The organism is Dyella koreensis, from assembly GCF_044904565.1.
Taxonomy (GTDB): domain Bacteria; phylum Pseudomonadota; class Gammaproteobacteria; order Xanthomonadales; family Rhodanobacteraceae; genus Dyella_D; species Dyella_D koreensis.
Map to the genome: position 1 here is coordinate 115344 of NZ_JADIKD010000011.1, position 57671 is coordinate 173014.

The following is a 57671-nucleotide window of genomic DNA, read 5'->3' on the forward strand; positions in this document are numbered from 1 at the left end:
TACAGGAGGCGGTCAGCTCCCGGCAGCGCATCACACCCCGGTTCCGGCTAAGCTGACCGCATCATCAACCTTCGCCAGCCATGACTCACAGCACCGACCGCGCCGACGCCCGCCTCGCCTGGGCACGCTCCGTTCTCGCCGCCCCCGACCTCACCCTGGAACCGGCTTCGGCCGATGCCAGCTTTCGCAGCTACTGGCGCACGCAACACAACGGCACCAGCTGGATCGTGATGGACTCGCCGCCAGCGCTGGAGGATCCAAAGCCGTGGCTGGCCATCGGCGAACGTCTGGCAGCTGCCGGCCTGCATGTGCCCGCTGTGCGCGCTGCGGATCTGGCGCAGGGTTTTCTGCTGATCGAGGACCTGGGTACGCGGTTGTACCTATCCGAGCTGCATATCGACAACGTCGACGTGCTTTATGGTGATGCGATGGATGCGCTGCTGCGCATGCAGTTGCATATGGATCACAGCGAGTTGCCGCCGTTCGACCGCGGCGTGCTCAGCCGTGGCCTGGAGGTGATGCCGGAATGGTTCCTCGGACGTCACCTGGGCCATGCACCTGATCGCGATGAACAAGCCGTGCTGGCCGCGGCTTTCGAGCTGATCATCCAGAACGCGCTGGAGCAGCCGCGCTGTTTCGTGCACCGCGATTTCCACAGTCGCAATCTGCTGGTCGTGGCGGACAACAACCCGGGCGTGATCGATTTCCAGGGCGCGCTGTCCGGGCCGATCAGCTATGACCTCGCCTCGCTGTTGCGCGACGGCTATATCGCCTGGCCACGCGAGAAAGTAGAGGCCTGGGCCGAGTCTTATCGGCTGCGCCTGCTCGACGCCGGCCTGATCGGCGCTAACGTGGATCGAGCGCGTTTCCTGCGCTGGTTTGACCTGACTGGCCTGCACCGCCACACCCGGGTACTGGGGCAGTTCTACCGGCTGTGGTATCGCGACGGCAAACCCGGCTATCTGGCCGACGTACCGCGCATTTACGAATACGTCGTGTCGGTGGCGCGCAGTTATCCCGAGCTGACTGATTTCATCGCCCTGCTTGAACGCCATGCGCGAGGCCGCGATCTGACCCGGGTGACCGCGGCATGAGGCACGCCCTGATCTTCGCCGCAGGGCTGGGCGAACGCATGCGCCCACTGACCAACCACACACCCAAGCCGCTGCTGGAAGCGGGCGGCAAGCCCCTGATCGCGTGGCATCTGGAAAAGCTGGCTGCCATCGGCGTGCATTACGTGGTGATCAACACATCCCATCTCGCTGAACAATTTCCCGAAGTGCTGGGGGATGGTTCGCGCTGGGGCTTGCGCATCCGTTATGCCTATGAGGGACCGACACCGCTGGAAACCGGTGGCGGCATGCTCAATGCCCTGCCGCTGCTGGGGCCGGAACCCTTCATCGCCGTGAGCGGCGACGTCTGGACTGACGCCGATTTCAGCGCGCTACCAGCCGAGCCGACGGGCGTCGCTCACCTGATGATGGTCGATAACCCCGCACATCACCCGACTGGCGACTTCCATCTCGACAGCGAAGGCGTACTTCACGAACAAGGCGAGCCGCGACTGACGTTCAGCGGCCTCGGTGTGTTCCGGCGGGAGCTGCTCGAGGATTGGCGCAAAGTCGTCATCGACGCCACCGACATGGGACCCAGGCCACGCTTCAAGCTACGTCCGCTTTTGACCGCCGGCATGCAGCGCAATGCCATCAGCGGCCATCTTCACCAAGGCGCGTGGACCGATGTAGGTACGCCGCAGCGCCTGGACGAACTTAACGCACACCTGCGCGGCAGCTGAGCGAAAGACAGACCGGCGCAAAATCCTGCCGGCTTGGACCGCGCCCATGGCGAGCGGTATCCTAAACTCCTCGGTTCTGTAGAGCGCGCCTGACGGTCGTTCCCCACACTTTCGCCTGCAGGCCGCACCAGTCCCCTTGCAAGGTGTAGAAGATGTCCGAACTGTGGTCCCATTTGGTCAGCTGGTTCTCCAGCCACGGCGTGCTCCCCGTTCTGCAGTTCCTGCATCTCGAAGGGCTGGCCGGCAACCCGAAAGACATCGCCGAATCGCTGCTGATCGCCGCCCTGCAGCTATGCATCATCGGGCTCATCTTCCGTCCGCTGGAAAGCCTGGTACCGGCGGAAAAATGGTCTGACCGCAAGCTCACCCGCGTCGACTTCCAGTACACGCTGATGATGCTGGTGGGCATCTTCCCGGTTTTCAGCTTCCTAGTGCTCACGCCGATCGCCAACTACTTCGGCGGCCCCGACACCGGCCCCAGCGACGCCAGTGTGTCGCCGCTGGCGATCACGCACTGGTTGCCCGCGCTCAAGCAACACCCATGGCTGCTGTTCTTTTGCTACTACGTGATCTACGACTTCGTGTACTACTGGATGCACCGCCTGCAGCACGCCCTGCCCTGGTGGTGGGCGCTGCACAGCATGCACCACAGCACACGCCAGATGAGCTGCTGGACCAACGACCGTGGCAGCCTGATCGACGGCTTCCTGCAATCGATGGTGCTGGCCACAGTCGGCATCGTGATGGGCGTAGAACCCGACCAGTTCGCCTGGCTGGTGCTGCTGGGCGAGCTGGTGCAGAACTTCTCGCACGCGAATGTGCGCATCGGCTTCGGCCCCGTGTTCAGCCGCGTGTTCGTCGATCCCAAATTCCATCGCCTGCATCACATGCTGGTCGACCCGGAGCGCCCCGGCCTGCACAACTGCAACTTTGGGCAGGTGCTGTCAGTGTGGGATGTAGTGTTCGGCACCTCGCTTTACGGCATGGCTCCGCGGCCGACCGGCGTGGGCGATCCCACCGTCGACGCGGACAACGATCACGGTCTGATTGGCTTGCACTGGGCGGCTTTCAAGCGCTTCTGGGGTGCAGTGCGCCGGCCTGCGGGGTGGAAGCTCGGCGAGGTGGCGTTCGGGCCGGATTACGAGCCGATTCCGGTGGAGCAGTGGGATGGGCATGGGATGGTCGGACATCATCCCGCCCCCCGCGAGAATGTGCCTCAAGGCGTTGCCAGTCAGGAAGCATCAGCGGTCTGAGCCACGTCAAGCGAAGCCCATCTACCGTTACTCCATCTCTCGCAAAGCCTCGGCACCCGACGTATAGCAACGTTGCTCAGTTCGGGAGCGTGATGCGCTCGACTGGCAATACCCTGGGCATGCTCACCACTAGACCGGTGCAGCCACCAAGGTTAGATCAAGAAAAAAAGCCGCCGGGAAATCCCGGCGGCTTTTGCTTTTCTTCCACGGGGCCGAGGCCCCGTGTCTGATCGGCTTTTAGCTATCAGAAGTCGTACGTCACACCGAAGCGGACATAGCGCGGGGTCTGCGAGCTGATCGGGCGCAGGTAGCTCGAGTTGGTCGAGGTTGCATATACCTGCGTCGTGGTCTGCTTATTGAGCACGTTGAAGACCATCACGTTCAGACCGAGCTTCTTATCCGCCCATTCAGGACGATATTCTGCGCTCAGGCTAAGCAGGTAGGTCCACGGATTGCGCTTGTCGCCCGGACGGAACGGCTTTCCGTTGCAGAAGTGATAGACCGAACCGTAACCGAGGCCCGGGTTGGTCTCATCCGCGCCGTAGAGGCCAAGGCAGCTCTGCGGAGTACCCGACAGGATCTGCAAATTGCCAGACACCATCCACTCCGGAGCGATCTGGTACGAGCCATACGCCTTGATCTGATGCTTACGATCGTTCGCCAGATAACCGTTGGCGTAATCCATGGCTTGGGCGTAATCCCAGTCCACTGTCGCCGAAACGTCGGTCTGGCCGATATCGCTGCGCACCTGACCTTCCGAATTGCCATAGCTGCGCGACCACAAGTAGTCGATCTTGCCGTACCACTTGCCGTCGAACGGATGCTCCAGGTACAGATTCAAGCCGTAGTACTTGCGCTTCATGGTGGTGTTGAAGCCAAAGTCCTTCTTCCAATCCATCGGAACCTGATAGTAACCACCGGCCAGCTTCGGAACGTTGAAGACGGCATTCTTGCCCGGGTTAATCAGAATGCTGCCAGGAACCTGCGTGGCATCGTAGCTGTTCGGATCAATACCCATCGCGTTCATCTTGGCGATGATCGAGACGTTGTCACCGATATCGTCGATAGCATTGCGCAGGTTGCGATAGGTCGCCTTGGCACCGTAGACCCACGAGTCGCCCAGCTTCTTGTCGAAACCGAGGATGTATTCATCCTGGTACTCCGACTTGAGGTTCTGAGCCGTACCCACCTTCGGATCACGCGGCTGACCGTATTCGCCGTTGGCAGAGAACGGAGTGCCCGCACCCAGGCTGGTGTCGATCGGGGTCAGGCCGGTCGGGATGCCGTTGGCATCGATACCGGTATAGGTGTAGTAGACGCGGGTGTACAGCGACGAGCCGGCGGAACGCAGAGCCACGCTAGTCGGCATCGCAAGGTAGTAGCGACCGGCATTACCGTAGACCTTGAAGCTGGAGTCGCCGTTCACGTCCCAGCTGAAGCCCACGCGAGGCGCCCACTGCGGCGTGGTCAAACGCAGGTACGGCGCGCCTGCGGCGTTGTAGTTGGTGAACTGGTCATTGCGCAGGCCCAGCTTGACCAACCAGCGGTCGGTAATCTGCCAGTCGTCCTGGATGTACTGCGCACGCTGCGCTACGCGCACCGAAGCGTTGTCGTGGTACTGGTACTTGGCGACGTAGTAACCCGTCCCACCGCCCGGATAATTGGCAGTGGCATCTACCCACGGCGAATTGTGCCAATCAGCGCCCGGCTGAGCCGTACCCGGACCACCAATGATGTAGGTGCCCGGATCGGCGGCAGGAGCGTTGTACTCCCACGCATAGCCCAAGCCGTTAGACGGGAAGATGGTGCCCGCGTTGGTGTTCTTCACGTCCTGGTTGTCGATACCGGCCGTCAGAGTGTGGCTGCCCAACTTGTAGGTAAGGTCGACGCGCAGATTGGTGTTGGTCGACTTATGGCCCGGCAGATTGATCGTGGAGATCGTCTGGTTGTTGGTGATCGGCGTACCGCCATTCAAATCCGGGTTCTGCTGGTCCGGAGTGAACAGGTGCGGGTAGGTCGGATCGAAACCCGGGGTGTTGCTGTAGTAGGTACCCTTCATCTTGCCGTACATGATCGACAGGGTCAGATCGTCGGTGATGTAACTGGTGAACTTGCCCGAATACAGGTCGGCACCGTTCTTGATGGAGGTGTCGTAGTGACTGAACGCACCTTCCTTCAAGGTGGTGTAGTCAAAGTTGTTCAGGCGACCTTCGTACGAAGACTTGCTGGAAGCACCGGTGATCTCCAACACGTTGCTGTCGGTGATGTTCCAGTCCAGCTTGGTGTACCACTTCGGGCTGTCAATCTTGCCGTGATTCTCAAACGGCGCAGTATATGGGCCGACGCCAGCAGTGGTATTGAGGGAGCTGTTGGTACCTTGATTGCGCTCGCCTTCAACAGCTGCGAAGAAGAACAACTTATCCTTGATAAGCGGACCGCCGACATAGGCCGAAACGGTCGTATTCCAGGACTTGTTGTCCTGACGGTACTGACGCAACCGGCCCTGCGACCCGTCCTTGTTGACCAGGTGGTAGTTCTTCGGGTCAGCCATCAGATCGGTAGGCGTCCACAGAATCTGACCACCGAAGTGCCATTCGTTCGTGCCGCGCTTGCCGACCTGGCTGATCACGCCGCCGTCGGAACGACCATAGGCCGCACCGTAACCGCCGCTAAGGATTTCCTGCTGATCGATCGCACCGTACGGCAAGGTCAGACCACCGAAGCCGCTGAGCGGGTCGGTCGTATTGAAGCCGTTGATGTAGTACGCGTTCTCGGTCACTGACGAACCGCCAAACGACACCAGCGGACCGCCGAGATTGCCGGAGAAGTAGCCACTGCCCTGCACCACGCCCGGTGCCAGCAAGGCGATTGCCTCGGCACTGCGGGCCAGCGGCAGGCGGGCCAACTGCTCGGAGGTGATCACGGTACGGGAGTCGACGCCGGAAACGTCGATGGCCGGCAGCGCGTTCGCCGTCACCGTCACGGCGGACAGCGAAGAAGCGTTGGAGGCCGCGGCAAACGACACCTCGGTACCCGAACCCACCTTGATGGTGACGTCCTTGCGCGTATCGACAGTGGCGCCACCCTTCTGCAGGGTCACGGTGTAGGAACCGACCGACAGGTTATTGGCGCTGTAACGGCCGCTGGCATCGACCTGGACCTGACGGGTCAGACCGGTGGCGCTGGTGACAGTCACGGTATCGCCAGGCTCGGCCTGGCCGAAGATGTTACCGGTGGTCGACTGAGCGAAGGCCGTGCCGGCCATACCCATCATCAACGCAGCCGCCAACGCCGAATGGCGCAGATAACCGCGATTCAACGAACGAAAACTCATTGTGGATCTCCCCGAAAAAGCCCACGTGGGAAGTGGGCGAAATTGAGCAAAACCATCCGATATATCGGGTGGCAGCCAACCAATTACTGAGGCGCGATCCGTAGGCATCCCCCTCGAACCGCCGCGCTCCGTATCCCTCGTCAGATCACGATTTCTTGCGGAATGCATCACGCAAACGCAAGCTGTCGCAGAACTGTCGCATGGAATAACTCGAACATAACTTTGGCTCTCACAATAAGTCAACAATTAGTTAATGAACGGCGCCGTTATGCCATCTATACGGCATTGGAGAGTCGTAATCACTTGAGTGCATGCCATTGGATGACAGATTAATTTCCTACGTCATTTCGTAAGAAATTTCGAATCGGAACTTCACAAACAATCGCCATAAAAAAAGCCCGGGATAATCCCGGGCTTTTTTCACAAGGCAATAAACAAAAGCGCATCAAGGCCGCCGCGCCAGCTCCGGATTCTCCTTCGTCTGCGGCATCAGGTCCTTCTTCGATACGCCCAGCCACAGCAGGATCGGGCTGGCGACAAAGATGGACGAGAGGGTGCCAACCACGATGCCGATCAGCATGGTGATAGCGAAGCCGTGCACTACCGGACCACCGATGAAGTACAGCGCCGCCATGGTGATGCCGGTGAACAGCGAGGTGATGATGGTTCGCGACAGGGTGCTGTTGATCGAGCGGTTCAGCACTTCCTCCGGCTCGGCCTTGCGGGCGAGGCGGAACAGTTCGCGGATACGGTCGAACACCACCACCTTGTCGTTGATGGAGTAACCGATCACCGCCAGCACCGAGGCCAGCACGGTCAGATCGAACTCGCGGCGCATCAGAGCCAGGATGCCGAGCGTGATCAGCACGTCGTGCACCTCCGTCGCCAGTGCGGCGATGGCGAAGCGGCGCTCGAAGCGGACCCACAGGTACAGGCCGATGCCGATGATCACGAAGATCGCGGCGACCATGCCGTCGCTGCGCAGCTCGTCACCTACCTGCGAGCTCACCGAGGAGCGGCTCTTGAGCGTGGCGTCCGGGCGCGTCGCCTGCAGAGCCTTGCTGACGACGTCAGAGACCTTGTCCAGGTTCACCTTGCCGCCCTCGTCCTTCATGGCGTCGGTGGGCTGCATGCGGATCGAGACTTCCTTGGTGCCGCCGAGGCTCTGCACCACGGCGTGGTCCATGCCTGCCTTGGCCAGCGACTCGCGCACGTCGGCGACAGCCACCGGTTGCTGGTAGCTCACCTCGGCGGAGATACCGCCGGTGAAGTCCAGGCCGTAGTCCAGCCCACGGGTGATCAGCAGGGCGATCGAAGCCAGCATCAGCAGGATGGCGATGCCGATGCTGATCTTCCTCATGCCGAGGAAGTTGACGTTGCTGTTGTGGTTGAAGATTTCCATGTGTGTCTGTTCCTCTTCAGACCGACAGCGTCTTGAGCTTGCGGCCGCCATGGATCAACGCGGTGATCGCGTGGGTCACGGTGACCGAGGTGAACATCGAGGTCAGGATGCCGATCAGCAGCGTGACACCGAAGCCCTTGATCGGGCCGGAGCCCATGGTGGTGAGCGCCAGCGCGGCGATCAGGTGGGTGACGTTGGCATCCAGAATGGTGGCCCACGCTTTCTCGTAACCCGCGCGGATCGCGGCCAGCGGCGTGGAACCGTTGCGTAGCTCCTCTCGCACGCGTTCGCAGATCAGCACGTTGGCGTCGATCGCCATACCTAGCGTCAGCACGATACCGGCGATGCCCGGCATGGTCAGGGTGACGCCGATCATCGACATCACGGCAACCAGCAGCACCAGGTTGAAGAACAGAGCCACATCGGCCACCAGACCGAACAGCTTGTAGTAGATGGCCGCGGCCAGCAGTACCAGGCCCAGGCCGATCAGCACGGCCTTCAGGCCCTTGGCGATGTTGTCCTGACCCAGGCTGGGACCGATCACGCGCTCTTCGACAATGTCGATAGGGGCCGCCAGCGAACCGCCCTTGAGCAGCAGCGCCAGTTCCGAAGCTTCCTTCGGGCTGCGCAGGCCGGTGGTCTGGAAGTTCTTGCCGAACACGCCGTTGACGGTGGCGTAGTTGATCACCTCCTCGGTGACCTTCGGCGTACGCACTTCCTTGCCGTCGACGATCTTGGTGTCCACCACGCGCTCGATGTACACCACGCCCATCGGCTTGCCGACATTGGCAGTGGTGTAGTCCAGCATGCTCTTGGCGGCCGCTGCATTGAGTGTCACCGAGACCATGGGCGTACCGGACTGCTGGTCGAAGCCGGAGGAGGCATCCACCAGCTGATCGCCGCGAGCGATGATCTTCTTGCTCAGCAGGTAGGGGCGGCCGTCCTGACCCTTGTACAGACGCGCATCGGGCGGCACGTTGCCGGTGCGCGCAGCGTCAATGGCCTGCTGAGGCGTGCCATAACCGCCGCGGTATTCTAGCGTGGCGGTGGCGCCGATCAGCTTCTTCGCTTCGGCAGTGTCCTGCACGCCGGCCAGCTCGACGATGATGCGGCTATCGCCCTGCTGCTGGATGATCGGCTCGGACACACCCAGCGCATTGATGCGGTTGCGCAGCGTACCCAGGTTCTGGCGGATGGCGTTGAGCGAGAACTCGCGCAGCTTCTCGGGACGCAATGCGGCATTGAGCACGAAGCGGTCGCCGGTGACCGCGCCATCCTGGGTAGCAAGATCAGGATAGTCCGCCGCGATGGCGTTGGCCGCCGCCGTGCGGTCCGCTGCCGAGCGCAGCACCACGGCCACGCCCTGGCCACGAGTGGCGTTGCGACTGACCGAGTCGTATTGGATGTGCTTGTCGCGCAGCGAGGTACGGATGTCGTCCGCGTAACGCGTTTCCTGCTTGTCGATCACATCGTTCTGATCGACCTCCATCAGGAAGTGCACACCGCCCTGCAGGTCGAGGCCCAGCGGCATGGAACGCGCGCCAATGGCGGTCAGCCAGTGCGGCACGGTGGAACGGAGGTTGAACGCCACCGTGTAGTCGTCGCCCAACGCCGCCTTGATCGCGTCGGCCGCGCTCTTCTGCACGTCGCCGTTAGCGAAACTCGCCAGCAGGTGATCACCGGTGAGGGCGAGGTCCTGGTAGGCGATGTTCTGCTGCTTGAGCGCAGCACCTACCTTCTGCTCGAGCGCCTGGTCGATCAGGCCATTGCGGTTGGCCGTGATCTGCACGGCGGGCACCGGCATGAACACGTTCGGCAACGCGTAGACGATGCCCAGCACCAATACGATGGCGACCAGGAAATATTTCCAGCGTGGAAAATCACTCATGCCTTGCATCCGTCAAAGCCGCGGCACAGGGCCGCGGCGGTAGCATCATTCGCGTGGAAAGCGCAGGGCGTCCGCCCCGTGCCTAATCACCGCTCTCATCAGAAGAGAGAGCGGGCCGGATCAGGACGACTTCAGCGTGCCCTTGGGCAGCACCTGAGACACGGCGCCCTTCTGCACCTTGATCTTCACGTTCGGCGCGATCTCGACGGTAAGGAAGGACTCGCCGACCTCGTCCACGCGACCAGCGATGCCGCCGTTGGTCACCACTTCGTCGCCCTTGGACAGGGCCGAAACCATCGTGCGGTGCTCCTTCTGCCGCTTCATCTGCGGGCGGATCATCAGGAAGTAGAACACCACGAACAGCAGGATCAGAGGCAGGAAGGTCATCAGCGGGTTCGGCGCCTGGGCGCCAGCCGCCGCTGGAGCAGCCTGGGCGATCACGAAAGTGGTCGGAAAATTCATCTTCTTGTCTCGTAAGTTGCGGCACCGGCAGGAATTTCCGCCAGATGCCTGAAAAAGATCGTGGATTATGCCACGCCCCCCGGGTGGCACGCACGGCGGCCTATCCGGCGGCAGGGCGCACCAGCGCTAGCTTATGGGGTGCTTCGGGTGCCATTTGCAAGCACCCTGCGCCACATTGAGAACTACGCCTCGCCATCACCCCCCTACCCGGGCCTGGGACCGTGAGGCCGCAATTTCGTTCGCCACCGCTCTTATGTAGGAGCGCACCCTGTGCGCGAAAACCAGACGAAGTACCGTCCCCAGTCGCCCACAGGGTGGGCTCCTACAGAGAACTTAGGCCTCGGGGCGTTTCCGCTTGGCGTAGAACTCGGCCACGAAATCGTCCAACTGCCCGGCGACAATCGCGCCTCGCAAGCCGGCCATCAGGCGCTGGTAATGCCGCAGGTTATGCATGGTGGCGAGCTGGCTGCCGAGGATTTCGTTGCAGCGATCCAGATGGCGCAGGTAGGCACGGCTGAAACCGCGGCTGCAGGCATAGCAGTCACAACCTTCCTCGATCACCCGCGTATCCATCGCGTACTTGGCATTGCGGATGCGCAAGGTGCCTTCGTCGGTGAACAGGAAGCCGTTGCGCGCATTGCGGGTGGGCATCACGCAATCGAACATGTCGATGCCGCGGCGCACCGCTTCGACAATGTCCTCCGGCCGTCCCACGCCCATCAGATAACGCGGCTTGTCCTGCGGCAGCAGTGGCACGGTGAAATCCAGCGTGTGATTACGCTCCGCTTCCGGCTCGCCCACTGCGAGACCGCCGACCGCGTAGCCGTCGAAGCCGATATTCACCAGCCCTTCGGCGGAACGGCGACGCAGGTTCTCGTAAACACTGCCCTGCACGATGCCGAACAGCGAATTGGGGTTGTGCAAATCGTCGAACGCCCGGCGCGATCGCTCGGCCCAGCGCAAGCTCAACTCCATCGACGTGGAAGCCACCTTCTCCGTCGCCGGATAGGGCGTGCACTCGTCGAAGATCATCACCACATCGGAGTCCAGCGTCTTCTGGATTCGCATCGACTCTTCCGGCGACAGAAACACCTTCGAGCCGTCCACCGGCGAAGCGAAGGTCACGCCCTCCTCGGTGATCTTGCGCTTGTGCGCCAGCGAGAACACCTGAAAGCCGCCCGAGTCGGTCAGGATCGGCTTGTCCCAACCGATGAACTTATGCAGTCCACCGAACTGCTCGACGATCTCCAGCCCTGGCCGCAGGAATAGATGAAAGGTGTTGCCGAGGATGATCTCCGCGCCAACGTCCTTGATGTCGCGCGGCGTCATGGCCTTGACCGAGCCATAGGTGCCCACCGGCATGAACGCCGGGGTTTCCACGGTGCCGCGGGCAAAGGTCAGACGGCCACGCCGGGCGGCGCCGTCGGTGGCGGAAATGTCAAATTGCAGGGAAGTCATAAGGGGATTATCGCGTGTTTCGGAGGCGGGCCGCTGGACGGCCGGCTGCGGTCAGTCGCCGCGCGGCAGAATCATCATGGCGTCGCCATAGGAGAAGAAGCGGTAGCGCTGTTCGACGGCGTGTCGATAGGCCTGCAACACAAAGTCCCGCCCAGCCAGCGCCGACACCAGCATCAGCAGGGTCGACTGCGGCAGATGGAAGTTGGTGATCAGGCCGTCGATGCTGCTGAATCGGTAGCCAGGGAAGATGAAAATCTGCGTCTCCCCCGCGAATGGCTGCAGCTCGCCTTCGCGACTGGCGCTTTCCAGCGCGCGCACCACGGTCGTGCCCACCGCAACCACGCGCCCACCGCGGGCGCGTGTGCGACGGATCTGCTCCACCAGACTCGCGCCGACATTCAGCCACTCGCGGTGCATCTGGTGATCCTTGATATCGTCGGTGCGCACCGGCTGGAAAGTGCCGGCACCGACATGCAGGGTCACATAGCCGAACTCCACCCCCAACTCGCGCAGCGTCGCCAGCATCCCCTCATCAAAATGCAGGCCGGCGGTGGGCGCGGCGACGGCACCGGGTTCGCGGGCGAACACGGTCTGGTAACGCTCGAGATCGCTCGCATCGGCGTGGCGTTCGATATACGGCGGCAACGGCATTTCGCCAAGCCGCAGCAGCAGGCGCTCCAGCGGATCGGGCGACTCGAAGCGCAGCCGGAAAAACGCACCGTCGCGCCCAAGCACCACAGCATGACTGCCATCAGCCAGCTCGATACGACCGCCCTCCTTCGGCTTCTTGCTCACACCGAGTTGCACAGTGGCTTCGTGCGCACCGGTCACGCGCTCGATCAGGATTTCTACCGCGCCACCGCTCTCCTTGCGCCCATAGAGACGGGCCGGCAACACGCGAGTGTCGTTGAAGACCATCAGATCGCCCTTGCGCAACAACTGGGGCAACTCGCGGAACATGCGGTCCTGCAAGGACTGCGCGTCCACGTCGAGCAGCAACAGGCGGCTGGCCGTGCGTTCGGCCAGAGGCGCCTGCGCGATCAGCTCGGGCGGCAGGTCAAAATCAAAATCAGACTTCTTCAACGGTCGGCCAGTGGGCGGCGGGAAACGGGCCATTATCCCGCACCCCGGCCGCCCAGGCACCTCAACCGGGCAGTTTGCGGTTCTTGCGCCGGCGTATGCCCCATACCAAACCCCCAGCCACCAGCACCAACCCACCCAGCTCCAGCGGCCAGTAACGGCGGACCATGTGCTTGGCCTGCACAACATAATGGTGTCGCTGCATGGCCCGGGCCTTGTCGAAATCGGGCTCTTCGCAGTCGCGCCCGAAGTTCGCCGCCCAATCCACATAGGGGCCTTGCTTCACATAACGCTGATACAGCGCCCCGGCCTTGCGCTCCCGCTCCGATGGCTCCGTCGGCACCGGCTCGCCATAGCCCTGATAGTGGTCGCTGTAATCGGGCGGCCCCTCCAGCATCCAGCCGGTGGCCTGGCACAACACGGCAGCAAAGGCCTGCGAGCGCCGAGGTAGCAGATCGGCGGCGCTGGTCGCTCGGTCGGCGGCCAGATAGCGGTAATGGAAGCGCAGATCGGGCTTGGCGCCGCTTCCGGCAAAGCGCTGGCGCTCGCCATCGGTGACGAACGACTGCTTCAGATCATCGGCGGAATGACCGCTGCCGCCTTGGAAACTCCCACCGATGTCGGTGTAGTCGGGCCCCTGCTCATAACCGAACAGCTCCATGCCCTGCTCGCGCTCGATCTTCGCCGCGGCGTAACGCGCCTCGGCCTTGCCGACGTCCGTCCAGGCATGCTCGCTGTCGCGCACGGCGCCGACAAATTCACGTGCCTTCGTGCGCATGTCCACTTCGCCGAAGCGGCGATCGCCGCTGACCGGGAAATAGCCCAGCGCTTCGTCATAACGTCCGGCACGCATCAAACGCCGCGCCAGCAACCAGCGCAGGTTGTCGGCCAGCGGCGGACTGCCGTAGTAAGGCTCCGGTGCTGCCGACGTGGCGTGCGCAGGTGCCGGCGCGGGCGACGCCGGGGCATGTGCATCGACGAAGGTTTTCAACTCATCGACGTTGAGGACCCGCTCGGCGACATAAGAAGCGTCATTACCATAGCCGACGCCGCTTCCCTCATCCTCGTCGTAAACATTACCGTTGCCGCCTGTCGCATTCGCCGCGTCGTACAGGTGCCCCATCGCTTCCACGTATTCGCCGCGCGCCAAGGCAAGCACACCCTGTTCGCCGACCAGGAGCTTGGTATTGCCGACATCGATGCTGGCTTTCGGATCATCAGCCTTGGGGAAGGCCTTCGCAGCCTCCGCATAAGCCGCCGCCGCAGCCAGCAGATCACCCTTCTGCAAGGCGAGCTTGGCGCGTACCCAACTTGCCAACGGACCGGAAGCTTTGTCCGCCAGCTTGGCGGCCAGATCGTAACGGCCGAGGCGATAGGCCAAGGCGGCCAGGCGATCGGCACCGGCCACCTGATCGAGCCCACGCTGCTCAATCGCCGACACCAACGCCAGCAGGCGAGGATTGGGCTTCGCCGCCTGCGCCGCACCCGCCGATGATTCCGTCACCTCATCGCCTTCTCGCGCCAAGGCGTAGGAGACCAGCAGCCGCTGCGGAACAGGCGCATCGATCAAGGCAACTGCGAGCTCGTCATCCGCCAGCGCATTGGCTGCGATAGCCGCCAGCGACTGTACTGCGCTGTTGGAGCCGTGGCCCGCCTGCGCGGCATACAGCGTGATGGCGCGCTTCAGATCCGCGGGAGCCAGTGCTTGGCCGCAGGTCTCCTTATCGCTCCATAGCTCGCTCCAACCGCACAAGCGTCCCTCGCTGTACAGATAGAGACGTGCTTCTTCACCGAAACTGGATACCGCCAATCCCTGGGTGTCGGCGGCACCATCCACGGCCCGTGTGCGCGCCAGCTCGAAAGCTTTTGCTGCCGCGTCGCGCTCGCGCTTGAATACCTCCGCCTCGCTTGCGTGCGCATGGGCTCGCGCCGCATGAATCCGGCCGAGCATGTAAGCGGCCCACACTGAACGCAGCTTCGCCTGCTCCGGTGGCAGCGCAAGCACCTGCTCGAAACTGGCGATGGCGTGATCCATGGCCTCATCGGTGGCCGGCTCGCACACATCGCCTTGCGCTTTGTCGGCGGCTTCGTCACTGCCTTCGCAAGACATCTCGGCGGCGGCATAGTCCACGGCGCCCGCGGTGTACGCACGCAGATCCGCAGGCAGATCCTTGCCATCCTCATAAGCCTTGCTGCCGGTGTCGGCCTCACGCAGCTTGACCACTGTGGCCCATTGCTCCGGCGACAACCCCTGCGCCTTGGCCATGGCTGCCTGATCATCCTGACTCGGCGACGCATTCGACTCATCCGCCTGCAACGAATCCGTCGGAGGCAGCAGATGGCTCACCTCGAAAGCGAAACTGTTCTGCGGAGTCGCCCTCAACGTGGCTTCGCGGTGATCGAGCAGCTGGCTCGGGAAATCCGGACCGCAGGCCCAGACCACAGCCCCGGTCATGCCAGCCAGTACACCGGCCACTATCCATTTGCGCTTGATCATGGAACTCCTTCCCCTTAGCGACAGCAATACAGCGAATGATGAGGGGAAAGGCAGCGCAGCGGAATAGCTCAGGGCGCAATCACCGGGAGTGCTTTGCCCGTACCGCAGCGAGCCCAGCCTACCGCGCGCTGGCGATGCGCCCGCAACCACCCGTCCTGTGAGCGCTGAAGAAAGAGTTGGCCGTTGCGAGAGCTCAGCGCATAACCATTGACGCCATCCGCCACCGTGCATCCCACCGGCAACTGGATGCCATGCGGCAATCCGATATCCACGTCCCCGTCGTTGCGCAGGATCACGTCAACCATGCCCGGCACTGCCCCATCCTGAAACAACGCCGCCAGGCGATTCGTCAGTGGCAACCCCGTCATCACCGCACGCCAGGTCGGCAGGCTCCAGGCGCGCTCGTCCTGCGGCGTGGGCAGGCGAAACCACACAATGCCCGACAAACCCTTCGGCCGGTCGCTGCGCAACGCGCTCAGCAAAGTCGCCACCTTCGCGGGCGACGCCGCCAGCTCGCTCGCTTCCATGCCGCCTACCAATACGGGGGACTCGCTCTGCACTGCCACGACACGGCCATCGCTATCCCATGCCACCCGTGTCCCGTAGTTGGGCAAGGCCACGCGAAAGGGTTTGCTGCTGCGGGCGGCGAAGCGGTCAATCCAAACTCGCGCCAAGGCATCGTCGAACAAACCGGCGCGCGGCGACTGCACGGCATGCACCTGCAAGATCACTTCGTCGGCTTGCGCGATCACCTTGTCCAGATCACCCGACGACAGCCACGCAGGCAACGCGGTGATCGAAAGCTGGAGTCCGCCCAATGCTTGCCGTAACCGGCCAAGGAAATGGGCGTATGCGGGCAACCGTGCCGTCCCACAGTCGTGATCGATCTCGATGCCGGCCAACGGATAGCCACGCCAGCTATCCCGCAACGCCTGGATCTGCGCGAGCAATGCATCCTCGTCCCACTGCACCAACTGCCCTTCAATGCGGAAGACCAGGATCACCGGCCGATGGGTAGCGGCGAGTGCCGCCCGATCCGTCGCCACCGGCCGCAGTTGCCCACGCGCATCGGTCTGCGCCGCCAGCACCCGCCAATCGCGCACGAGATCGGCTGACTGACCGAGCGCCGTCACGACGGACGAGTTCCATTGGCGCTGCCACACATAAGCGTCCTGCCCGAGCGGTGCGGAGGCCGAATGGCAAGCAGCCAGACATGCGCTCAAAAGCGCCCAAACCCAGCGAACCCCATTCCTGCGCACCATGCATCCTCGCTCAAAGCTTCCAATGGCTGGGCATTCTAGCCATGCGCTCGATCCATAAAAAAACGCCGCCCCGAAGGACGGCGTCGCTTGGTAAGTGCAGAGTCCGGCATCAACCCTTCACGCACAGCACCTGGCGCAAGGTGTGAACCACTTCCACGAGGTCGGTCTGTGCGGCCATCACCGCGTCGATCGACTTGTAGGCGGCGGGCGATTCATCGATCACACCCGCATCCTTGCGGCACTCGACATGAGCCGTTGCCTCGCGGTGCTGGCTGAGCGTGATGCTCTGCTTTGCCGCGCTACGGCTCATCACGCGACCGGCGCCGTGGCTGCAGCTGTGGAAGCTGTCCGCGTTACCCTTGCCGCGCACGATGTAGCTCTTCGTGCCCATGCTGCCCGGGATGATGCCGAGCTCACCCTCGCGAGCGCTGACGGCGCCCTTACGGGTCACCAGCAGCGATTCACCAAAGTGCGTTTCGCGCTGCACATAGTTGTGGTGGCAGTTGACTGCCATCTTCTCCAACTGGAACTTCGGCAGACGGTGGCGCATCTCGTTAAGCACCCGCGCCATCATCGCTTCACGGTTATGGCGCGCGTAGTCCTGTGCCCAGGACACCGCCTCCACGTAATCGTCGAACAGCGGCTCGCCTTCCAGAAAGAAGGCCAGATCCTTATCCGGCAGATGGAAGCCGAGCACACGATGCGCCAGTTCCTCGCGCGCCCGCTCGATGAAGTAGCTACCGATCAGGTTGCCCGTACCACGCGAACCCGAGTGCAGCATCACCCACACCACATCCGCCTCGTCGAGACAGATTTCGATGAAGTGGTTGCCGCCACCGAGCGTGCCCAGCTGATGCTCGACTTTATCGGTGCGGATCTTGCGGTGCTTGGTCTTGATAGCCTCCAGTCGCTGGAACAACCCCGACTGCGTCATGCGCGTCTCGATACCGTCCGGCATCCGGCGATGCTCACCGCCGCGGCCATTGCCGACCGGCACGCCACGCTCGATGCTCGAACGCAGTTGCGCCAGGTTGTCCGGCAGATCGCTGGCACGCAGCGTGGTCCTGACCGCCGCCATGCCGCAGCCAATGTCCACACCGACCGCGGCGGGAATGATCGCCCCGCGCGTCGGCACCACCGAGCCCACCGTGGCGCCCTTGCCCAAATGCACGTCAGGCATCACCGCGACCCAGGGACCGACAAACGGCAGCGCGGCGATGTTCTGCAACTGCTGACGCGCCTGTTCTTCCAGCGGCACGCCTTGTACCCAGCCCTTGATCGGGGTGCTCTTGCTTCCCACGTGCAGGAATTCGTATTGCGAGTTCGTTTCCATATCCAACATTCCTTGATTGGGCGATGCGGCGATTCCGTTCGCCACACCGCTGTTTTACTCCTTCAGCGTGACCAGTTGCTTCAGCACGCCATCCAGGCCGCCGAACACGGTCAGCTTGTCGATCTTCTCGGTGACCTTCTCCAGCGCCTCCAGCTCCTTCAGGCGCATCAGCACCGGGCTCTCCTCGATCAGGCGTGCCGTGTTGAGCAGGGAACGCGTGGCGTTCGCCTCCTCGCGACGGCGGATCACATTGGCCTGGGCCGCCTTCTCCGCCTGCACCACGCTGTTGAGGATGTCCTTCATCTCACCCGGCAGGATCACGTCCTTCACGCCCACGCCAAGCACCTCCAGACCCAGCTCACCGACACGGCCATACACGTAGGCAAAGATGTCCGCGTCCAGCGACGCCTTGTCGCCGAGCAGCTCGTCCAGCGTCTTGGCGGAAACCGCCTTGCGCAGGCCGTACTGCAGTTCGCGGTACAGGTAATCGCTGTACTTGGTCACCTTGGTGCGCGCGGCGACCGGGTCGGTCACGCGCAGGCTGGCGGCCAGGTTCACGCGCAGACTCACCTTGTCGCGGGTCAACAGCTCCTGACCTGATACCTCCAGCGACTGCACGCGCTGGTCGATCACCTCGGCCACCACGTTCCTCTGGAAGTTCCAGAAGGCGTAGGCACCCGGTGCCAGCGTGCGCACCAGCTTGCCGTCGACGAACAACAGACCCGCCGACTCCACCGGCACCTCCACGGTCACCGCCACTTTGCCGAGCGCGCAAAGCTGACGCAGACGGCTAGCGACATCCGCCTCCAGCTCCAGCGTGTCGGCCAGCGACACCAGGCGCAGCTCAACCTGCACCAAATCCTTCCAGTACAGCTTGCGCGTGCCCGGCGCCAGCACATCCTCCAGCTTGCCGTTCTTCAGCACCAGGCCGACCTGGCCCGTGCCGACGTCGGCCACCAGAAAGTGCATCGCCAGCCAGGCGCCCATCTGCGCCATCAGCACCTCGGCGTCGGCACCGGCATATTCGGCGCGCGACACGTTGTGCACGACGACCGCGATGCGGCCGAGCGGGTCGAAGTAGCGATACACGCCCGCGGACAGGACGCCCTGCAGTTGACGGTTGCGGTACAGCAAACCGCGCTCACCGTCGCCGATCACGATTTGCTTGATCCAGAACATGGGAATACTCCTTTCATCCCTAGATTCGATCCGCTTCAGATAATCCATTTGCGCGAGCGGACCGGAGCCGCGCAAAAAAATGTTGAGATAATCGAGAGCGCACTGCCCTCTCCCCCGCGGGATAATCGAATCGGAAATCGCTTTCCTATCGAAAAGATCGAGTAAGGCGGAAGCGCCCCTTTACGTCTGCGTCGCGAAACCCAAGCGCCTCGCCGAGGGAGATGACCATCCACCGGCATCGCTGCGGCAAGCCGCCTCCAATGCCATCCGATCGCCACCTGCCCCGACTCGGGACAAGGGTCCAGCGCCGCACCCGCTGCTTTGTCCAACTGCCGCCTTCCATGACGAACATATCGGACGCCGCACAGGGCGCTTCCTGGGAGGGAACTTTCGTTCCCGGGTCATGACGTTGACAGGTCATGGTTTGGAGCGGGAATCGAACCCGCGACACTCGGTATCCAGCACCGATGCTCTACCCGACTGAGCTATCCAATGTACGACGTACCGGATTCGAACCGGCGACCTCCGGCGATGAAGCCGGCGCTCTTCCAGGCTGAGCTAACGTCGTCGCGCAACACCCTCGTACGAACCTCGGCATACGCTGCGGCAGCGCCGCGCGCACCGGACGGGCTTTGGAACCCGCACCGCTGAAATCCGTCGTTGGATGCTGCGTATTGCCGGCTGTCGCCAACCGGCAATGCGTGTGGGCGCAAACGCCCGAATGCGTGATGAGTACGTTGATCCGCACCGCCCGCGCCGAAGCATTAGGAGCCTGCTCATGCGCCGGTTGCAGCACGCCCCTGCCTCAGCCACTCCATGTAGCCGGATGCTTCAGGGCGGAAGAGAACTTCCGATCGTCGAACTCAGCATCGTGTTTCGATGCATGGTCATCCCTTGCGAACGCCAGAAACAAAATGCCCCCGGGTGTGGCGACCCGAGGGCATTCGCGTTGCCTCGGGAGATCGGGGTGACCGATCTCCGCAGGCGGGATCAGTCGATCAGAAGAAAACCTTTGCCGTGCATGCACCGTTCGTCGCACAGGCGCGGCAATGCATCGCGACTAATGCGCGACAGCAAGGCTGCATTGTGGAGAACGTGCGACATGATCTTTTCCATAGTGAAATCGCCGGCAATGGCGAAGGCCGCGAACATTACGTGATGGCGATTATCGAAGCAAGCGATTTTTTAACGACTACGAATAATTCCTACAACCAACCTTTTTGTCGCGCAAGTCGATAAGCCTCGATGCGATTGGCCGCACCTAATTTACCGATCGCCTCGGAAAGATAATTACGCACCGTGCCATGCGAGAGATTCAATTGCGTGGCGATATCGCTCGCCGACTGGCCCTCGCCGGCCAGGCGCAGCACCTGACGTTCGCGATCGTTCAAAGGATCCGCTTCCGACCATGCCTCGAGAGCGAGCTGCGGATCGATCGCGCGGCCGCCGCGATGAACCATGCGCAGCGCTTCGGCAAGATTTTCTGCAGGGGCATCCTTGAGCAAATAGCCCGACACACCGGCATCCAGCGCGCGGCGCAGAAAACCAGGGCGCGCAAAAGTCGTCACGATGATCACCTTCATCGGCAATTCGTGGCGCTGAATGCGTTGCGCCAATTCCAGACCGGTGAGGCCAGGCATCTCGATATCGGTCACCAGTACGTCCGGTTTGAGCCGCTGCAATTCGCGCCATGCCGCCTCGCCGTCCGCGGCGGTGCCGAGCACTTCGATGTCCGATTCAAGGTTGAGCAGCGCGGATAGCGCGCCGCGCACCATCGCCTGATCTTCGGCCAGCAATACACGGATCATGCGACGCTCCTTGGTGGTTCCACAGCGGTGGCGGCAGCAGCCTGCGACAAAGGCACCCGAACCTGCAGCCGCGTGCCGTGCCTGGCTGGCGAATCGATCTCCAGCACACCACCCAGCGCGCGCACGCGCTCACGCATGCCGCTGACACCATTGCCATGCGCGGCGAGACCGCCGCAACCGTTGTCGCTGATCTGCATATCAAACCTGTCTGGCTCTACAAGAAAACGCACGCTCGCTGACGTGGCATGAGCGTGGCGGTGGATATTGGTGACGGCTTCGCGCAGGACCAGGGCAAGCTGCGCCTCGATGACCGGCGGCAGACTGACCTCAGCCGGCAGCTCCCCCTCGAAGATCATGCCGGACGCTTCCAGCATCAGCCGCGCGGAAATCAGTTCAGCAGCCAGATCGCTGCGCCGCATGCCGGTGACCGCCGCGCGCACTTCAGCCAGCGCGTGCCGCGCAACCTTTTCCACTTCATCCATTTCGCGCTGCGCACGTGCCGGATCTTCCAGTGCAAGGCGGCGCGCCAGTTCGGACTTGATCGCTACCAACGACAGCGTGTGTCCGAGCAGGTCATGCAAGTCGCGACCGATGCGCTCGCGCTCGGCCAGGGTGGCAAGGCGGCGCACTTCGCCCTGCGACAGGCGCAGCTCCGCATCCTTGCGCAGGTTGCGGATGTACAGGAAATTGCTCGAGCCGCCGAGAATGCCGGCGAACAGCACCACCAGCATGATCCACAGCGGTGCGTGCAGCCACAGCACCACAGGCAGTGACAACAACGCCAGGGCAAAGACGCCGACGATCCATACGCGCATCGACGATGTCACCGACAGCGCCGCTCCGGCGCATATCAAGTAACCGAACGCAACGCTGTTGACCGGCCACAAGGCAAAGCCAAGCAACGCCATGCCGCCGATGTACCAGGGCAACCGGCGCATCGGGCCGATATAGACCTGCGCCTGCAGATACAGGTACACCGGCATGGTGAGCACGGTCGGCAGAAACCACGACCAGGCAAAACCCTGCGCACCCAGCGGCACCGCGATCAGCATCACCACCCACAGCGCCTGGCCGAAGGCGGAGCGCAGCAGGAACATCGGCGAACGCAACTGGCCGATGAGTGAGTCGGGACGCGGGGTAAGCCAGGCGTACATCAGACGGCGTGGGGCGTGTCGATGGCGGCGATCGCGTCCTGCGTTTCGCCGTTGCGTGGTTCCGCACGCGCCGCCTGCGGCATGGCATGCGGCAAGGGCACCGTCACCAGCAAGGTCGTACCCTTGCCACGGGCCGAATCGATACTGAGGTTGCCCCCGATGGCGCGCACGCGCTCGCGCATGCCGCACAGGCCGTTGCCGTCCTGCACGATCCCGCCGCGGCCATCGTCGGTGATGCGCAGCTGCAGCACGTGCCCATCGCGCTGGAACTCGATGCGCGCACGGCTGGCCTGCGCGTGCCGCGCGATATTGGTGGCCGCCTCGCGCAACACCAGTGACAGGCAGCGCTCGATATCCAGCGGCATGCCCCGTGGCGGCGCGGCGTAATCCAGGTGAACAGCCGACGACTCCAGCAGCAGGCGCGCCGAGGCCAGTTCGGCGGCGAGATCGGTAGCGCGGATGCCGGTCACCGCCGAGCGCACTTCCGCAAGAGCGTGACGCGCCACTTTTTCCGCTTCCGCCACTTCACGCCGCGCGGCTTCGGCATCGCGATCGAACAGCTTGCGTGAAAGCTCCAGCTTGAGCGTGATCAGCGACAGCGTGTGCCCCAGCAAGTCGTGCAGATCGCGGCCGATACGTTCGCGCTCTGCCGTGGCAGCTAGGCGGCGTACTTCTTCCTGCGACAGCTTGAGCGCCGCATCCTTTTCGTGCTCGATGCGTTCGACGTGGCTGACGGTGCCGATGATCAGCGTCATGCATGGCACCGCCAACAACACCTGCCAGGGATACCCCACCGCCGAAGCCACCAGCACGAATAGCGCATTGAGTCCCATCAGCCATAGCAACAACAGCGAGACGCGACGCGAATTGGACAGGCTGCAGGAAACGCAGCCGTAGATGAAATAGGTGACCCCACTCGGGTACCACGGCAACAGCGCAATGCTCAGACCCGCCAGGCCAAGCGCATAACGTGGCGCCGTACGGCGCGGCGCCAGCATCACCTTGGCGAACAGCAGTAGGAATAGCGGGTAGGACGCCAGGGTGATCAACAGCCAGCGCAAGGTGAAACCGTCACCAAACGCCGGCGTGATGAATACCCATGCCGACCACAGCAGATGCACCGCCTCTGCCCAAGGCGACTTACCCTGCCGCCGGATCGCGGCAACGCGCGAATCCGGCGCTGGAACGAGCCATGCGTGAAGCCAGCCGAGCATCGCCATCACCATCCCCTAAGAACCCGTTCGCATGCTACTTCAACCGAACCGGCGCAGGCGGCGCGCCGCCAGCATCACGAAGCCCACGGTGTAGACCAGCAGGGTCACCACATGCGGCCAGAACGCGCCCTGCTCCAGCCCCACCGCGGACAGTGCCAGCTGATTGAGGTGATAACTCGGCCATACCGGCGCCAGTTGCTGGACCAGCTTCGGCATCATGCTCAAGGGGAACCAGAGGCCGGAAAGAAACGCCATCGGCAGATAGATCAGGTTGACCACGCTAGGCGCGCCTTGCCCTTTGATGAGGGTGCCCAGCAGCAGACCCATCGCACAGAACGGCAGTACGCCGAACAGGTCAGTAACAAACAGCGAGAGCATTTGCGTCAACGTGAGCGGCACATGCGCCAGCAGGGTTGCCATCAACAGCAGCAACACCGAAACCGTCGCAGCCACCAGCATCGCCATGGACATCTTGCCGAGCAGATAGGCCCCCGGCGGCATTGGCAACGCACGCTTGAGCATCATCAGACCGTTGTCGCGCTCCATCGACAGCGCCAGGCCGAAACCGAACAAGCCCGGCGCCATCACACCAAAGGTGCCGTACGCGGCCAGCAGATAACGCGGTGCATCGGCGCCGTTGGCGCGACCAAGCACGATACCGAACATCAGGTAGAACACCGTGGGCAGCATCACTGTCGGTATCAGGAAGCCCGGGCTGCGCAGATAGCGGAGGCATTCGGCGCGCGCTTCTTCCAGATAGGCGCCGATCACGCGGCGTAACGGCATGCTGGCGTCGGCATGCGTGGTGGGCAGGGTCGAGATCACGGCGTTCATCAGGCGGCCTCGCGTTGTGGATCGGCCGATGCATCGGCCTCACGGGTGAGTTCAGTGAAGGCTTCGGCCAGACCGGCGCGCTGCACTTCCAGTTCGCTGAGTTGCGCGTCGGCATCCAGCAGGCGCCGCACCAGCGCTTCCGCGCTATCGGTGGACAGCCACAGACGCTCGCCTTCGCGACGCGCCTCCGCTACTTCCGGCCAGGCGGAAACCGCAGCGGGGTCGAGCCGAGTGATGCAACGCACACGCTTCAAGGCCACGCGTGCGCGCAACTGATCAACCGTGCCTTCGCTGATGATCTTGCCGCGCGCCATCACGCAGACGCGATCGGCGAGTACCTCGGCTTCTTCCAGGTAGTGCGTGGTCAGCACCACGCTGCATCCTTCGGCGATCAGATGGCGGATCGCCGCCCACAGCTTCTGCCGCGCCTCGATATCCATACCCACGGTGGGCTCGTCGAGAAACAGCAGTTCCGGCCGACCGCAGAGCGCCAGCGCGAATTGCACGCGGCGCTGCTGTCCACCGGAAAGCTTGGCGTAGGGTCGCCGCAGCAGATCGGTAACACCGGCCAGCGCGGCGCTTTCCTGCACGCTGCGCGGTGCCGGGTAGTAGCTCGCGGTCAGGCGGATCAGCTCACCGACGCGCAGCGTGGGCGGCAGCGTGGCCGACTGCAACATCACGCCGATGCGGCGGCGCGCCACGATCTGTTGCGGATCCTGGCCGAACAATTCGACCTGCCCCGCATCCGCACGCACCAAGCCAAGCAGCAAGCTTATGGCAGTGCTTTTGCCCGCACCGTTCGGACCCAGCAGCGCGAGCAATTCGCCGCGATGCAACATCAAATCGAGTCCATCGACGGCCGTGAGCGCACCGTAACGTTTTACGACAGATGCCAGACGTGCAACCGGTATCGCAGTGGTATTCATAGCTCTCCCTCCGTGGATGGAATGCTAGGCAGCACAAGGCCTGGCAGGCAGTCGCCGACGTCAGCCAGCGCAGGTGACAGGCGTCATGCCGGGGGTTACGGCGCTGACAAAGGCACGTTATCCTCGACGAATCGTCGCTACGGTTTTTTATGCGACGCACCTGACTGGATGGACCAGACAGGCATGGAGAACACGGTTCGTTGATGTGTTCTCCCGAGCATTCATTTCGGTGTTGGCAGGCCGCGCCATTTCCCCATGGCACGCCTGCGTACTTTGAGGAGGAGCCATCATGGGTGTGATCGATCAGCTGCGCGAACTGCGCGAATTCGGCGGCGCGCCGCAGACCACCGGCCTGGACGACGCCATCATCGAGCGCTTCGCCGCGAGTCACCCCCAGTTGGCACAGGCCGTCAACGAAGCGGTGGCACAACATCGCGCGCTGCGCGCGGAGTTCGGTGATTTCCTCAAGCTCGACGAAGCCGAACAGTTGAAGCAGGCGCAAGCCGGCTTTGTGAATTTCTATCCCGACGACGGTATCAATCCGTACCTGCCGGCCGCCGCGCGCGGTCCGTGGATCGTCACGCTCAAGGGCGCGGTGATTCACGACAACGGCGGCTACGGCATGCTCGGCTTCGGCCACAACGACGAAGCGATCCGCGAAGCGATGAGCCGTCCGCAAGTGATGGCCAATGTGATGACGCCGAACCTGTCGCAGATGCGCCTCGCCAAGGCGCTGGATCGCGAACTCGGCCGCAACCGCGGCGGCAATCCCTATGCGCGCTATCTGTGCCTCAACTCGGGTTCGGAATCGGTGTCGCTGGCCTGCCGCATCGCCGACGTCAATGCCAAGCTGATGACCGAAGCCGGCGCGCGCTACGCCAACCGCACCATCAAGCGTCTCGCGGTGAAAGGCGCGTTCCATGGCCGCACCGAGAAACCGGCGCTGTATTCGGATTCCACGCGCAAGACCTACCAGCAGCATCTCGCCAGCTATCGCCACGAAGACACGCTGATCACGGTATCGCCGTACGACGTCGCGCAGCTCGAAGCCGCCTTCGCCGACGCCGACAAGCACGGCTGGTTTATCGAAGCCATGTTCCTCGAGCCGGTGATGGGCGAAGGCGACCCCGGCCGCGCGTTGACGCCGGAGTTCTACAAGTCCGCGCGTGCGCTCACCGAGTCGCACGGTTCGCTGCTGCTGGTCGATTCGATCCAGGCCGGCCTGCGCGCGCATGGCGTGCTTTCGATCACCGACTATCCCGGCTTCGAGCAGCTGCCGGCACCGGACATGGAAACCTTCTCCAAGGCGCTCAACGCCGGCCAGTATCCGCTGTCGGTGCTGGCGGTCAGCGAGCGCACCGCCGGTCTGTACCGCAAGGGCATCTACGGCAACACCATGACCGCCAACCCGCGCGCACTCGACGTCGCGCTGGCTACGCTGGACCAGCTCACCGATGCGGTGCGCGGCAACATCCGTGAGCGCGGCAAGGAATTCGTCGACAAGCTCAACCTGCTGAAGAACGAACTGGGCGGCCTGATCACCAAGGTGCAGGGCACCGGCCTGCTGTTCTCCTGCGAGCTGTCGCCCGACTTCAAGTGCTACGGCGCCGGCTCCACCGAGGAATACATGCGTGAACGCGGCGTGGGCGTGATCCATGGCGGCGTCAATTCGCTGCGCTTCACCCCCCACTTCAACGTCACCAGCGCCGAGGTCGACCTGGTGGTCGCCGCGGTGCGCCAGGCACTGCTGCAGGGTCCGCGCAAGGTCAGCGCCGAGGCGGCCTGAGGCCGGCGGCTTCCCTCATGCTGCGGCGGCGCTGAACGCCAGCCCGTCGCAGCATGAATCGAAAGTGCACGAAACCTGCCCTCCCCCTCTAGCCAAAGCCGCGCACCGGCATAGACTTGCGACGCCGGCGCTCGCCGGTCATCCAGGAGGGTCTCCGCCATGTCTTTGCGTTTCAGCTTGATCGCCGCCAGCGCCGTACTGGCCTTTGCCGCAACGTCCGCGTTCGCTTCGCCGCAGGCTGCCAGCACCACGGCCGCCGCTCCGGCCAAGAAGGAACTCAGCTCGTCGCAGCAGCACATGTCCGACTGCAGCAAGCAGGCCAAGGGCAAGAAGGGTGACGAGTTCAAGTCCGCCGTCAGCGCCTGCATGAAGGGCGAACCCGCCGCCGCACCGACGGCCAAGCAGACGCAGCAGGAAAAGATGAAGAGCTGTAACGTCGACGCCAAGGCCAAGGCCTTGAAGGGCGACGCCCGCAAGTCCTTCATGAAGGACTGCCTCAGCAACCATCCGTAATCGCTCTATCAGCTACGAGCTGCCGCGAGGCGTCGTTCCCAGGAACGACGCCTCGCGCGTTTTGGGCAGGAGCAAAAGCGAAAGCACTACGACGCAGAAAAACGTCCTCCCAACGCCTGACACTGGAAAAGGCGCAGCTACAAAGCACGCCGCCTGCTCTCAGGCCATTTCTCTTTGGTTACTTTCTCTTGACTCCGGGCATCCATGCCCTCCGCCCTTCGGGCCAGCTGCGCTGTTCGCACCCGCTCCTGCGGGTGCGTGGGCCAGCAAAGAGAAAGTGACCCGGACCGCGGCAGCGGTTCGGAAGCCCGCGGCAGGCGAGCCCGGTCGCGACAGCGCGACAATCGAAGCGCTTCACTACTGGATGACCAGCTTCGCTGTTGTGAAGCGCCTCCGGCCTTCGCCGAAATGACGATGTAGGAGAGTGCGTCGCGAGATCGGATCCACTTCCCAAGGGATGACGAAAGAGAAGCAGCGTCGCGAGCATCCCCACCCCCTCCTGCGCCACAATCGGAAAATCCAGCCCCGCAGGAACCCCCATGAAGATCGTCGAAGTCCGCCACCCCCTGATCCAGCACAAGCTCGGCCTGATGCGCCGCGCCGGCATCAGCACCAAGGAATTCCGCGAACTCGCTTCCGAAGTCGCCGCGCTGCTCACCTATGAGGCCACCAAGGATCTGGAAACGGTGGAGCAGCACATCGACGGCTGGGCCGGTCCGCTGACGGTGCATCAGATCAAGGGCAAGAAGATCACCATCGTGCCGATCCTGCGCGCGGGCCTGGGCATGCTGCCCGGCGTGCTGGATCTGATTCCCGCCGCCAAGGTCAGCGTGGTCGGCCTGCAGCGCGACGAGGAAACGCTCCAGCCGATCGCCTACTACGAGAAGCTCACCGGCCGCATGGACGAGCGCATCGCGCTGATCGTCGACCCGATGCTGGCGACGGCAGGCACCCTGGTCGCCACCGTGGACATGCTCAAGGCGGCGGGCTGCAAGCGCATCAAGGGGCTGTTCCTGGTCGCCGCACCGGAGGGCCTGAAGCGGATCGAGGCGGCGCACCCGGATGTCGAGATCTACACCGCCGCCATCGACCAGCGCCTCAACGAGCACGGCTACATCCTCCCGGGCCTGGGCGACGCCGGCGACAAGATCTTCGGCACCAAGCAACTACCAGCAGGCTGACTAGCTCCCCTGTAGGAGCCCACCCTGTGGGCGACCGGGAGGCTGACATCCTCGCAACACCTTTCGCGCACAGAGTGCGCTCCTACCCTCCAGGCTGAGAATCCTTTCTCAGAACTGTCGTAAAATCTTGCTAGCCTCGCCCGCTGGAGGATCCGTCCGGATCCCATGAGGGAGTGGGAAAGATGGAAGCAACGTTTGCACGGCGCGCCCTATGGGCGGCGCTGCTAGGTGTCGTTTCGATCACGTCGGCGCAGGCCGCCGACCTCAGCATCAGCCAGTTCCGCGTGCGCGGCCCGGCGGGCGGCAACGATGAGTTCGTCGAACTGTTCAACGGCGGCAGCGCCGCGCTCGACGTCTCCGGCTTCAAGTTCAATGCCTCCAACAACAGCGGCACCACCGGCACCCGCCTGACGTTTCCGGCGGGCACCTCGATCGCCCCGGGTTGCCATCTGCTGCTGACTAACGGCGCGAGCGGCGGCTACTCCGGCAGCGTCGCCGGCGATCTCAAGTACAGCACGGGCGTGACCGATGACGGCGGCCTCGCCATCCTCGACACCAGCGGCCAGTTGGTGGACCAGGTCGGTCTCTCTGCCGGCTCGGCTTACAAGGCCGGCACGCCGCTGACTTCGCTGGGCTCCACCAATGCGGACAAGAGCTACGGCCGCCAGACCAATGGCGCCGGCCTGCCGCAGAACACCGGCGACAACCAGGCGGACTTCGTGGTGGTGACGCCCACCGCACCGCATAACGCCAGCAGCCGCTGCGCGGTGATGAACCTGGCCCTGTCGATCGCCGATACCAGCGTGACCGTGCATGGCGCCGGCAACCTGACCATGCCGTTCGCCGTCACGCTCAACCAGCCCGCGCCCGCGGGCGGCGTCAGCGTGCACGTGGCTACGCAGGACGACAGCGCCACCGTCGCCAACGGCGACTACGACGCCGTCGACACCACGCTGACCATTGCCGAAGGACAGACCCAGGCAAGCTTCAATGTGGTCGTGCATGGCCGCACCACCGGTGCGCCTGACAAGGCTTTCCTGGTCAAGCTGAGCCAGCCCAGCGGCGGTGTTTCGCTGGCCCGTGACAGTGCGATCGGCGCGATCCTGTACGACATTCCGGTCGCCGCGGAGATCTGGGAAATCCAGGGCCGCGAACAGACCTCGCCGCTTGTCGGCAAGTCGGTGAAGACCAGCGGCAATATCGTGACCGCGGTGGGCCCTGCCGGCTTCACCATGCAGACGCCGGACACCCGTGCCGACGCCGACCCGCTCACCTCCAACGGCATCTACGTGTTCACCGCCAGCAAACCGACCGTGGCTATCGGCGATGTGGTGGACGTGGATGCCACGGTCGACAACTACTACCACCTGACCGAGCTGAAGAACGCCAAGGTCAATGTCACTTCGCACGGCACTGCACTGCCGGCGCCGGTGGTGTTCGACCGCAAGACGCCCTCTTCCGATCCCGACAAGCTCTCCTGCGGCGCCACCAACTTCCAGTGCTTCGTGGGCATGCGCGTGGTGATCGAGCACGGCATGATCAACACCGGCAACAAGCGCTTCAGCACGCAGCCGTTCGCCGAAGTGAGCATCACCGCCAACGGCAAACGCTCGCTGCGCCAGCCTGGCGTACGCTACGGCGTGGCGGTGCCGGACGGCGTCGATCTGCCCAACTGGAGCGGCAACCCGGAAGTGTTCAAGATGAACACCGCCGATTTCGGTGCAGTGCCGGTGAATACCCCGTACGTCGCTGGCACCACCTTCCGCGCGGAAGGCGTGATCTCCTATGACTTCGGTGCGTACACCTTCATCCCCACCTCGATCACGGTGAAGCACGCCGCGCCGATGCCGCGCGCGGTCACGCCGACGCCGGAGCGCGCGCTGCGTATCGGCGCGTTCAATACCGAGCGTTTCTGCGATAGCGAGTTCAACACCACCTTCACCTGCAGCGGCAACAGCAAGGAGCCGACGCCGGCCGAAGTGGCGCTGAAGACGCAGCGCCTGTCCGCCTACATCGGCGGCGTGCTGAAGCTGCCGGACGTGCTGTCGGTGGAAGAAGTGAAGAGCCTCACCGTGCTGCAGGGTCTGGCCAAGCAGCTCGGCGACGACTACCCGGCGAAGTACGAGGCCTACCTGGTACCGGGCCACGATCCGAGCGGCATCAACGTGGGTTTCCTGGTGCGCAGTGACCGTGTGCGTGTGTTGTCGGTGCAGCAACTTGCCGCGGACGAAACCTGGAATGACAACGGCAACACTGCCTTCATCCACGATCATCCGCCGCTGCTGCTGACGGCCGAAGTGCGCGGCATGCGCTTCCAGGTGATCTCGGTGCATCCGAAAGCACGCACCAATGTCGACAAGAACGACGCCAGCGCCACGCGCGACCGCCAGAAGCGCTTCGAGCAGTCCACGTCGCTGGCGCGCCAGGTGCAGAGCCTGCAGACCCGCTTCCCATCGCAGCCGCTGCTGGTGGTCGGCGATTTCAACGCCTATCAGTTCAGCGATGGCTGGGTCGACGTGGTCGGCATGATCTCGGGCAAGTACAAGGACAGCGAGAACCTGCTCAAGCTTGGCCGCAATATCGTGCAGCCCGCACTGTGGAATGCGGTGGAGTCGGTGCCGGAGAACGATCGCTATTCGTTCCTGTTCACTGAGAAGTTTGGCGAGATTCAGGGCTACACCAAGGCCGGCACCGGCAACTCCGGCCGCGAAGTGCCGACAGTGCAGGTGCTCGATCATGCGCTGCTGAACCGCGCCGCCGCGCGCCGCTTCATCCAGATGCAGTACGGCCGCGCGGATATCGATGCCCCGGTGCAGACCGAGATGGATGCCGCCAATGCGCCGGACGGGACCAAGGCCATCGGTGCTTCCGACCATGATGGTCTGGTAGTCGACCTGTTCGCGCCGGCAATGTTCGACCCGCATGGCGATCACGATCATGGCCACGGCCATGACGATCGCGACAACGGGCATGGCAAGGAACAGCACGGCCACTGAGGCTTCAGCATCTCGGCCTAGTAACCCCCGCCTGTCGCCAGGCGGGGGTTTTCGTTTCCGGTCCTGGCCGGAGTCATCCACCCGACACATTCGGGTGCGATCTTGCTGCACTGCACGCCTGTACCGGCGCTGCCGGCTATGGATGGCCACCTCGCTGTTTCAGTGTTCACCCCAATTGAGTAAGTGCGATGGGCCGACTTCGTCATGGTCCCCTCCACCCGGGCCGTACCCGCACGAGCCGTCCTGTCCTTATGCCTGTGCCGCCGCGCAAGGATTCACGTCACGACGTGCTGGAGCGCGCGCTGGTGCCTGGGAATCTGTTGCCGGTGTTCCAGCCGCTGATGCGGCTGGACACGCTTGAAGTGGTGGCCCATGAGGGCCTGAGCCGCTGCGCCTTCGCGCCGGACACGGTCAGCATGCTCGACCTGCTCGATATCGCCCGCGCCGAAGGACGTCTGGCCGATCTGGAGTTGCACGCCGCACGCACCATCAGTACCGCATTCACCGCATCGGCGGCCAGCGGCCGCCTGCTGGTGAATCTGAGCGCGCGCGCCATCCTGCAGGACCTGATACGCCCGGACGATGTGCTGGCCGCGCTGGTCGCTGGCGGCCTCGATCCGGCCCGCGTCACCATCGAAGTCACCGAACGCGATGTGGTGGCGAACCCGGTGCTGCTTGCCGACGCGCTCGGTTACCTGCGCGCGCATGGCATGCGCATCGCTCTGGATGATTTCGGCAACGGCCATTCCAACTTCGAGATGTGGAACGAGATCCACCCGGATATCGTCAAGATCGACCGCTACCTCATCAACGGCCTCTCGCGCAGCGCCGAACGCCTGGCGATCGTGCGCGCCCTGTGTCAGGTCGCGGAGACGCTGGGTACCGACCTGGTCGGCGAAGGCGTGGAAGATCCAGCAGACCTGCGCCTGATCCGCGAGCTAGGTATCCCCTACGCACAGGGTTTCCTGATCGGCTATCCGGCGAACGCACCGGTGGCGGAACCGCGCGACGAAGCGCGCCAGGCGCTGCTGACGCCTTCTGTCCCGGTGCATCCGCGCCCGCGTGGCCCGGTGACGCAGCGGCCTACCCAGGTCGGGCATCTGGCGATGGACGCACCCTCAGTCGACCCGCGGCAGAGCAACGATGAAGTGATGGCTCTGTTCGTCGACTATCCCGAACTGCATGCGGTGGCGGTAGTGCAGGACGGACGCCCGATCGGCCTGATCAACCGGCGCCTGGTCAACGAACGCATGGCGCAACCTTTCGCACGCGAACTGCTGGCGCGCAAATCCTGCACGGCGCTGATGAATCACGCGCCGCTGGTATGCGACGAGCAGCGCAGTCTTGAGAGTCTCGCCGATGTGCTGCGCGGTGAAGACCAACGCTATCTGAGCGACGGCTTCATCGTTACCAGCGGTGGCCGCTATCGCGGGCTGGGTACCGGCGAGTCCCTGGTGCGCCGGGTCAGCGAGCTGCGCATCGACGCGGCGCGTCACGCCAACCCGCTTACCTTCCTGCCGGGAAACATTCCCACCACCGAACACCTCGCACGCCTGCTGGGCGGTAGCGAAGCATTTGCGGTCGCGCATGTCGATCTCACCGACTTCAAGCCCTTCAACGACCGCTACGGCTATTTCCGCGGCGACGAAATGATCCGCCTGCTATCCGGCGTGCTGAGCGAGCATGTCGACCCGGCGCTGGACTTTATCGGCCATATCGGCGGCGACGACTTCGTCGTGCTGTTCCAGAGCGAGGACTGGGTGGCGCGCTGCCAGCGCATCATTGAGAGCTTCAACGCGCGCGCGGGAGCGTTGTTCGATCCGATCGACCGTGCACGTGGCGGACTGCGCGGCAAGGATCGCCGCGGCGAGCCGCAGTTCTTTCCGTTCACCACCGTGGTGATCGGCGCCGTCCAGGTGCTGCCGCCGCTGCCGCAACGCGCCGAATCCATCGCTACGTTGGCGGCCCGTGCGAAACGCCATGCCAAGCGCGCCAACGTGGGCTTGCATGTGTTCTCGCGCTCGGTGGCATCGCTGGCGCAGCCGGTCTGACCGCGCCAGCAACCTCAGTCAACCGCGGAAGCGATCCGTCGCTTCCACCAGTTCGGCGGTGATGCCGGGTTCCAGTGCCGAGTGGCCGGCGTCCGGCACGATGCGCAGGTCGGCCTCCGGCCAGGCGCGATGCAGGTCCCATGCGCTGCGCATCGGGCACACCACGTCGTAGCGGCCCTGCACGATCACCGCGGGAATCTTGCGGATGCGCTCCACGTTACGCAGCAACTGATCGTCGTGCTCGAAGAAGCCGCCATGCACGAAGTAGTGGCATTCGATGCGCGCAAAGGCCAGGGCAAACTCGTCCTCACCACTGGAAGCGATGTGATCCGGGTCCGGATACAGATAACTGGTGGCGCCTTCCCACACCGACCATGCACGCGCTGCTTCCACGCGCACCCTGGCATCGCTACTGGTCAGGCGGCGGTAGTAGGCGCTCATCAGATCGCCGCGCTCGACCTCGGGGATCACGCTGAGATAGGTTTCCCACGCATCCGGGTACAGCGCGTCACAGCCCTTCTGATAGAACCATTCGAGCTCCCAGCGCCGCAGCATGAAGATGCCGCGCAGCACCAGCTCGGTGACCTTGTCCGGATGCGTCTGCGCATAGGCCAGCGCCAGCGTCGAACCCCACGAACCGCCAAATACCTGCCAGCGGTCGATACCCAGGTGCTCACGCAAGCGCTCGATGTCGCTGACCAGATGCCAGGTGGTGTTGTCGGTCAGTTCCGCATGCGGCGTGGACCTGCCGCAGCCACGCTGGTCGAACAGCACGATGCGGTACACCTTCGGATCGAAGAAGCGGCGATACTTCGGATTGGTGCCGCCGCCGGGACCGCCATGCAGGAACACCACCGGCTTGCCGTGGGGATTGCCGCTCTGTTCGTAGTACAGCGTATGCAGGTCGGAGACCTTGAGCATGCCGCTGTCGAACGGCTCGATCTCGGGGTAAAGCGTGCGGCGGTCCTGGGCCATGGGGCGGCTCCTCAAGCAGCGATCAGAGCTGAAAAGGCTAGCATGCCGACGGCGCCACTTGCCCCTGTCGCCCTTTAGCGGGAAGCCATCAGAACACCTTGCCGGGATTCAACAGCCCCTTGGGATCGAACACCTGCTTCACCCCGCGCATCAGCGCGATTTCCGCCTCGCTGCGCGTGCTGCCGAGGTAAGCCTTCTTCACCAGACCAATGCCATGCTCCGCCGAGATGCTGCCGCCGTGGCGCTGCAACGTGTCGGCCAACAACTTCGTGACGTGCTCGCATTGCGCGATGAAATCGGCGTCGCTCAATCCCTCTGGCTTCAGCACATTGATGTGCAGGTTGCCGTCGCCGATATGGCCGAACCACACCACCTCGGCCTGCGGGTATTCGCGGCCCAGCAGCGCCTGAATCTCCTGGAGGAATACTGGCAGCGCGCTGATGCGCAGCGAGATGTCGTTCTTGTAAGGGCGATGCGGCGCCAGGCTTTCGGTGATGCCTTCGCGCAGGCGCCACAGTGCGGCAGCCTGTGCTTCGCTCTGGGCGATCACGCCATCGCTGATCCAGCCTTGTTCCGCGCCATGCTCGAATACGGCCAGCGCGGCATCCTCGTCGGCATCGAATTCGGTAACGACGTAGTAGGAATGCTCACCGTCGATGGCCCGCTGCGCACCGTGCGCCAGCACATGCTTGAGTGCAACATCGGTGAAGAACTCGAACGCCTGCAGATTCAACTTGACGCGGAACAGCGCAAACACCTGCATCAGCGCGGCCATATCCGGCAATGCGAGGAGCATCACCTGCGAAGCCGGCGGCGGCTCGGTCAGCTTCAGGGTGGCTTCCACCACCACACCGAGCGTGCCTTCGGAACCGATCATCAATTGGCGCAGGTCGTAACCGCTGGAGTTCTTGATCAAGCCGCGGTTGAGGTCCAGCCGTTCGCCGTTGCCAGCAACCACCGTCAAGCCGGCGATCCACTCGCGCGTATTACCGTAGCGGATCACACGAATGCCACCGGCATTGGTGGCGATATTGCCGCCGATGGAACAGGAGCCGCGCGCGGCGAAGTCGACCGGATAGATCAGCCCGTGCGCACGCGCCGCGTCATGCACCGCCTGCAGGCTGATGCCGGCTTGCACGGTGAGTGTGCGATCGACCGCGTCGAAGCCGAGCACGCGGTTCATCCGCTCCAGACTCAGCACCAGCTCCCCATTGGCTGCCACGGCACCGCCCGACAGACCGGTGCGCCCGCCCGAAGGCACCACGTAGATCCGGTGCTCATTGGCCCAACACACGATGGCCTGCACCTCCTCCACGCTGGCCGGCAACGCCACGGCCAGTGGTGCCGGCATCCAGCGCCGGGTCCAGTCGCGGCCGTAGTGCTCCAGGTCGGAAGGCTCGGTAAGCAGGCGCAGCGCCGGCAGGCGGCCGGCGAGATCGGCCAGGACGGGATGGGCCAGGGATGTAGCGGTCATAGCGGCTCCAGGGACGTCCGCCCAGCCTGCCAGCCGCAGGCGTTGCGGTCCAGTGCTGCGGTGCCGCATAGTGCCGCTTTGCGAACTCTGCCCGGCACTCATGAAAACCTCGTATCCGAAAGAAGACATCAAGGTCCTGCTGTTGGAAGGCGTCAGCCAGAGTGCAGTGGAAAGCTTCCGCCGCGCTGGCTACAGCCAGATCGAATTTCACGAGAAGTCGCTGCCGGAAGCGGAACTCAAGGCGCGCATCGCCGAGGCCCATATCGTGGGTATCCGCTCGCGCAGCCACCTCACCAAGGACATTTTGGAAAACGCGCGCCGCCTGATCGCGGTGGGCTGCTTTTGCATCGGCACCAATCAGGTGGATCTGGAAGCGGCACGCGCGCTTGGCGTTCCTGTGTTCAACGCGCCCTACTCCAACACCCGCAGCGTGGCCGAGCTGGTGATCGCCGAGGCGATCATGCTGTTGCGCGGCATTCCGCAGAAGAACGCGCTATGCCATCGCGGCGGTTGGACCAAGTCGGCTGCGGGCAGCTTTGAGACACGCGACAAGGTGCTGGGCATCGTCGGCTACGGTCATATCGGCACGCAGATCGGCGTGCTGGCCGAGGCGCTGGGCATGCGGGTGATTTTCCATGACGTGGAGACCAAGCTGTCGCTGGGCAATGCCCGCGCCGCCAGCAGCCTGGACGATCTGCTGGAACGCGCCGATGTGGTGACCCTGCATGTGCCGGAAACGCCCGCGACCAAGCTGATGATCGGCGCGACCGAGCTGGCCAAGATGCGCAAAGGTTCGTTGCTGATCAACGCTTCGCGCGGCACGGTGGTGGATATCGATGCACTCGCCGCGGCCCTGCGCAGCGAGCATCTGGCCGGCGCGGCGGTGGACGTGTTTCCGGTGGAGCCCAAGGGCAATGACGATGCCTTCGTGTCGCCGCTGGTCGGCATGGACAACGTCATCCTTACCCCGCATATCGGCGGCAGCACACTGGAGGCGCAGGACAACATCGGTATCGAAGTGGCGAGCAAGCTGGTGCGCTACAGCGACAACGGCTCCACCCTGTCAGCGGTGAACTTCCCCGAAGTGACCTTGCCCGAGCATCCGAACAGCCGCCGACTGCTGCATATCCATCGCAACGTGCCGGGTGTGCTGTCGCGCATCAACGAGCTGTTCTCGGCGGGCAATATCAACATTGACGCTCAGTTCCTGCAGACCGATCCGCAGGTGGGTTACGTGGTGATCGATGTCTCCGCGGATGAAGCGCAGGCGGCCATCCTCAAGGACAAGCTCGCTGCCATTCCGGGCACGTTGCGCAGTCGCGTGCTGTACTGACGGCGCACCGGCTGGCGGGCACACACGCGTCCTTCACTGGCAGGCGGCGTAACGTGATGTTCCCGTCGGCGACGTCGCCGGCATCGACAGCAGTCGCATCATGGGCACAGTGGCGTTACCGGAACGGATGACGGAGATCGAGATCACCGTACCGGGTGGTCCCGACGTGCTCCAGCCGCGTACCGTGCCCACGCCCTCGCCTGGGCAAGGCGAATTGCCTGGTACGCGTCGAGGCGGCCGGCGTGAATCGGCCCGATGTCATTCAGCGATTGGGTAACTACCCCATGCCGCCCGGCGCGCATCCCACACCCGGGCTGGAGATAGCTGGCGAAGTCGTCGCCATCGGCGAAGGCGTTACCGGCTTTGCGCTGGGCGACATGGTGTGCGGCCTCACCAATGGCGGCGGCTACGCCGAGTATTGCGCGCTCCCCGCGGGCCAGACCCTGCCACGGCCGCGCGGACTGACGTCGGTGCAGGCTGCCGCGATACCGGAAACCTTCTTCACCGTGTGGGCCAACCTGTTCCGCATCGGGCAGGCCGCCAAGGGACAGCACGCGCTCATTCATGGCGGCACCAGCGGCATCGGCACCACGGCGCTGATGCTGTGTCGCGAATTTGGCATCCACGCATTCGCCACGGCCGGCAACGAGCGCAAGTGCGCGGCGATCCGTGAGCTGGGCGCGGAAGCCATCAACTACCGCGAAGAACACTTCGCCCTCGCCGTGCTCAACAAAACCGACGGCCACGGCGTCGATGTGATTCTCGACATCATGGGTGGTGCTTATTTCGAACGGAATCTGGCGGCGCTGGCACGCGACGGCAAGCTGGTGGTGATCGGATTTCTGGGCGGCACAGTGGCCGAGCAGGTCGATCTGCAAATGCTGGCGCTCAAGCGCGCGACCGTCACCGGCTCCACCATGCGGGCACGCACACCGGCCGAGAAAGCCGAGATCGCGAGAGACCTTTACCGTCATGTGTGGCCGGTGCTTGAAGCGGGACGCTGCCTACCTATGATCTATCGCGTGTTTCCGCTCGCACAGGCGGCAGAGGCCCATCGCTTGATGGAGACCGGCGAGCATGTGGGTAAGATCGTGCTGGAAGTCAGCTAGCGGAGGCGATGCCTTGAACACCTCATGCACCCATCTGGACGGGATCCGCGACGTCACCCCGAGCGCCGCCGGCTGTGAGGAATGCCTCAAGACCGGCAGCCCCTGGGTTCATCTGCGCATTTGCCGCACCTGCGGCCACGTGGGTTGCTGCGACAGCTCGCCCAACAAACATGCCACCAAGCATTACCACGCGACCAGTCACCCCATCATCGAAGGCTACGATCCACCGGAAGGTTGGGGGTGGTGCTATGTCGATGAGTTGTTCTTCGATCTGACCGATCGCAAGACGCCGCATCCGGGACCGATTCCGCGTTTTGTGCCGTAGCGAAAATCGGGCACAAAAAAACGGCGCCATGGAGGCGCCGTTTTCAATGAGTCACCGCATTGGTCGGGGCGGCCGGATTCGAACCGACGACCCTTTGCCCCCCAGGCAAATGCGCTACCAGGCTGCGCTACGCCCCGACGATACGGCAAGTGGGCAAGTCTAGCAGTTCGCCAGACCTTGATGAAAGTTATTTGGGACGCTTCAGCGACGCAGCAGGCTCAGCACTTCTTCCAGTTCCATGCGCACCTGGCGCACGATCTGGTGGGACATGCTGGCCTCCATGCGAGCCTGCGGACCTTCCAGGCGGGCGCGCGCGCCGGTGATGGTAAAGCCCTCGTCATACAGCAGGCCGCGGATCTGGCGGATCATCAGCACGTCATGGCGCTGGTAGTAGCGGCGGTTGCCACGGCGCTTGACGGGATTGAGGGCGGGAAACTCCTGCTCCCAATAGCGCAGCACGTGCGGCTTCACGCCACACAGGTCGCTGACCTCACCGATGGTGAAGTAACGCTTGGCCGGAATGGCCGGGAGTTCGGTGTTATTCCCTTGGTCCAGCATAGCTCTCGACTCTCACCTTGAGTTTCTGCCCCGGACGGAACGTCACCACGCGGCGAGCCGAGATCGGGATCTCTTCACCGGTTTTCGGGTTGCGTCCCGGGCGCTGGTTCTTCTGACGCAGGTCGAAGTTGCCGAAACCCGACAGCTTCACCTGCTCGCCCTTTTCCAATGCCTCGCGGACGACCTCGAAATAGGCGTCCACGAATTCCTTAGCCTCTCGCTTGTTGAGGCCCACCTCGAGAAAGAGGCGCTCGGCCATCTCCGCCTTGGTCAGCGCCATGTCATCCTCGCAATCTTGCCTTGCATGCTGTCTCCAACGCAGCTACTGCTTCACGTACGCAGCGATCCGCGTCGTCGTCAGTAAGCGTGCGTGAAGCGTCCTGCAAAATCAAGCCCATAGCGAGACTCTTTCGGCCTGTCTCGACCCCTTTGCCGCTGTAGCGGTCGAACAGGCGCAGCTCCTTGAGCTGGTCTCCCAGGGCCCCACGGACCGATTGTTCAATCTGTGACCACTGCACCTCTTCCGGCAGGTCCACGGCGATGTCGCGGCGCACCGAAGGGAAGCGCGGGACCGGCTGAGCCTTGGGCAGGAGGCGGGCCAGCAGCGGCTCCAAGGCCAGTTCCACCACATGCACGTCCGGCCCCAGGTCCAGCGCCTTGGCCAGCTGCGGATGCAGGGCACCGAGGTAGCCCACCGTCTGGCCGTCCCGCGCGATGCGGGCGCCGCGTCCAGGATGCAGCCAGCCCGGCAGGCCATCGGCATGCATCGACCAGCGCTGCGGCTCGCCGCCCCACGCGATTACGGCATCCAGGTCGCCCTTGAGATCGTAGAAGTCGAGCGGGCGCGCGGCCTCACCCCATTGCTCGGCCTGCGCCGAACCGCTGGCGACGATGGCCAGGCTCGGGGTTTCCAGCGGCGGGTCGCCGGCGGCGAAAACACGCGCCACTTCAAACAGGCGGACGCGCTCCTGCTGGCGGGCACGGTTGTGGCGAAGCGCCTCAACCAGACCCGGCAACAACGAGGGACGCATGACCGCCAGATCGGCAGAGAGCGGATTGGCCAGCGGCACCAGGCGCTCGGTGAAACCCCAGCGGGTCAACAACTCGGCCGCCAGGAACGACAGGTTGACGGCTTCGTAGTAACCACGCGCGGCCAGCTGCTCGCGCAGGGCGAGTTCGTTGATGCGTGCTTCCGGCTCGACGGCCAGGGTCAGCGCACCAGCCGGCGTGTGCGTGGGAATGTTGTCGTAGCCAAAGATGCGTGCCACCTCTTCGACAAGATCTTCTTCGCGCTCGATATCAAAGCGGCTGCTGGGCGCGGTGATGCTCCAGCCGTCCGCAATGGACTCGGTGCGCATACCGAGCGCGGTGAAGATGCGCGCGACCTCAGCGTCGGCGACGTCCACGCCAAGCACGCGTTTGAGGCGCGCACGACGCAAGGTCACCGTTGCCGGCTTCGGCAGATCGGCCGGATTTTCCGCGACCAGCACCGGACCAGCCTTGCCGCCGGCGATGGACAGCAGCAGTTCGGTGGCACGCTCCAGCGCACGGCGCGGCAGCTCCGGATCGACGCCGCGCTCGAAGCGATGCGAGGCATCCGTATGCATGCCCAGCTTGCGTGCGCGGCCCATGATTGCAGCCGGCGCGAAATGTGCGGCCTCGAGGAAGATGTTGTGGGTAGCGTCGGTGACGCGCGAATCGAAGCCGCCCATCACGCCCGCTACCGCCAGTGCTTTCTGCTCGTCGGCGATCAGCACAAAGCTGCTGTCGAGCTTGGCTTCCGAAGCATCGAGCAGCTTGAGGGTTTCGCCTTCGCGCGCATGGCGGACCACGATGTCGCCTTCGAGCTTGTCGTTGTCGAAGGCGTGCAGCGGCTGACCCAGTTCCAGCATCACGTAGTTGGTGATGTCGACCACAGCGCTGATAGGGCGCAGACCGGCGCGGCGCAGACGCTCAGCCAGCCACAGCGGCGTACGCGCCTGCGGATCGATGCCTTCGATGATGCGCCCCAGATAACGCGGCGCATCAGAGCCCGCTTCAAGGCGGATGCCACGACGCGCTTCGCCAGTGACGGGCGCGCCGCCCTGCGCTGGCACTTTCACCGCGCTGCCGAACAGAGCGGCCACGTCATGCGCGAGACCGACCAGGCCCAGGCAGTCCGGGCGATTCGGCGTGAGCTTCAGTTCGATACTGGCATCGGGCAGGCCGAGGTAATCGGCCAGCGGCTTGCCGACCGGCGCATCCAGCGGCAACTCCAGCAGGCCGGATGCGTCGGCATCGATGCCCAGCTCCTTGGCCGAGCACAACATACCGAACGACTCCACGCCGCGCAGCTTGGCCGCCTTGATGGCGATGCCACCCGGCAGGTTGGCGCCCACCGTCGCCAGCGGCACCTTGATGCCCACGCGCGCGTTCGGCGCACCGCAGACGATCTGCAGCGGCTCACCCTGCCCCACGCTCACCTTGCATACCTGCAGGCGATCGGCTTCCGGATGTTTTTCGGCGCCGACAATCTCAGCCACCACCACGCCTGCCAGGCCTTCGCCCAGCGGCGTGAGTTCTTCCACTTCCAGCCCGGCCATGGTCAGCGCATGGGCCAGTGCTGCCCGGTCAGCCTTGATCTCGACCAGTTCGCGCAGCCAGTTCTCAGAGAATTTCATGCTTGTCGATTCCTGGGTGCGATCAGGCGAACTGCTTGAGGAAGCGCAGGTCGTTCTCGAAGAACGCGCGCAGGTCGGACACGCCATAACGCAACATGGCAAAGCGCTCCACGCCAAGACCGAAAGCGAAGCCGGTATAGCGCTCAGGATCGATGCCGCAGTTCTTCAGCACATTCGGGTGCACCATGCCGCAGCCGAGCACTTCCAGCCAGCGCGCGGAGCCGTCTTCGGCATCCCAGCGAATATCCACCTCCGCCGAAGGCTCGGTGAAGGGGAAATAGCTCGGGCGGAAGCGCATTTCGAAATCGCGCTCGAAGAACGCGCGGATGAACTCGGCCAGCGTGCCTTTCAGATCGGCGAAGCTCGAGGTTTCGTCGACCAGCAGGCCTTCGATCTGATGGAACATCGGCGAGTGGGTCTGATCCGAATCGCTGCGGTAGACCTTGCCCGGCGCAATGATGCGGATCGGTGGCTGCCGACCCTGCATCGAGCGGATCTGCACCGGTGAGGTATGCGTGCGCAACAGACGCCCGTCACCAAAATAGAAGGTGTCATGCATGGCGCGCGCCGGATGGTGCGGCGGAAAATTCAGCGCCTCGAAGTTGTGCCAGTCGTCCTCGATCTCGGGGCCATCGGCACGCTGATAGCCGAGGCGCGCGAAGATCGCGCTGATGCGCTCAAGCGCCCGAGTGATCGGATGGATGCCACCACGCTCGCCATCGCGGCCAGGCAGCGTGATATCGAGTTTTTCGGATGCAAGGCGGCGATCCAGCTCGGCCTGTTCAAGCACCTGCTTGCGCGTGGTCAGGATCTCGGCGAGACGATCTTTTACGCGGTTGACCTCTGCGCCGCGCGCTTTGCGCTCGTCCGGCGCCAGCGCACCCAACGCCTTCAGCGCCGCGGTAACGATGCCGCTTTTCCCCAGCAGGCTGACGCGCAGCGCATCGAGCGCTTCGAGCGTATCGGCCTTGTCGATTTCAGCCTGTGCCTGTGCGGCCCGGCTTTCCAAGTCGTCCATCGATGCGATTCCGGTTTGGAAGTCCACAGAAACGAAAACGGGGAGGAGGCGTTTGGCCTCCTCCCCGCTTGATTCACATCATATCGTCAGTGCGCGGTGCGCCGGACGATCAAGCGGCCAGACTGGCCTTCGCCTTTTCTGCGATCGCGCCAAAAGCCTTGATGTCGTGCACGGCGATGTCTGCCAGCACCTTGCGGTCGACAGCGATGCCGGCCTTGGTCAGGCCATTGATCAGGCGGCTGTACGACAGGCCGAACTGACGGGCGGCAGCATTGATACGCACGATCCACAGGGCGCGGAACTGGCGCTTCTTCTGCTTGCGGCCGATATAGGCGTACTGACCAGCCTTGATGACGGCCTGGTTGGCAACGCGGAAGACTTTGCGACGGGCGTTGTAGTAACCCTTCGCGCGGCCGATGATTTTCTTGTGACGACGACGGGCGGTAACGCCACGCTTTACACGAGCCATGGTTTATCTCCTCGCCTTACAAGTACGGCAACATGCGTGCCACACCCTTGGTGTCGCATGCCTTGACGTGGTTGGTAGCGCGAAGATTGCGCTTACGCTTGGTCGACTTCTTGGTCAGGATGTGCGACTTGAAGGCGTGACCGGCCTTGAACTTGCCCGACGCGGTCTTGCGAAAACGCTTCGCGGCCGCCCGGTTGGTCTTGATCTTGGGCATGGAAATGCTCCGTATCTCGGTTTCTGACTGATCTGGCGGTGGCCCGAAGCCACGCTTTCCGTCCTGCCATGATCGGTTCACGACCCTTCCTGGCGGGTCGAACCGGCGATTATACGGAGGGACTGGCCGCAATGCCAGTCTTGGAGGGACTTGGCCGGAACGGAGAAACACGCTCCCGGGCTTAATAGGGCGCACAAACCAGCGCCCGCAAGAAAAAACGGCGACCCAGGGCCGCCGTTTATCCGTTACTGCTTTTTCTTGGGTCCGATCATCATGACCATCTGGCGGCCTTCCAGACGCGGGAAGGACTCGACCTGGCCATTCTCGCCCACGTCCTCCTGGATCTTCTTGGCCAGATTCTGGCCCAGATCCTGATGGGACATCTCACGACCACGGAAGCGGATGGTGACCTTGACCTTGTCGCCCTCTTCCAGGAAGCGAAGCATGTTGCGCAGCTTGATCTGGTAGTCGCCCACGTCCGTGACCGGACGGAACTTCACTTCCTTGATCTCGACCTGCTTTTGCTTCTTCTTGGCCGCCTGGGCCTTCTTCTGAGCTTCGAACTTGAACTTGCCGTAATCCATGATACGGCAGACCGGTGGGTCGCCGTTCGGCTGGATCTCGACCAGATCGAGCCCCGCTTCCTCGGCCGCACGCAGCGCCTCGTCACGGGTAAGAATGCCCAACTGCTCCATATCCGGCCCGATCACACGCACACGCGGTACGCGGATCTCATGGTTGCGGCGATTGCCCTTGTTGTCGGTGGTAGCGATACCACTATCCTCCAGAAGATTGAACGAAGACGACCAGGCCGGCGATCAGCGCCGCGCCTCGGTCTCCAGGCGCTCGATGAAGGCGGTCAGCGGCATGCTGCCCAAGTCTTCACCGGAACGGGTACGAACGGAAACAGCCCCTGCTTCCTTCTCGCGGTCACCGACCACGAGCAGGTACGGGACCTTCTGCAACGTATGCTCGCGGATTTTATAGCCGACCTTCTCATTGCGCAAATCGGCCTGCACCCGGAAGCCTTTATCGACAAGGGTTTGCGTGACCTGGCGGACATAGTCGGACTGGGCGTCGGTAATGCTGAACACGGAGGCTTGCACCGGGGCCAGCCAGGCCGGCAGATTACCGGCGTGGTGCTCAATCAGGATGCCGATAAAGCGCTCCATGGACCCCACGATGGCCCGGTGCAGCATCACCGGGTGCTTGCGCTGGCTGTGCTCGTCCACGTACTCGGCGCCCAGGCGCTCGGGCATCATGAAATCCACCTGCATGGTGCCCACCTGCCAGGCACGGCCGATGGAGTCCTTCATGTGGTACTCGATCTTGGGGCCGTAGAAGGCGCCCTCGCCCGGCAGCTCTTCCCACTCGACACCCGCCGAACGCAATGCGGCACGCAGCGCGTCCTCGGCACGATCCCATACCTCATCGCTACCGATGCGCTTATCGGGACGCAGCGCGATCTTCAGCGCGATGTCTTCAAAACCGAAATCGCCGTAGACCTTCATGGCCTGCTGATGGAACGCCGTCACCTCGGGCTCGATCTGCGCTTCGGTACAGAAGATGTGGCCATCGTCCTGCGTGAAGGCACGCACGCGCATGATGCCGTGCAGCGCGCCCGAAGGCTCGTTGCGATGACAGCCACCGAACTCGCCATAGCGCACCGGTAGGTCGCGGTAGCTGTGCAGGTTGGTGTTGTAGATCTGCACGTGGCCCGGGCAGTTCATCGGCTTCAGCGCATAGGTGCGCTTCTCCGACTCGGTGAAGAACATGTTTTCCTGGTAGTTGTCCCAGTGGCCCGACTTCTTCCACAGGCTCACGTCCATGATCTGCGGGCCGCGCACTTCCTGGTAGCCGCTGCTGCGATACACACCGCGGACGTACTGCTCCACGGCCTGCCAGATGGCCCAGCCGTTCGGATGCCAGAACACCATGCCGGGCGCTTCTTCCTGCTGGTGGAACAGGTCCAGCGCCTTGCCGATCTTGCGGTGATCGCGCTTCTCGGCCTCTTCCAGCTGGTGCAGGTAGGCCTTGAGATCCTTATCGTTGAGCCACGCGGTGCCGTACACGCGCGTCAACATCGCGTTCTTGGAGTCGCCGCGCCAATAAGCGCCGGCCACCTTCATCAGTTTGAACGCGCGCAGCTTGCCGGTGTTCGGCACGTGCGGGCCACGGCACAGATCGGTGAACTCGCCCTGCGTGTATAGCGACAGCTCTTCGTTCGAGGGAATGCTCTCGATGATCTCTGCCTTGTATTCCTCGCCGATGCCGCGGAAGAAATTCACTGCGTCATCGCGCGATTTCACGCTGCGCGTCACCGGCAGCTGTTCCTTCACGATCTTCTCCATCTCCGCCTCGATCTTCACCAGATCGTCCGGCGTGAAGGGGCGCTCGTAGGCGAAGTCGTAATAAAAGCCGTTGTCGATCACCGGACCAATGGTGACCTGCGCGCCGGGGTACAGGCGCTGCACGGCCTGCGCCAGCAGATGCGCGGTGGAGTGACGCAGGATTTCCAGCGCCTCCGGGCTCTTTTCGGTGACGATCTCGAGGCTGGCGTTGTGGTCGATGGGGAAGCTCGCATCCACCAGCTTGCCATCCACCTTCCCGGCCAGCGTGGCCTTGGCCAGACCGGCGCCAATGGAGGCGGCCACGTCCTGCACGGTAACGGGATGGTCGAACGGGCGCTTGCTGCCGTCGGGTAGCGTGATTTCAATCATGTCGGTACCTGATGCGCACCCTGGTAAGGGGTGCCTTTTCTGAAGAATCCGGCCATGGATGGCCGGTTTTGCTTTGCCCGTCTGGATGAAAGGCAAAAATAAAGGCGCCGCGCGCCCTTTTGTGGAAGCACAAGGCGTGGCGAGATCAGCGTTGGAAGGTGGTAGTTGCCATGTCGCACACTCGGCCGGCGCTTGGACGCGGGCCACCTTGTCTCTCGGGTTGGATCGCAGAAAGCTAGTTTAGCCCATCGCCCGCTGTCAATTCAGCGGATTTCGAAAGTCTTGGCCCCAACCGATAGAATCGCTGGCTGATCTTCCAGGACACCCCGATGCGCATCCTCGTCACAGGAACGGCCGGCTTCGTCGGCGCCGCCCTCACCGAACGCCTGCTCGCCCGCAGCGACGAAGTCTACGGCATCGACAACCACAACGATTACTACGACCCATCGCTGAAGGAAGCGCGCCTGGCCCGCTTCAACCAGCATCCGGCCTATACCCATCTGCGCGCCGATCTCGCGGACGCCGTGGCGGTCAATCAGGCCTTCGAGACGTTCAAACCGCAGCGCGTGGTGAACCTGGCCGCCCAGGCGGGCGTGCGCTATTCGCTGAAGAACCCGCAGGCTTACGTACAAAGCAACCTGGTCGGCTTCACCAACATCCTGGAAGCCTGCCGCCATCACCAGGCCGAACATCTGGTCTATGCCTCGTCCAGCTCGGTCTACGGTGCCAACCGCAAGTTGCCATTCGCGGTGGACGATCCGGTGGACCATCCTGTCAGCATCTACGCCGCCAGCAAAAAGGCGAACGAACTGATGGCGCATACCTATAGCCATCTGTTCGGCCTGCCGACCACCGGTCTGCGCTTCTTCACGGTGTACGGCCCCTGGGGCCGTCCGGATATGTCGCCCATGCTGTTCGCCGATCGCATCAGCAAGGGCGAGCCCATCGACGTATTCAACTTCGGCAACCACAGCCGCGATTTCACTTATATCGACGACATCGTCGAGGGCGTGATCCGCACGCTGGACCACCCGGCTCAGCCCGATCCCGCCTATGACGCCGAGCGACCGAATCCCGGCAGCTCAAACGCGCCCTATCGCGTCTACAACATCGGCAACGACCAGCCCGTGCAGTTGTTGCGCTTCATCGAACTGATGGAGCAGAACCTGGACCGTACCGTCGAAAAGCGCCTGCTGCCGATGCAGCCTGGCGACGTGCCGGATACCTGGGCCGACGTCTCGGCACTGCGCCGCGACGTCGGTTACGCGCCGAGCACGTCGATCGAAGAAGGCGTGAAACGCTTCGTGTCGTGGTATCGCGAATACCACGGCCTCAGCTGATCGCTTCCGTCAGAACGGTTTGGCGATCACCAGAAAAATCACGCCCAGCAGCACAAACACCGGCAACTCGTTGAGCAACCGCAGCGTCCGCGCCGGTGGCAGGGAACCGCCCTTGACGCTGCGCTTCACCAGTCGGCCGCTCCAGATGTAATAGGCCAGCAACAGCACGACGAGGCTCAGCTTGGCGTGCAGCCACCCGGCCTCGCCAAAATTCGGCAGCGTGCCAGGAAACACGCGCCAGCCCTGCCAAAGGGTTACGCCGAACAACAAGGCCATGCCGAACATGCTGTGTCCGAATTTGTACAGGCGCAGCCCCATCAGCTCCAGCCGGGCCTTGACCGCGGGTTCGCTACCAGCCTCGGCGATATTCACCAGGATCCGCGGCAGATAGAAAATCGACGCGACCCAGGCCATCACAAACAGCAGATGCAGGCTCTTGATCCATAAGTAGGTCATGACGGGACTTCCGGAGGGCGGGGGCCTGCCGGATGGTACGTGGATCGCGTCGTCGCGTCAGCGGCCGATCACTCGGCGCGCATGCCACCGAGCACCGGCTCCACTTCGCCCGGTCCGACGACCCGCGCAAGAAAGGTCCGGCCGCTAGCATCGTTGCGCACGCGCACCACCTTGCCCGCTTCCGCCTTTTGCATAGCCGTGCCAGCCGCGGCGACCCGGAATCCATGCTGGCTCGACACAATGCGCACCGCCTGCGCCCTACGCACCCCCTCGCCCGCCTTGAGGAAGCGGACCTGCACCGCCTGCCCGGCCCGCAACGGTCGCTGGCTGTTACGCCCCACGATCCGGCCGGCTTCAGCGGTGGCATCCGGCCGCAGCGCCATATCCTGTTCGGCGAGTTTCAAATCGCCCTGCTCAATGGTCACGCCCGCCGCAATCGGTTGCCGCGCCGACCAAACCAAAGCACGCACCGAAGCGCGCACGATATAAGTCTGAGCACTCCCGTCCGGACAACTCGCCGAGAAATGGAGCCGTGACGGTTGCGTGGTATCGACAGCCGTGACCTTCAACGCCTGTCCACACGACGGTACCGGTCGCCGCTGCGGCAATACCATCACGTCGATGCGCGGACTTTTCAATTGCTCCTGCCTGGCCCAGTCCGCCAGCCAGGAACGTGCCGCTCCCATCACCACATCGTCCACGTCAGTCGCCGCATCGACCCGCCACGGCATGACCGAGAGCAACCCGGCGATCAACATGGACGGCAGAAAAGAACATCGCATCGGCGTTCCCTATGAATAGTTGTATCGGAAGGGTCGCCATTATCCCGGGCCAACCACACCCCAGGTGCTCAAAGTCTTTTCAGATTTCCCGGCCTCCCAAGGAACGGTCCTTACCATCACGCCCATTCAAACGTACGGAACACCGCACGATGGGTATCCATCTCGAACGCGCACTGGGCGTACATCCCGACGCACTCAAACTGCGCGCGGAGCGCACCAAGATCCTCGCTTCCAATCTCGCCAACGACAGCACGCCGGGCTATCAGGCCCGCGATATCGATTTCCGCGCCAGCCTGCGCGACGCCATGCATGGCCAGTCCTCAGGCTTGTCGTTCGAGTCCGACCGTCTGCAATACCGCGTCCCCAGCCGCGCCGCACAAGACGGCAATACCGTCGAACTCGGTATCGAGCAGGCGGAATTCGCACAGAACGCTATCGACTTCCAGACCAGCCTGACCTTCCTGAACATGAAGCTCAAAGGCCTGTCCGAAGCCATTACCGGAAATACCTGAGCATGAGTTTCAGAGATGTCTCCCGCATTGCGGGCTCCGCCATGAGTGCGCAGACCGTGCGTCTGAACACCGTGGCCAGCAACCTCGCCAATGCCGGTACTGCAGGCACCGAAGAGAGTGCCTACCGGGCACGCAAACCGGTCTTCGCTTCCGTCTTCGACGGCGTTGGCGCGCGCGTGCAAGTACTGGATGTCATCAGCAGCCAGGAGCCGCTGGACGCCCGTCACGAGCCGGGCCATCCGATGGCCGACGACAACGGCATGGTGTTCTACGCCAACGTCAGTCCCGTCGAGGAAATGACCGACATGATGGCCGCTTCGCGAGCCTTCTCCACCAACGTGGAGGTCCTTGCGCGTGTGAACAGCATGCAGCAGGAACTTCTCAAATTAGGCCAACGCTGATGCAGATCAACAACAACACAACCTACGACGCCGGCGTGCCTGGCACTAACGACAACAACGTCGCGCCCCCCGGTGGCGGCTCCATCTCGGACATGTTCACCACCCTTCTGGTGGCGCAGATTCAGAACCAGGATCCGCTGGCACCGATGGAAGCCAGTCAGTTCGTCACCCAGTTCGCGCAATTGAGCCAGGTCGAAGCCATGCAGCAGATGGCCAGCCTGACTTCCGCCTCCGCCGCCATGCAGGAAAGCATGCTGGTGGTCACTCTGGGCTCGCAGGTGGGCTCCAACGTGATGGTTGCTGCCGACTCGGTGGAACTGAGCGACCAACCCGTGAAGGGCGGCTTCGTGCTGGACAGCCCGACTGACGATGCCGCGCTGATCCTGACCGGCCCGGACGGCACCGAGCATCGCATCGAGCTGGGTCCCCACGAAGCAGGCAAGGTGGATTTCGAAATCGATCCCGACGCACTTGGCCTGCCACCCGGCAACTACAGCATGCGTGTGGATGCCGCGAGCGGCGAAACGCCCCGCACCGAACTACAGGGCGAACTCACGGGCGTGCGCCTTGGCACCGATGGCAGCGTCATCCTGACCGTCAGCGGCGTCGGCGACGTCGGCACCGGCGATATCACCCGCTTCCTTGGCCGGCCGAACTCCGCCGACACCTTTTTCTCTTAAGGAATCACCATGAGCCTCAACATCGCGCTGTCCGGCATCAAGGCCATCAACAATCAGCTCAATTCAATCAGCAACAACATCGCCAACAGCGGCACCTTCGGCTTCAAGTCGGGCCGAGCGAACTTTGCCTCTTCGTACATGGCAGGCAGCCCGCAGGGCGTCTATGTCGGCTCAACGACGCAATCGATGGACATCGGCGGCAACGTGCTGTCCACCGGGCGCGGCATGGACGCAGCCATTCAGGGCCGCGGTTTCTTCGTCAGTCGCGACAATGACGGCTCCATGCTGTATTCGCGCGTGGGCATGTTCAACGTCGACCAGAAGGGCTTCGTCATTGATGCGTTCGGCCGCCGCGTGCAGGGCTTTGACCCAAGCGGCAACGGCAACATCGGAGACCTCAATGTTCCGACCGGCCCGATCGGCGCAGAGGCCAGCGACGCGGTCAACTATATCGGCAACATGTCCGCTGACTGGGAGCAACCCATCCCCGCATTCGACATGAACGACTCCAGTTCCTACAACGGCATGCAGGTCACCCGAGTCTTCGATTCGCTGGGCCGCGAACACTCGGTTACGCAATATTTCGTCAAGGGGCGCGGCAACGAAGTCTCTGTTTATTACTCGATGGATGGCCAGACCGTAGGCCTGCCGACCCAGATGCGCTTCGACAACCACGGCCAGATGCAGACGCCGGTCAGCAACGTGACCCTCGACCTGGGCACGCCAGCCGGCGCCTCCCCCATGTCGATCAGCATCGATTACACCGGCACCACGCTGTACGCCGGCGCGATGAACACCACCACCAATCACGCCAATGGTTATGCCGCTGGCCAGGTGACCGGCGTGGCACTGGCCGAAGACGGCTCGATCCAGGTGCAGTACAGCAACGGCATCAAGGTTCCCGCAGGCATCCTGGCCATCGCCAATTTCCCGGACGAACTCGGCCTGGAGCCGGTCGACGGTTCCGCATGGAGAGCCTCCAATACGTCAGGCGATCCGATCTATTCGCTCGCGGACACTGGCCTCGCCGGCAAGTTGCAGACCAGCGCACTGGAACAGTCCAACGTGGACATCACCAGCGAACTGGTCGGGCTGATGTCGGCCCAGCAAAACTATCAGGCCAACTCCAAGGTGTTGACCACCGAGAACGAGATGATGCGCACGCTGATGCAGGCGCTGTAAAACGATGGATGCCTTCATCTACACCGCGATGAGCGGTGCCGATCACGCTCAACGCTCACTGTCCGTGCGCGCCAACAATCTGGCCAACGCACAGACCGCCGGCTATCGCGCTGACGTGGCGGTCGCGGAAACCACCGACGTACCTGGCTACGGCTACGACTCGCGGCACCAGGCCCTCCTCAGCGGAACCCTGGTAACGCATACGCCGGGACAACTCAGCGAAACCGGCCGCACGCTCGACGTGGCCATTCGTGGCGAAGGCTATTTCGTCGTGGATACCGACGATGGCACCGCTTACACGCGTGCCGGCAGCTTCACCATCGACAACGAAGGCACGCTTCTCAGCAATAGCCGCCCAGTGCGCGGCGAAGGCGGCCCGATCGTACTGCCACCGCACAGCGCCGTGCATATCGGCGACGACGGCACCGTGTCGGTACTCGCCGAGGGCGAGTCGGAGATGCAGGTCGTCGACAAGTTGATGCTGACCAAACCGGATCCCGCCGACCTCGTCAAGAACGAGCGCGGCCTGCTGGTCACGCGCTCAGGCATGGACTATCCGGCCGACGACACCATCGTGGTCGCCGCCGGTCACGTCGAAGGCAGCAACGTCTCAGCGGTGGAGGAAATGATGCAGACCATGCAACTCACCCGCTCCTTCGAAATGCAGATGCGGCTGTTCCGCACCGCCGACGAGATGGCCGAGCAAGGTAATCGGCTCGTCCGCGGGTAATTGATGCGTTCGTCCACGAACGCAAAACGCAAAAAAATGGAATCCACGTCATGAACCACGCACTCTGGGTCAGCAAGACTGGCCTGCAGGCGCAAGACACGCGCCTGCAGATCATCGCCAACAACCTCGCCAACGTGAACACGGTCGGCTTCAAGCGCGACCGCGCGGTGTTCGAGGATCTTTTCTATCGCACCGAAACACAGCCCGGCGCGCAAAACAGCGATAACTCCACCGCCGCCGGCGTGCAAATCGGTACCGGCACACGTGTGGTCGGCACGCAGAAGGTGCATACCGGCGGCTCGCTGCAAACCACCGGACAAGCACTGGATGTCGCCATCATGGGTGCCGGTTTCCTGCAGGTGGAACTGGCCAGCGGCGAAACGGCCTATACCCGCGCCGGTCAGCTCCGGCTGGACCAGGAGGGCCGCCTCACCAATGCCCAGGGTCTGCCACTGCTTCCCGCGATCAGCATTCCCACCGAAGCCACGGGCGTGACCATCGCCGAAAACGGCGTGATCAGCGTTACCACGGCGGACGCACCCAACGGCACCGAGGTAGGCCAGCTCATGCTGGCGAACTTCATCAATCCCGCCGGACTGTTGGCGCTGGGCGACAACCTTTTCCAGGAAACCGCGGCGAGCGGCACCCCCACAGAAGGTGAGCCGAATACGGAGTCGCTGGGCAAGATCCGCCAGAACACGCTGGAAGGTTCCAACGTACAGGCAGTGGAGGAAATGGTCGAAATGATCGCGGCCCAACGCACCTATGAGATGAACACCAAGGTGCTCACTGCCGCCGACAGCATGATGCAGAACCTGGCGCAGGCCGCACGCTGATGAAATCACTGCGCGCTCTCGCACCGGTTTTCGCCATCCTGGTGCTGAGCGGCTGCGCCGCCATGCGCCCGGCTCCGCCGCCTGCCGAGCACGACGACATGCCCCAGGCCGCCTTCGAGGTTGCCAAGGGCCAGACAGGCGGCGTCATGGTGCCGGGTGCCGCATGGTCGCTGGTCTCCGACAATCGCGCATTCCGCGCCGGCGACATGCTGACAGTGGTGTTGCAGGAATCGACTCAGGCCAGCAAACAGAGCGGCACGAGCATCGGCAAGAGCAGCAGCCTTGCAGCCAAGGCCGGCCGCATTCTTGGCGGTTCATTGCCCATCGAGACCGATGCCGGCCTGAAGCGCAACTTCGACGGCAGCGGCAGCAGTTCGCAGCAGAACGCACTGCGCGGCTCGGTCAGCGTGATCGTGCAACGCGTGTTGCCCAACGGCCTGCTACAGGTGCGCGGCGAAAAGCGCCTGGTCCTCAATCAGGGCGAGGAGGTCGTGCGCCTTGCCGGTTATGTGCGCGCCGCGGACATCGACACCAACAACCGCGTCTCGTCCCAACAGATCGCCAACGCTCGCATCCAGTACTCCGGCCGCGGTTCGCTCGCCGATGCCAACGAACCCGGCTGGCTGACGCGCTTCTTCAACAGCAAATGGATGCCGCTCTGAGCGTCACCCAAGGAAATCAAGCCGATGAAGTACCTGCTGCCCCTGTTCGCCTTGCTCTGCCTTGCTGCTCCCGCGTGGTCCCGCACCCTGGACCAGTTGGTCGATGTGGAAGGCGTGCGCACCAACCAGCTCACCGGCTACGGCATCGTGGTCGGCCTGCCCGGCACGGGTGACGGCAGCCAGGCGAAGTACACCGCCCAATCGATCAAGAACATGCTCAACCAGTTCGGTGTGCGTATGCCGGACAATGCTTCACTGCGCGCACGCAACGTAGCCGCCGTCACGGTAAGCGCGACGTTTCCGCCGGGCTACCGCAAAGGCCAGACCATCGACATCACGGTTTCGTCGCTGGGCGATGCCAAGAGCTTGCGCGGCGGCACGTTGCTGATGACACCCCTGCGCGCTGTCGACGGCGAAACCTATGCCTTGGCACAAGGGAATGTGGTTGTACCCGGTGTCACCGCCAGCGGACGTGGCGGCTCCAGCGTCGCTATCAATACCGCCACCGCGGGGCGCATTCCCAACGGCGGCACCATTGAGCGCGAGATCGAAACCGACTTCGATCTCGCACCCACGGTGCGCCTGAACCTCAAGCGGCCAAGCTTCCAGACCGCCACCAATATCGTCGAAACCATCAACCGGCAGTTCGGCGCCAACACCGCCAGCACGGCCGACGGTACCTCGGTGGATATCGCGATGCCGCCCGGCTCGGGCAGCCGGGTGGCTTTCGTGGCACGCCTGCAGCGCTTGCAGGTAGATCAGGCTGCCGAACCGCCCAAGGTCGTATTTAACTCACGCACCGGCACGGTCGTTATCAGCCAGGGCGTCACAGTCAAACCCGCCGTGGTTTCGCACGGCCCGCTCAAGGTCACCATCGACGAGAGCCTTGAGGTAAGCCAGCCCAATGCGCTCAGCCGTGGGCAGACCGCCGTGGTGCCGCACTCCACGGTGGACGTTGCCCAACGAGGCGGTCATGCCTTCCACTGGAAGCAGGGAGCGAATCTGCAGGCCATCGTGGACACGATCAACGCTATTGGCGCCACGCCGGACGACTTGATGGCCATCCTGCAGGCGCTTTCCGAAGCGGGCGCGCTCAATGCAGAGCTGGAGGTGATCTGATGCTGCAGACCAACGCATTCCGCCGCACGGACGCGCTCAGCGCCGCTAGTTCAGGAGATACCGCGCACCGACAGAAGCTGGAAGACGCCGCCGTAAAGTTCGAGGGCATGTTCATCGCGCATCTTCTCAACGAAATGCGCAAGACCACCACGCAGTTTGCCGGGCCAGCCGGTGCGGGTGGCCAGGACACCGCCCTCCTCGAACATGCTTATCGCCTGGTGGCGGACGATATCGCGGCACAACGCGCATTCGGTATCGCCGACAGCATCGTGACGCAGATGCGCGCTGCCCAGAGCGGCTCCCCATCCACCTGATACCCCTAACGGACCGAATCTCATGAGCATCACCTATACCGGCCTGTCCGGCGCGCTGGCCGCCCAGTCCGGCCTTGGCATGGCGGCGCGCAACACGGCCAATCTCCTCACCACCGGCTACACCCGCCAGGGTGTGTTGCTGACGCCCCGCGTCGGTGGCGGCGTGAATGTCGGCGCGCTGATCCGCTTCGCCGACAACTACAAGACCCAGCAAATGTGGACAAGTAACTCGACGCTTGGCCGGCACGCGGCCGCGGAGTCTTATTACAAGCAGCTCGAGGAAGTGATGGGTCTGGGCGAAGGCAGCGTCAAGGCAGGTATCGACGCCTTCTTCGGGTCGCTGGACGAAGTCAGCACCGACCCCACCAATGTCGCGCTACGCCAGCAGGTGATCACTGCGGCCGACGGCCTGTCCAAAAGCATCAACAGCATGCTCCATGCATTGACCAGACAGATCGATACGGCACGCCAGCAGAGCCAGGCGACCGCCGAGCAGATCAACATGTTGTCGGGCACCGTCTCGGTACTCAACCAGGAGATATCCAAAGCCCAGGCCACCGGCAGCGTACCGTCCGAGTTGATCGACCAGCGCGACCAGGCCATCGATAAGCTCTCCGCCCTGATCGACGTACAAACGGTGCGCCAGCCCGACGGCAGCATCGACGTCTCCATCGCCAACGGTCCGCCGCTGGTGGCGGGCCATCAGGTCGGCAAGATCACCGTGCAACCGAACGCCAACGGCACCTTCTCGCTCGCGCTCGACGTCCTCGGCACCACCTATCCGCTGGATGGCCAAACCATCGGCGGCTCGCTGGGCGGCCTGAGCGAGTACGTGGAGCAAACCCTACAGCCGCAGTTGGAAGCCAATAAACAGCTTGCTGGCGAACTGGCCAATCGCATCAACCGGCAGCTACAGGCCGGCTTCGATAGCAACGGCAACCAGGGCCTGGAACTGTTCGCCTACGACCCCGCTACCGGGCAGCTCTCCATCAACCCGGCCATCACCCAGGCCGAGCTCGGCTTTTCGGGCAACAGCCAGGATCCGGGCAATAGCGACAACCTGCTCGCGCTGATCGAACTGCGCAAGGACCGCATCACACTGCCGCTGGTGGGCGAAGTGTCGCTGGGCGATGCCTACACCATGCTGGTCGGCAAGGTCGGCTCCGCCAGCCAGCAGAATCAGCATGCGCTCGGACGCGCCACCGAGATCCGCAAGCAAGCCGAACTGGATTGGCTATCGGTCAGCGGCATAAGCCAGGAGGAGGAGACCGTGAAGATCTCCGAGTTCCTCAACATGTACAACGCCAACATGAAGGTGATCTCGGTCGCCAACGAAATGTTCGAGTCCACTCTCAATATGCTCTGACGGGAGCCCGACGCTATGCGCATCACCAACGGTTACTTTGGCAACACCATGCTGCACTCGCTGCAGAAATCCAACGGCAAGGTGGCCGATCTGATGACCCAGATCAGCAGCGGCTACCGCGTGCAGCGCCCGTCCGACGATCCGATCGCGGCCGTACGCCTGCTGCTGATCGATCGCGACCAGGCCATGCTCGGCCAGTACCGCAGCAATATCGACTCGCTTTCGATCCGCCTGCAGCAGAACGAAATCCGCCTGAATGGCATGCTGAAAGACGTGGAGTCCGCCTACGAGTTGATGACGTGGGCTACGGATGGCTCCAACACCTCGGCCGACCTCAACGCCATGGCAGGGACGCTCGAGTCGCTGCGCGACAATCTATTGAGCCAGGTCAACGCTACCGATAACGACGGCAACTATCTGTTCTCCGGTACCAAGACCGACACGCCGGCCGTTACTTACGACCCCAATGCTGCCGTTGGTGCGCGCTACCGCTTCACCGGCAATACCGACACACAGCAGGTGGTGGTCGGCCAAGGCGTGGCCCAGGCGGCCAACGTGTCGGCCGACGACATGGAAGCGCTCCTCAACCAGATCGACAGTGCACTCGAACTCCTCAAGGACCCAAACGTCGACGTCAACGATCCAGCCACGCGTGCTGTATTGGAGGCTTCGCAGGACGCTCTACTGAACGGCGTTGGCGTGCTCGGCGCCAAGATCGCCAAACTTGGCGGTGCCCAGAACACGATCAGCCTGCTCGACGAAAACCACGCCGCCATGCTGGTTTCCAACGGCCAGGCCGCGCAGGTCATCGGCGAACTCGACTATGCCGAAGCCTATGACCGCCTCAACAACTATGTCACCGCGGTGCAGGGCAGCTACCAGATCTATAGCCGGGTGATGCAGCTGTCCCCCTTCGACGTCATCCTGCGCTGAACCGATGAACGTACAACTGTCCCGCAGCGGGATCGGCCATAGTGCGGCGACAGGCGCAAGCGCCACCGCCGTCAGTCCCATCGCCAATGGCGTCTCC

Annotated in this window: 51 protein-coding genes and 3 tRNA genes (1 of these 54 only partly in view); 24 read left to right on the top strand and 30 right to left on the bottom strand. The window is 63.3% G+C overall.

Going from position 1 to position 57671, the window contains the following annotated elements; all coding sequences use genetic code 11:
- Positions 1 to 80 precede the first annotated feature (80 nt).
- The 3 genes from ISS97_RS12545 to ISS97_RS12555 all read left to right on the top strand — a co-directional run bounded on the left by ISS97_RS12545 (position 81) and on the right by ISS97_RS12555 (position 3048).
- Entirely contained in the window at positions 81 to 1094 is a 1014-nt protein-coding gene (locus ISS97_RS12545) for an aminoglycoside phosphotransferase family protein (protein ID WP_379983848.1), read from the top strand.
- The gene (gene murU, locus ISS97_RS12550; protein ID WP_379983849.1) at positions 1091 to 1795 is read left to right on the top strand and encodes an N-acetylmuramate alpha-1-phosphate uridylyltransferase MurU; all 705 of its coding nucleotides are present in this window, start codon (positions 1091 to 1093) and stop codon (positions 1793 to 1795) included. Before ISS97_RS12545 ends, murU begins: the two co-directional genes overlap by 4 nt.
- A gap of 152 nt (positions 1796 to 1947) precedes the next feature.
- On the top strand, positions 1948 to 3048 hold the full coding sequence (locus ISS97_RS12555) for a sterol desaturase family protein (protein WP_379983850.1): 1101 nt from the start codon (positions 1948 to 1950) through the stop codon (positions 3046 to 3048).
- 244 nt (positions 3049 to 3292) lie between these two features.
- On the opposite strand, the gene ISS97_RS12560 is transcribed toward ISS97_RS12555, so the two are convergent.
- From ISS97_RS12560 to ISS97_RS12640, 17 genes are all read right to left on the bottom strand, one after another.
- Positions 3293 to 6382 carry a TonB-dependent receptor gene (locus ISS97_RS12560; RefSeq protein ID WP_379983851.1) on the bottom strand — a complete coding sequence of 1030 codons (3090 nt, stop codon included), beginning with the start codon at positions 6380 to 6382 and terminating at the stop codon, positions 3293 to 3295.
- Between the two features lie 445 nt (positions 6383 to 6827).
- Positions 6828 to 7784 (bottom strand): protein translocase subunit SecF, encoded by a 957-nt coding sequence (secF, locus tag ISS97_RS12565; RefSeq protein ID WP_379983852.1) that lies wholly within the window; start codon positions 7782 to 7784, stop codon positions 6828 to 6830.
- 16 nt (positions 7785 to 7800) lie between these two features.
- Positions 7801 to 9672, bottom strand: a complete 1872-nt coding sequence (gene secD, locus ISS97_RS12570; RefSeq protein WP_379983853.1) for a protein translocase subunit SecD — start codon at positions 9670 to 9672, stop codon at positions 7801 to 7803.
- A gap of 120 nt (positions 9673 to 9792) precedes the next feature.
- Positions 9793 to 10134 carry a preprotein translocase subunit YajC gene (gene yajC, locus ISS97_RS12575; protein ID WP_379983854.1) on the bottom strand — a complete coding sequence of 114 codons (342 nt, stop codon included), beginning with the start codon at positions 10132 to 10134 and terminating at the stop codon, positions 9793 to 9795.
- 333 nt (positions 10135 to 10467) lie between these two features.
- Entirely contained in the window at positions 10468 to 11592 is a 1125-nt protein-coding gene (tgt, locus tag ISS97_RS12580; protein ID WP_379983855.1) for a tRNA guanosine(34) transglycosylase Tgt, read from the bottom strand.
- 51 nt (positions 11593 to 11643) lie between these two features.
- Positions 11644 to 12708 (bottom strand): tRNA preQ1(34) S-adenosylmethionine ribosyltransferase-isomerase QueA, encoded by a 1065-nt coding sequence (gene queA / locus ISS97_RS12585; protein WP_379983856.1) that lies wholly within the window; start codon positions 12706 to 12708, stop codon positions 11644 to 11646.
- 28 nt (positions 12709 to 12736) lie between these two features.
- Entirely contained in the window at positions 12737 to 15169 is a 2433-nt protein-coding gene (locus ISS97_RS12590) for a hypothetical protein (protein WP_379983857.1), read from the bottom strand.
- A gap of 68 nt (positions 15170 to 15237) precedes the next feature.
- Positions 15238 to 16392 carry a DUF3142 domain-containing protein gene (locus tag ISS97_RS12595; RefSeq protein WP_404580110.1) on the bottom strand — a complete coding sequence of 385 codons (1155 nt, stop codon included), beginning with the start codon at positions 16390 to 16392 and terminating at the stop codon, positions 15238 to 15240.
- A gap of 148 nt (positions 16393 to 16540) precedes the next feature.
- Positions 16541 to 17764, bottom strand: coding sequence for an RtcB family protein (locus ISS97_RS12600; protein ID WP_379983859.1), 1224 nt, complete (start codon positions 17762 to 17764; stop codon positions 16541 to 16543).
- Positions 17765 to 17818: 54 nt separating this feature from the next.
- Positions 17819 to 18943 carry a slipin family protein gene (locus tag ISS97_RS12605; protein WP_379983860.1) on the bottom strand — a complete coding sequence of 375 codons (1125 nt, stop codon included), beginning with the start codon at positions 18941 to 18943 and terminating at the stop codon, positions 17819 to 17821.
- Positions 18944 to 19363: 420 nt separating this feature from the next.
- A tRNA-Pro gene (locus ISS97_RS12610) sits at positions 19364 to 19436 on the bottom strand.
- Positions 19437 to 19438: 2 nt separating this feature from the next.
- Positions 19439 to 19511, bottom strand: a tRNA-OTHER gene (locus ISS97_RS12615).
- 637 nt (positions 19512 to 20148) lie between these two features.
- A complete protein-coding gene (locus tag ISS97_RS12620; RefSeq protein ID WP_379983861.1) occupies positions 20149 to 20751 on the bottom strand; it encodes a response regulator transcription factor in 603 nt (200 codons plus the stop codon).
- Positions 20748 to 21905, bottom strand: coding sequence for a sensor histidine kinase (locus ISS97_RS12625; RefSeq protein WP_379983862.1), 1158 nt, complete (start codon positions 21903 to 21905; stop codon positions 20748 to 20750). Before ISS97_RS12625 ends, ISS97_RS12620 begins: the two co-directional genes overlap by 4 nt.
- Entirely contained in the window at positions 21905 to 23119 is a 1215-nt protein-coding gene (locus tag ISS97_RS12630) for a sensor histidine kinase (protein ID WP_379983863.1), read from the bottom strand. Before ISS97_RS12630 ends, ISS97_RS12625 begins: the two co-directional genes overlap by 1 nt.
- 39 nt (positions 23120 to 23158) lie before the next feature.
- Positions 23159 to 23953, bottom strand: coding sequence for an ABC transporter permease (locus ISS97_RS12635; RefSeq protein WP_379983864.1), 795 nt, complete (start codon positions 23951 to 23953; stop codon positions 23159 to 23161).
- Positions 23953 to 24879 (bottom strand): ABC transporter ATP-binding protein, encoded by a 927-nt coding sequence (locus ISS97_RS12640; protein ID WP_379983865.1) that lies wholly within the window; start codon positions 24877 to 24879, stop codon positions 23953 to 23955. The genes ISS97_RS12635 and ISS97_RS12640 overlap by 1 nt, the downstream gene beginning before the upstream one ends.
- A gap of 289 nt (positions 24880 to 25168) precedes the next feature.
- Between ISS97_RS12640 and ISS97_RS12645 the strand changes: the two genes are divergently transcribed.
- From ISS97_RS12645 to ISS97_RS12665, 5 genes are all read left to right on the top strand, one after another.
- Positions 25169 to 26665 (top strand): aminotransferase class III-fold pyridoxal phosphate-dependent enzyme, encoded by a 1497-nt coding sequence (locus tag ISS97_RS12645; RefSeq protein ID WP_379983866.1) that lies wholly within the window; start codon positions 25169 to 25171, stop codon positions 26663 to 26665.
- 159 nt (positions 26666 to 26824) lie between these two features.
- Positions 26825 to 27178 carry a PsiF family protein gene (locus ISS97_RS12650; protein ID WP_379983867.1) on the top strand — a complete coding sequence of 118 codons (354 nt, stop codon included), beginning with the start codon at positions 26825 to 26827 and terminating at the stop codon, positions 27176 to 27178.
- A 539-nt stretch (positions 27179 to 27717) separates the two neighbouring features.
- Positions 27718 to 28359 (top strand): uracil phosphoribosyltransferase, encoded by a 642-nt coding sequence (upp, locus tag ISS97_RS12655; protein WP_379983868.1) that lies wholly within the window; start codon positions 27718 to 27720, stop codon positions 28357 to 28359.
- Between the two features lie 182 nt (positions 28360 to 28541).
- On the top strand, positions 28542 to 31355 hold the full coding sequence (locus ISS97_RS12660; RefSeq protein ID WP_379983869.1) for a lamin tail domain-containing protein: 2814 nt from the start codon (positions 28542 to 28544) through the stop codon (positions 31353 to 31355).
- Positions 31356 to 31606: 251 nt separating this feature from the next.
- Positions 31607 to 33406 carry an EAL domain-containing protein gene (locus ISS97_RS12665; RefSeq protein ID WP_379983870.1) on the top strand — a complete coding sequence of 600 codons (1800 nt, stop codon included), beginning with the start codon at positions 31607 to 31609 and terminating at the stop codon, positions 33404 to 33406.
- Positions 33407 to 33424: 18 nt separating this feature from the next.
- Here the strand turns inward: ISS97_RS12665 and pip are convergent, their stop codons facing one another.
- Together pip and ISS97_RS12675 are read right to left on the bottom strand one after the other, a co-directional pair.
- The gene (gene pip / locus ISS97_RS12670; protein ID WP_379983871.1) at positions 33425 to 34381 is read right to left on the bottom strand and encodes a prolyl aminopeptidase; all 957 of its coding nucleotides are present in this window, start codon (positions 34379 to 34381) and stop codon (positions 33425 to 33427) included.
- A gap of 88 nt (positions 34382 to 34469) precedes the next feature.
- Positions 34470 to 35855, bottom strand: a complete 1386-nt coding sequence (locus ISS97_RS12675; RefSeq protein WP_379983872.1) for an FAD-binding oxidoreductase — start codon at positions 35853 to 35855, stop codon at positions 34470 to 34472.
- Between the two features lie 100 nt (positions 35856 to 35955).
- Between ISS97_RS12675 and serA the strand changes: the two genes are divergently transcribed.
- The 3 genes from serA (at position 35956) to ISS97_RS12690 (ending at position 38622) form a co-directional block, all read left to right on the top strand.
- Positions 35956 to 37188: a phosphoglycerate dehydrogenase gene (serA, locus tag ISS97_RS12680; RefSeq protein ID WP_379983873.1), complete on the top strand. Its 1233-nt coding sequence runs from the start codon at positions 35956 to 35958 to the stop codon at positions 37186 to 37188.
- Between the two features lie 242 nt (positions 37189 to 37430).
- On the top strand, positions 37431 to 38297 hold the full coding sequence (locus tag ISS97_RS12685) for an NAD(P)H-quinone oxidoreductase (protein WP_379983875.1): 867 nt from the start codon (positions 37431 to 37433) through the stop codon (positions 38295 to 38297).
- Between the two features lie 13 nt (positions 38298 to 38310).
- The gene (locus ISS97_RS12690) at positions 38311 to 38622 is read left to right on the top strand and encodes a UBP-type zinc finger domain-containing protein (protein WP_379983876.1); all 312 of its coding nucleotides are present in this window, start codon (positions 38311 to 38313) and stop codon (positions 38620 to 38622) included.
- Positions 38623 to 38682: 60 nt separating this feature from the next.
- On the opposite strand, the gene ISS97_RS12695 is transcribed toward ISS97_RS12690, so the two are convergent.
- The 9 genes from ISS97_RS12695 to thrS form a co-directional block, all read right to left on the bottom strand.
- Positions 38683 to 38759, bottom strand: a tRNA-Pro gene (locus ISS97_RS12695).
- Between the two features lie 64 nt (positions 38760 to 38823).
- Positions 38824 to 39180 (bottom strand): MerR family transcriptional regulator, encoded by a 357-nt coding sequence (locus ISS97_RS12700; RefSeq protein ID WP_379983877.1) that lies wholly within the window; start codon positions 39178 to 39180, stop codon positions 38824 to 38826.
- A complete protein-coding gene (ihfA, locus tag ISS97_RS12705; protein ID WP_026635111.1) occupies positions 39161 to 39460 on the bottom strand; it encodes an integration host factor subunit alpha in 300 nt (99 codons plus the stop codon). The genes ISS97_RS12700 and ihfA overlap by 20 nt, the downstream gene beginning before the upstream one ends.
- Before the next feature lies 1 nt (position 39461).
- Positions 39462 to 41840 carry a phenylalanine--tRNA ligase subunit beta gene (pheT, locus tag ISS97_RS12710; RefSeq protein WP_379983879.1) on the bottom strand — a complete coding sequence of 793 codons (2379 nt, stop codon included), beginning with the start codon at positions 41838 to 41840 and terminating at the stop codon, positions 39462 to 39464.
- Positions 41841 to 41862: 22 nt separating this feature from the next.
- On the bottom strand, positions 41863 to 42858 hold the full coding sequence (pheS, locus tag ISS97_RS12715; RefSeq protein WP_379983880.1) for a phenylalanine--tRNA ligase subunit alpha: 996 nt from the start codon (positions 42856 to 42858) through the stop codon (positions 41863 to 41865).
- A gap of 109 nt (positions 42859 to 42967) precedes the next feature.
- Positions 42968 to 43327 (bottom strand): 50S ribosomal protein L20, encoded by a 360-nt coding sequence (gene rplT, locus ISS97_RS12720; RefSeq protein WP_379983881.1) that lies wholly within the window; start codon positions 43325 to 43327, stop codon positions 42968 to 42970.
- Positions 43328 to 43343: 16 nt separating this feature from the next.
- Positions 43344 to 43541, bottom strand: coding sequence for a 50S ribosomal protein L35 (rpmI, locus tag ISS97_RS12725; RefSeq protein ID WP_019467379.1), 198 nt, complete (start codon positions 43539 to 43541; stop codon positions 43344 to 43346).
- Positions 43542 to 43786: 245 nt separating this feature from the next.
- Positions 43787 to 44314: a translation initiation factor IF-3 gene (gene infC, locus ISS97_RS12730; RefSeq protein ID WP_379984052.1), complete on the bottom strand. Its 528-nt coding sequence runs from the start codon at positions 44312 to 44314 to the stop codon at positions 43787 to 43789.
- Between the two features lie 45 nt (positions 44315 to 44359).
- The gene (gene thrS / locus ISS97_RS12735) at positions 44360 to 46261 is read right to left on the bottom strand and encodes a threonine--tRNA ligase (RefSeq protein ID WP_379983882.1); all 1902 of its coding nucleotides are present in this window, start codon (positions 46259 to 46261) and stop codon (positions 44360 to 44362) included.
- A gap of 329 nt (positions 46262 to 46590) precedes the next feature.
- Between thrS and ISS97_RS12740 the strand changes: the two genes are divergently transcribed.
- Positions 46591 to 47601, top strand: a complete 1011-nt coding sequence (locus tag ISS97_RS12740; RefSeq protein WP_379983883.1) for an NAD-dependent epimerase — start codon at positions 46591 to 46593, stop codon at positions 47599 to 47601.
- Between the two features lie 9 nt (positions 47602 to 47610).
- Here ISS97_RS12740 and ISS97_RS12745 read toward each other — a convergent pair whose 3' ends face one another.
- Both ISS97_RS12745 and flgA read right to left on the bottom strand, forming a co-directional pair.
- Positions 47611 to 48057 (bottom strand): CopD family protein, encoded by a 447-nt coding sequence (locus ISS97_RS12745; protein WP_379983884.1) that lies wholly within the window; start codon positions 48055 to 48057, stop codon positions 47611 to 47613.
- A 68-nt stretch (positions 48058 to 48125) separates the two neighbouring features.
- The gene (flgA, locus tag ISS97_RS12750) at positions 48126 to 48815 is read right to left on the bottom strand and encodes a flagellar basal body P-ring formation chaperone FlgA (protein WP_379983885.1); all 690 of its coding nucleotides are present in this window, start codon (positions 48813 to 48815) and stop codon (positions 48126 to 48128) included.
- Between the two features lie 173 nt (positions 48816 to 48988).
- Between flgA and flgB the strand changes: the two genes are divergently transcribed.
- The 12 genes in view from flgB to ISS97_RS12810 are tightly spaced (at most 50 nt apart) and all read left to right on the top strand, a layout consistent with a single transcriptional unit that may run on beyond the window.
- Positions 48989 to 49351, top strand: coding sequence for a flagellar basal body rod protein FlgB (gene flgB / locus ISS97_RS12755; RefSeq protein WP_379983886.1), 363 nt, complete (start codon positions 48989 to 48991; stop codon positions 49349 to 49351).
- Positions 49352 to 49353: 2 nt separating this feature from the next.
- Complete coding sequence (gene flgC / locus ISS97_RS12760; protein WP_379983887.1) at positions 49354 to 49752, top strand: flagellar basal body rod protein FlgC; 399 nt, start codon at positions 49354 to 49356, stop codon at positions 49750 to 49752.
- The gene (locus ISS97_RS12765; RefSeq protein ID WP_379983888.1) at positions 49752 to 50432 is read left to right on the top strand and encodes a flagellar hook capping FlgD N-terminal domain-containing protein; all 681 of its coding nucleotides are present in this window, start codon (positions 49752 to 49754) and stop codon (positions 50430 to 50432) included. The genes flgC and ISS97_RS12765 overlap by 1 nt, the downstream gene beginning before the upstream one ends.
- 9 nt (positions 50433 to 50441) lie before the next feature.
- Positions 50442 to 51614, top strand: coding sequence for a flagellar hook protein FlgE (locus ISS97_RS12770; protein WP_379983889.1), 1173 nt, complete (start codon positions 50442 to 50444; stop codon positions 51612 to 51614).
- Positions 51615 to 51618: 4 nt separating this feature from the next.
- On the top strand, positions 51619 to 52344 hold the full coding sequence (locus ISS97_RS12775) for a flagellar basal body rod protein FlgF (RefSeq protein WP_379983890.1): 726 nt from the start codon (positions 51619 to 51621) through the stop codon (positions 52342 to 52344).
- A 50-nt stretch (positions 52345 to 52394) separates the two neighbouring features.
- Positions 52395 to 53180, top strand: coding sequence for a flagellar basal-body rod protein FlgG (flgG, locus tag ISS97_RS12780; RefSeq protein ID WP_379983891.1), 786 nt, complete (start codon positions 52395 to 52397; stop codon positions 53178 to 53180).
- Positions 53180 to 53842: a flagellar basal body L-ring protein FlgH gene (flgH, locus tag ISS97_RS12785; RefSeq protein ID WP_379983892.1), complete on the top strand. Its 663-nt coding sequence runs from the start codon at positions 53180 to 53182 to the stop codon at positions 53840 to 53842. The genes flgG and flgH overlap by 1 nt, the downstream gene beginning before the upstream one ends.
- Positions 53843 to 53866: 24 nt before the next feature.
- A complete protein-coding gene (locus ISS97_RS12790; protein ID WP_379983893.1) occupies positions 53867 to 54961 on the top strand; it encodes a flagellar basal body P-ring protein FlgI in 1095 nt (364 codons plus the stop codon).
- The gene (locus ISS97_RS12795; RefSeq protein ID WP_379983894.1) at positions 54961 to 55275 is read left to right on the top strand and encodes a hypothetical protein; all 315 of its coding nucleotides are present in this window, start codon (positions 54961 to 54963) and stop codon (positions 55273 to 55275) included. The genes ISS97_RS12790 and ISS97_RS12795 overlap by 1 nt, the downstream gene beginning before the upstream one ends.
- Before the next feature lie 22 nt (positions 55276 to 55297).
- Complete coding sequence (flgK, locus tag ISS97_RS12800) at positions 55298 to 56641, top strand: flagellar hook-associated protein FlgK (RefSeq protein ID WP_379983895.1); 1344 nt, start codon at positions 55298 to 55300, stop codon at positions 56639 to 56641.
- Between the two features lie 15 nt (positions 56642 to 56656).
- Positions 56657 to 57574, top strand: coding sequence for a flagellar hook-associated protein FlgL (flgL, locus tag ISS97_RS12805; RefSeq protein ID WP_379983896.1), 918 nt, complete (start codon positions 56657 to 56659; stop codon positions 57572 to 57574).
- 4 nt (positions 57575 to 57578) lie between these two features.
- Positions 57579 to 57671, top strand: partial view of a hypothetical protein gene (locus ISS97_RS12810; RefSeq protein WP_379983897.1) — the beginning only. It continues 939 nt past the right edge of the window; 93 of the gene's 1032 nt are visible here — the first part of the coding sequence; it begins with the start codon at positions 57579 to 57581; its stop codon lies off the right edge, out of view.

What these genes read in the sequence shown, in the direction of transcription:
- ISS97_RS12605 (WP_379983860.1), bottom strand. Translation starts at nt 18,943, where the DNA reads ATGTTCTGGATCAAGCAAATCGTGATCGGCGACGGTGAGCGCGGTTTG.
- ISS97_RS12545 (WP_379983848.1), top strand. Translation starts at nt 81, where the DNA reads ATGACTCACAGCACCGACCGCGCCGACGCCCGCCTCGCCTGGGCACGC.
- flgG (WP_379983891.1), top strand. Translation starts at nt 52,395, where the DNA reads ATGAACCACGCACTCTGGGTCAGCAAGACTGGCCTGCAGGCGCAAGAC.
- ISS97_RS12645 (WP_379983866.1), top strand. Translation starts at nt 25,169, where the DNA reads ATGGGTGTGATCGATCAGCTGCGCGAACTGCGCGAATTCGGCGGCGCG.
- ISS97_RS12770 (WP_379983889.1), top strand. Translation starts at nt 50,442, where the DNA reads ATGAGCCTCAACATCGCGCTGTCCGGCATCAAGGCCATCAACAATCAG.
- ISS97_RS12620 (WP_379983861.1), bottom strand. Translation starts at nt 20,751, where the DNA reads ATGATCCGTGTATTGCTGGCCGAAGATCAGGCGATGGTGCGCGGCGCG.
- ISS97_RS12600 (WP_379983859.1), bottom strand. Translation starts at nt 17,764, where the DNA reads ATGGAAACGAACTCGCAATACGAATTCCTGCACGTGGGAAGCAAGAGC.
- flgH (WP_379983892.1), top strand. Translation starts at nt 53,180, where the DNA reads ATGAAATCACTGCGCGCTCTCGCACCGGTTTTCGCCATCCTGGTGCTG.
- queA (WP_379983856.1), bottom strand. Translation starts at nt 12,708, where the DNA reads ATGGCCCGTTTCCCGCCGCCCACTGGCCGACCGTTGAAGAAGTCTGAT.
- thrS (WP_379983882.1), bottom strand. Translation starts at nt 46,261, where the DNA reads ATGATTGAAATCACGCTACCCGACGGCAGCAAGCGCCCGTTCGACCAT.
- secD (WP_379983853.1), bottom strand. Translation starts at nt 9,672, where the DNA reads ATGAGTGATTTTCCACGCTGGAAATATTTCCTGGTCGCCATCGTATTG.
- ISS97_RS12775 (WP_379983890.1), top strand. Translation starts at nt 51,619, where the DNA reads ATGGATGCCTTCATCTACACCGCGATGAGCGGTGCCGATCACGCTCAA.
- ISS97_RS12635 (WP_379983864.1), bottom strand. Translation starts at nt 23,953, where the DNA reads ATGAACGCCGTGATCTCGACCCTGCCCACCACGCATGCCGACGCCAGC.
- tgt (WP_379983855.1), bottom strand. Translation starts at nt 11,592, where the DNA reads ATGACTTCCCTGCAATTTGACATTTCCGCCACCGACGGCGCCGCCCGG.
- flgB (WP_379983886.1), top strand. Translation starts at nt 48,989, where the DNA reads ATGGGTATCCATCTCGAACGCGCACTGGGCGTACATCCCGACGCACTC.
- pheT (WP_379983879.1), bottom strand. Translation starts at nt 41,840, where the DNA reads ATGAAATTCTCTGAGAACTGGCTGCGCGAACTGGTCGAGATCAAGGCT.
- ISS97_RS12640 (WP_379983865.1), bottom strand. Translation starts at nt 24,879, where the DNA reads ATGAATACCACTGCGATACCGGTTGCACGTCTGGCATCTGTCGTAAAA.
- upp (WP_379983868.1), top strand. Translation starts at nt 27,718, where the DNA reads ATGAAGATCGTCGAAGTCCGCCACCCCCTGATCCAGCACAAGCTCGGC.
- pip (WP_379983871.1), bottom strand. Translation starts at nt 34,381, where the DNA reads ATGGCCCAGGACCGCCGCACGCTTTACCCCGAGATCGAGCCGTTCGAC.
- flgC (WP_379983887.1), top strand. Translation starts at nt 49,354, where the DNA reads ATGAGTTTCAGAGATGTCTCCCGCATTGCGGGCTCCGCCATGAGTGCG.
- ISS97_RS12625 (WP_379983862.1), bottom strand. Translation starts at nt 21,905, where the DNA reads ATGTACGCCTGGCTTACCCCGCGTCCCGACTCACTCATCGGCCAGTTG.
- flgL (WP_379983896.1), top strand. Translation starts at nt 56,657, where the DNA reads ATGCGCATCACCAACGGTTACTTTGGCAACACCATGCTGCACTCGCTG.
- ISS97_RS12630 (WP_379983863.1), bottom strand. Translation starts at nt 23,119, where the DNA reads ATGCTCGGCTGGCTTCACGCATGGCTCGTTCCAGCGCCGGATTCGCGC.
- ISS97_RS12745 (WP_379983884.1), bottom strand. Translation starts at nt 48,057, where the DNA reads ATGACCTACTTATGGATCAAGAGCCTGCATCTGCTGTTTGTGATGGCC.
- flgA (WP_379983885.1), bottom strand. Translation starts at nt 48,815, where the DNA reads ATGTTGATCGCCGGGTTGCTCTCGGTCATGCCGTGGCGGGTCGATGCG.
- rpmI (WP_019467379.1), bottom strand. Translation starts at nt 43,541, where the DNA reads ATGCCCAAGATCAAGACCAACCGGGCGGCCGCGAAGCGTTTTCGCAAG.
- ISS97_RS12560 (WP_379983851.1), bottom strand. Translation starts at nt 6,382, where the DNA reads ATGAGTTTTCGTTCGTTGAATCGCGGTTATCTGCGCCATTCGGCGTTG.
- ISS97_RS12660 (WP_379983869.1), top strand. Translation starts at nt 28,542, where the DNA reads ATGGAAGCAACGTTTGCACGGCGCGCCCTATGGGCGGCGCTGCTAGGT.
- murU (WP_379983849.1), top strand. Translation starts at nt 1,091, where the DNA reads ATGAGGCACGCCCTGATCTTCGCCGCAGGGCTGGGCGAACGCATGCGC.
- secF (WP_379983852.1), bottom strand. Translation starts at nt 7,784, where the DNA reads ATGGAAATCTTCAACCACAACAGCAACGTCAACTTCCTCGGCATGAGG.
- yajC (WP_379983854.1), bottom strand. Translation starts at nt 10,134, where the DNA reads ATGAATTTTCCGACCACTTTCGTGATCGCCCAGGCTGCTCCAGCGGCG.
- pheS (WP_379983880.1), bottom strand. Translation starts at nt 42,858, where the DNA reads ATGGACGACTTGGAAAGCCGGGCCGCACAGGCACAGGCTGAAATCGAC.
- ISS97_RS12650 (WP_379983867.1), top strand. Translation starts at nt 26,825, where the DNA reads ATGTCTTTGCGTTTCAGCTTGATCGCCGCCAGCGCCGTACTGGCCTTT.
- ihfA (WP_026635111.1), bottom strand. Translation starts at nt 39,460, where the DNA reads ATGGCGCTGACCAAGGCGGAGATGGCCGAGCGCCTCTTTCTCGAGGTG.
- serA (WP_379983873.1), top strand. Translation starts at nt 35,956, where the DNA reads ATGAAAACCTCGTATCCGAAAGAAGACATCAAGGTCCTGCTGTTGGAA.
- ISS97_RS12700 (WP_379983877.1), bottom strand. Translation starts at nt 39,180, where the DNA reads ATGCTGGACCAAGGGAATAACACCGAACTCCCGGCCATTCCGGCCAAG.
- flgK (WP_379983895.1), top strand. Translation starts at nt 55,298, where the DNA reads ATGAGCATCACCTATACCGGCCTGTCCGGCGCGCTGGCCGCCCAGTCC.
- rplT (WP_379983881.1), bottom strand. Translation starts at nt 43,327, where the DNA reads ATGGCTCGTGTAAAGCGTGGCGTTACCGCCCGTCGTCGTCACAAGAAA.
- ISS97_RS12675 (WP_379983872.1), bottom strand. Translation starts at nt 35,855, where the DNA reads ATGACCGCTACATCCCTGGCCCATCCCGTCCTGGCCGATCTCGCCGGC.
- ISS97_RS12590 (WP_379983857.1), bottom strand. Translation starts at nt 15,169, where the DNA reads ATGATCAAGCGCAAATGGATAGTGGCCGGTGTACTGGCTGGCATGACC.
- ISS97_RS12555 (WP_379983850.1), top strand. Translation starts at nt 1,948, where the DNA reads ATGTCCGAACTGTGGTCCCATTTGGTCAGCTGGTTCTCCAGCCACGGC.
- ISS97_RS12790 (WP_379983893.1), top strand. Translation starts at nt 53,867, where the DNA reads ATGAAGTACCTGCTGCCCCTGTTCGCCTTGCTCTGCCTTGCTGCTCCC.
- ISS97_RS12740 (WP_379983883.1), top strand. Translation starts at nt 46,591, where the DNA reads ATGCGCATCCTCGTCACAGGAACGGCCGGCTTCGTCGGCGCCGCCCTC.
- ISS97_RS12665 (WP_379983870.1), top strand. Translation starts at nt 31,607, where the DNA reads ATGCCTGTGCCGCCGCGCAAGGATTCACGTCACGACGTGCTGGAGCGC.
- ISS97_RS12765 (WP_379983888.1), top strand. Translation starts at nt 49,752, where the DNA reads ATGCAGATCAACAACAACACAACCTACGACGCCGGCGTGCCTGGCACT.
- ISS97_RS12795 (WP_379983894.1), top strand. Translation starts at nt 54,961, where the DNA reads ATGCTGCAGACCAACGCATTCCGCCGCACGGACGCGCTCAGCGCCGCT.